This window comes from Sphingomonas sp. (assembly GCF_045810705.1).
Lineage (GTDB): Bacteria > Pseudomonadota > Alphaproteobacteria > Sphingomonadales > Sphingomonadaceae > Sphingomicrobium.
The window spans coordinates 1-56,013 of sequence record NZ_JBJMVI010000008.1 but is presented as its reverse complement, the minus strand read 5'-3'; the positions used below and the strand labels follow the sequence as shown (position 1 = coordinate 56,013).

Here is a 56,013-nt window from a genome sequence, read left to right as displayed (position 1 = left end):
GCCCAAGGATTGTACCGATGCGTGCATCGTCAAAAGCCATCCCGGCCTTTTTCGCTTCTGAGATCATCCAATTGAGTGGAATCTTTGAGAGTCCACTCACTAGCTCGGGATGGCCCCCTCCTATGTCGCAATGGTCGCCAACAAACCAAACTTCTTGGATGTCGCGAGCACTGTCCGCCTTCACGAGATTGGTACGGAAGAATGCCCGGCGCTCGTCGATCGATACTGCATGCCGTATCGAGTCGACCCCCGGCAGCACGCTCGTGTTTGGCAGGGATAGAGGATTGGCAATCCACCCTACCGAACTGACCGTGTCCCAGACGCCCAGGAACCGGACCTTGCACTTGCCGGTTGAAAGCGAGTTTTTGAACTCTCCCGCCAGTTTGAACGCCGCTGCCTTCTTAGCGGCCGACGCGCCGTGAAAGCTCCACAGAAGTCTAATGGCGTAGGGCACAAGCGCGTCGCTGCCGGGAGCCAGAAGCCCGTATTCGGCGATGAGGGCGACTAACGCGCGTGCCGTGTAGGCACCGCGACTGAACCCGAAAATATAAACTTCATCATCCGGTCGATAGTGATTGATCAGAAACGTGTATGCATCCCTGATGTCGGCCTTGAGACCATAGCCAAAGGCCAGACCGACAGTCTGAATGACCTTTTGGCCGATCCCGGTGAAGACCCCGGGAGGCGCCATCGTCCCCACGCCAGGATGATAATAAAGCAGCTGGCGCGCCGGGTCGTTGAGGGCCGCAAAGGCAAGCTTGAGAACGTTGGTCCGATCGCGTGCGAACTGGTTTGAAGTCCCGTCGCAGCAAATGACGAGCTTGCGGCTAGCTTTGGAATTTGGGGCTTTCTCCATCAGTCGTGGATTCGCTCGTAATTGACGAGCGGCGGTCCGCTGGCGGGAACCCGAACGAGAATGTTATCGCAGCCTCCAACATTATTGTCGGCGTCGGTACCGATCTTGGCGGCGTCGGTCCGACAATCTGGATCGTCAAAATCGGTCCGCCAAAGGGTGCCGCGGCTCTCCACCTCGTGCACGACCTCAGGGTCTGGAAGCGTGACGGGATGCCCGGCTCGCCCGTAATCCTTCGGTCCCGACGAGATCACAAAGATTTTTGCCCCGACCGCATTCAGAAACGTCGCGCGCGATGAACTCATGCTGCCGTGATGCCCGACAACCATGAAATCCGCCTGGATATCTGCGGCGCAGCAGGTCAGCAGCTGACCCTCGGCAAAGTTCGGGCGTGGAGGAATTGATGGCGGCTCTCGATCCGGCGAGGCTTCAGCATCGCCCATGAACAGGAACCGGTCGGCGCCGAGATCGAGCCTGACGACGACGCTGTTCTCGTTCGGATCGGGATAGCTTCCGGCATCGGCGGTCAGAAAAGTCATTGAAGCGCCGGCGCCGAGAGGCACCTTCAGACCCCGCGTAATCGGCGTGCCATCCGCAATGTGCACGCTGAGCGGCGCAGTGTGACCATAGCAGGCTTTCGCCGGCAGACTCACGGCGTGGACTCCCGCCTCGCTTGCAGCGTCGTGATAGACGACGCCGGGCTCGGTGCTGATCTTCTGCAGAAAGGAGCGGTAACCGCAGATGTCGTAGATGCGCCCCGAATCCCACACGTTGCGGACCTGATAGCCGTCGAACAGGTCGGGCAGCAGCTCGACATGATCGCGGTGCGGGTGACTGAGAATAATGTGATCAATGACCTGGAGATCCGGCCGTACCCGGTGAAGATAGGCGAGGAGCCGGTTGCGCGACCCGAGCGCATAATCGTCATTGCTGCCGCCATCGTAGATGAGTGCGAAGTCGGGCCCTTCGACAAAGGTCGCCAGTCCCGTGCCGACGTCCACAAAGTGGATTTTCCAGACCGGTGGTGCCGGGGTGACGGCTTCTGGAACGATATCGGCCCATGCCTTGCTGACGTAGCCGGTCCGTCCGTCGGGCAGCAGGACCTGAAACCAGCCGGAGATTTCCTGCTGAAGCGGCAGAAACTCGCCCGGCCGCATCCGTGCGAGGGCTTCGGAACTCGCGGTCGGCTGAGCACGGACAACCACCGCGGCGGTGACGCGCGGAGAAGGTACGACGCTGGGCGCGCTCAGCGCCGGTGCGGCGAAGAGGATCGCGAACACAACCACGATGACGAACGGGAATTGGCGTGCGAACCCGGCCATGGAACACCCCCCTGACGACACGAGGGCCGTCACAACTCACCGAGCAGTCCGGAAACTAGCAGAAACTGCAGTTGTCGGCCACCCCGGGCTAAGAGGCCGCGGCAACGGATGTTATGTAAAACGAGCGAGTTCGTCGCGGGCCACAGCCGTTGACTCCGCGGCTGATGCAGAGTCACTTAGAGCTGCTCGGTTTAGTTGGGGGGAGTGGCGTATGCGGCTGCCGAGCGGCTGCGATCGTTCTGTCGTGCGGGCGCGTAGCCGAGTTCGCGATGGCTCAGGTGCCTTCGAGAGCATTCGCCGAATACGAGCCAATCGAAAAAAAAGATTCTTCCGGTTTCGGGAAGGCGGGGGTTGAGCATCCCGTGACAGACAAACAGGGACCTTCGTGCGGTACGAAGCGGACCGTGCGCCCGCTTACCTGTTCGACCGTAACAGGGGAGCCATACACGCGCCGGACCGATGTCGAGGCAGAGATCGGCGCCATGCTGGCGCTGCCGCCCGAAGAGTGGGCAGTCCACGCCCCGAGGCATGGTGGTATCAAGGATGAGACCCGCGTTTACCTTTTGAAATTCTTGCGCGTCATCGATCGCAACCTGTTCGGCCGAGTGCTCTTCACTCTGATGGAGCGGGCCGCGAAGATCGTCGAAGACACCGCGCAGGGATTCAGCGAGACTGACCTCGGGATCATCTGCGACGAGGTTAAGGATGAGATCGACAGACGGATCACCTCAAGCGAGGTAACGCGGCAGACTGAGATTCTCGAGATCAGCTTCAAGAGCATCGTCGAGCGCGAAACATTAAGGGCAGTTCGCCGACGCAAGGGTCAAAACAAGTTCCACGCTCCACTCCGGACCATCATCAACGACGATGGCGATGCCATCGATGCTGCCTCGCTTGTCCCTGACGATCGCCCCGACCCTCTCGCGGAGCTGATTGAGGCCGGCGAGAAGCACCCTAAACGTCGTGAAATTCTGGCAGCCGTGAAGGACCGGCGTCACCGCGTCGCGTTCATCCTTCACGAATTATGGGGTTGGCCGTATCTTCCCGGACCGAAGGGACAGCCGTGTTTGTGTGACTTTTTCAATGTCTCAGACCGTCAAATCCGGACCTGGATCGGCACTGCCCGCAAGCAGATGCAAGAAGCCCTTGGAGACAGGTCATGACCGTTAAACCCCGCCACATCCACCTGGACGAGCTTTTCGATCATATCGCGATCGAAGAGGACGAGCCGAGCTATGCCGCGCTCTCGCGCTGGTGCGAGCTTTTTCCGGAGCATGCGAGCGAGCTTGCCGAGTATTTTGCAACGTGGGCCGAGCAGATCGAGCTTCCGATCACTCAGTCCGTCGACGCCGAGCGCTTTGCTGCGGAGGCCGTAAGTCATGCGCTCAATCTCCTGCATCAGGAAGATTCGAAGCAAGGGACGCTGACGCAGATTGCTCGATCCGCCGGCCTCAACGACGCCGACGTAGCCGTTCGAATTGGCCTCGATGAGCCCTTCGTGATGAAGCTGTTCCGGAGGAAAATCGATTTTGAGAGCATTCCGCAATTGTGCCTCGATCGATTGCGTGATGTCCTTGGCATCACGCTCGCAGTAGTGCGTCATCATCTACGCGGACCGCCATTGGCGACCGTTGCCAACGCACGGATGAAATCGGGCAAGAAGGCCGTTCGCCAAACGGAGACCTTCGAGGAGGCCCTCGCTTCGGCCGCCATCGATGAAACGCAGAAGGCCGAGTGGCGGGAGGCTCTCTGGGCCAAGGGCTCGCATGCCGAGCAATGAGCATGTGGAGCGAGATTAGGGGCCTAGCGCGCGCCTGGCACGAGGAACTGTTTGCCGAGACTGGCGAGCTTCCTGCCGCTGACGACCTGGTCGAGCGCGCGCGGGAGGCGACCGGCACTCGGCTGATGCCGCTTCCGGCCGACGATATCCTGCTGGAGGGAGCTGACGGCCTCTACGATCGCGACGATAACCGAATCCTTTATTCAATGGGCCTGGCGCTCGAAACGCGGCGCTTCACGATCGCTCACGAATTCGGCCATCATCGGCTCCATGACACGCATGGAGGCTGCAGCTCGGTCGATGTTGATTTTGCGACACCGGCCGAACCCGAACTGTCGGTGGTCGGCGAAATCGACGCCTACAGCCCGAAGGAACGGGCTGAAGCGCAGGCCAATCTGTTCGCGCGCGAGTTCTTACTGCCAAGGCCGAAGCTAAAGGCCTGGTGGGCGGCAGCGACGGAATCTCCGTCCGAGCTCGCAGCGAGGCTCGGGCTTCCGCTCGACCTGATCCTGCAGCAACTGGCCGATGCTGTGCTCCTGCCGGACGAGGACCATGCGAAACCTCAATCCACATCACCGCCGCCGCCCGACAAGACGCAGCTCCAGGCCGCTGAAGCAGGCTTCGGGCCGCACCAGGTGACAGCCGGCCCCGGCACGGGCAAGACCAGGACCCTCGTCGCGCGGATCAAATGGCTTGTCGATAATGACGAGAATCCGGCGTCGATCGTGGCCCTTACCTACTCGAATGAATCGTCGGTCGATCTCAGCCGCCGGTTGCGGAGCGAGATTGGGGACCTGGCGCCGACCATCTGGAGCGGCACGTTCCACGCCTTCGGCCTGGAGCTGCTTCGTAAATACGGCGAGGTCATTGGCATCAAGCCGAACCTTCAGCCGCTCGACCGGTCGGATTCCTTGTTCCTGCTTGAAGAGCTGCTCCCGTCCCTCAGCCTTGAATATTATCTCGACCTTCGCGAACCGCTGCAGCCGTTGAAGGCCGTGTTGAATGCAATCTCGCGCGCCAAGGATCAGCTCGCAACGCCGGACGATTATGCTCGCTTCGCTGCGGCAATGACGAAACATCCCAGCCGCGACGTAGAAGCGGCCAAGGCAGCCGAGGTCGCCCGTATCTATGCGGTCTACCAGGCCGCACTGAGGGAACGCGGCGACGCCGATTTCGGCGACCTCATCATGCGGGCGCATGAGCTGCTGGCTGAGCATGCCGGGGTCGCCGCGGCGGTTCGCGCAAAGACGAAGCATGTCCTCGTCGATGAATACCAGGACATGAACCGCGCCAGCGCCTTGTTCCTGAAGGAGCTGGTTACGCCAGGGCAGGGCCCGTGGGTGGTGGGCGATGCCCGCCAATCGATCTACCGGTTCCGCGGTGCATCGCCGCTGAACATGACCGAGTTCGGACAGGACTTCACGGGCGCGACCTTCACCGACCTTGGCGTCAACTACCGGTCAGGCGGGCGCATCGTCCGGACCTTCTCGAGCTTCGGCGCTGAAATGGGGAAGGGCGTCCTCCCGGCCATGGCCCATCTCGAAGCCCATCGAGGCGAAGAGCGGGGGTCGGTCCATTATTCCGTAGCTGCGACGTTCGAAGCGGAAGCCGAAGGCATTGCCGAAACCATCCGCGCCCACGTCAAGGTCGGTGACAAGTTCAGCAATCACGTGGTGCTGGCGCGCTCGCATACGATCCTTGCCAAGCTTGGCGCGCATCTCGAACGCTCGGGCATCCCCAGCCTCTATTTCGGCGACTTCTTCGAGCGCGCCGAAGTGCGAGACTATCTCTCCTTGCTCTCCGTCGCGAGCGAGTGGGAAGGCCTGGGCATCCTTCGGATCGCGCAGGAAGAGCCTTATTACGTCTCCCTCGCCGATATTGCAGCGCTCTGCACTTGGCGGCGCAACGAGAAGGTCTCGATGATCAAGGCGCTTCGGCGGCTCGATGACGTGCCGGACCTGTCCGATGCGGGCCGTGCGGGCCTTGGCAGGCTTGCGAACGACCTCGCCGGATCGGCCTTCATGACTTCGCCCCATGGTCTCATCCTCGAGAGCCTGTTCATCAGGGGACGGGCGCGGCTTGGCCTGCTCTTTGAGGACAGCGTCTCGGCCCAGCAGGCACGTCTCGCCATCTACCAATTGTTGCAGGTCGCGTTCGATTTTCGGGCGCCGCCCAAAAAGGACCCCAAGAGTGCGTTCCTCGCCCATGTCCGGCGCCTTGAGCTTCTCGACGAGGAAAAGGAGTTCAGACGCATGCCTGCCGCTGCCGCGGGGATCGATGCCGTCCGGCTGATGACGGTCCACGCGAGCAAGGGCCTCGAATTTCCGTCGGTCCATCTCTCGACCCTGACGACTCGCCACTTTCCCGCGCAGAACCGCCACAACCCGTGTCCGCCGCCGGACGGGCTCGTGCCCAATGATCCCTTGATGGGGCGCGAGGCTGAGGAGGAGGGCCTGTTCTTCGTCGCTCTGTCGCGAGCCAAGGACAGTCTCTATCTGTCGCGGCCGCTTCGCTACGGTGGCTGGTCGACGGCCAACCCGTCGCGCCTGCTCGAGCCAATTGCCGGGCACCTCGATCGACCCCTCAATGCCGCCGCGAATTGGGTCGAGGAAGGGCCGAGACCCCCCGAATATCTTCCGCTGGCGCCGCTCCATCCCTTGCCGGCGGAGATCTCGATCAGGGCCGTCGAATCCTACCAGCATTGTCCGCGGCAATATTATTATGAGTTCGCCCTTGGGATCGGCGGGTTCGGGCCCAAGTCGCCCTATCTGGGGCTTCAATCCACCCTTCGAAAAACACTGTCCTGGGCGCGAACCATCCCCGACGCCGAAGCTCGCCAGGCGGGCTGGCGAAAGGAGTTCGACGGACATTGGGAGAGCCTCGGCCTTACCGACGGTCCGCTGGCGACGGTTTATCGAGCGTCGGCCGAGCAGATGGTGGAGCGGGCGATAGAGCTGACGTCCGGCAAGGTTTATCCTGTCGACCGAAAGATGGAGGTCGGCGGTACCACGATCACGGCCAGAGCCGATCATATCGCTGAACGGGACGGCGGCCTCGTCATCCAGCGCTTGAAGACGGCGCGCCTTACGAAGGACAAGGAAAGTGCGAAGGCGCGCTATGGAGCCCTCCTGGCCATGGTCGGGCTGGATCATCCTGGATTGTCGATCAGCTTCGAGCACGTGTCCCTGGTCGACGGGCAAGCGAAGCCGGACCTCATAAAGGCTGACGTCCCCGCCAAGGCGCGGGCCGCGATCGAGGCGGAGCTCGCGAGCATCGGTGCGGGCCTCTTCCCGCCCAAGCCCAGCGATCGCAACTGCCCGAATTGCGCTTTCTATTTCGCCTGTCCCGCCCACGGGATCGCGCTCGGCGGCTAAGGCTGCCTTTTTTGCGCAAGCCATTTCCGGTTTTGGGATTCGCCGGGTTGGCCTTGTCAGACGGTCATTTTTCGGCCGCCCGGTTTCAAGGAAACAATCCCATGACGAAAGTTACCCTCTTCCTCCAGTTTGAAGGTGACCCGCGCGTCGAGCTTGCCGAGTTCGACGAGAAGGCCGGCACCAAGGATGTCCGTGCCAAGGCCGTCGAGCTCGGCTTTGCCAACTTGTCCGATACCTCGGTCTTTGCCGAGGGCCGCGAGGATCCGCTCGACGACAAGCATCCACTTCAAAGCCAGGGCGTCGGCAACAAGCAGCGCCTGTGCCTGCATCGCTGCAAGAAGATCCATGTCACTGTCGATTTTGCCGGCGACGGCAAGCAGCATCCGTTTTCGCCGGTGGCGACCATTGCTGAGGTGAAAGCCTGGTTCGTCGATAAAATTGCGATGAGCGCCGCCGACGCGACCGAGCACGTGCTCCAGATTTCGGGGACGAAGGAGCGCCCCAGCCCGGATACGATGATCGGCAGCCTGAAGTCGGTCGACTGCAGGATCGAGCTCAGCCTCGTGCCCCTGAAGCGGGTCGAGGGCTGATCATGGCCGAAGTTGAGGATTTGGAGCGCCCGGATCGGCGGGCGCTCCGCGAGGACCTCGAAGGCCCCGAGTTCGTGCTCGGCGAGCATCGCGGCCGCTGGAAGCTATTGTCGGTCAATTGGCCGCATGTATTGATCGAAGTGTCCGCCGCCGAGCGCGGCGATAGCCCGAGGGCCTATGCGTTGCGGTTCGAATGCTCGGGCTATCCGAGCCAGGCTGTGACCGCCTGCCTCTGGGATACGGCGGCCAACGCGCCCCTTGCCCACAATCTTTGGCCCCATGGGAGCGACCGCTTCATGGCCGTCTTCCGGATCGAATGGAAAAGCGGGCTGTGCCTGTACCTTCCGTGCGATCGTCAGAGCTTCGAAGGCCACCCGCAATGGCTGACCGATCATCCTGCGCAGGTCTGGGACCCGGCGAAAGGCATCGTCCTTTACCTTGAAGCCGTCCACGAACTGCTCAACTCGAGTTCTTATCACGGGAAGCGGTCGTGAGCGCGCCCCGGCTGCACATCGGACGCGCCCGCTGGTTCGATCTTCTGGACGAGCTTCACGAGCGGAGCGAAGGCCGGCACGAGAGCGGCGCGTTCCTCCTTGGTGCGATCGACGGCACCGATCGCGAGGTCAGCAGCATCATCTTCTACGATGACCTCGACGCAAACGCCTATTCATCGGGCATCTGCATCCTCGAAGCGGATTCATTCGAGACGCTTTGGGCGCATTGCCGAACCACCGGCCTCAAGGTCGTGGCCGATGCCCATCTTCACGGCAATAACGGCCGCGCTCGGCAAAGCTCTTCCGATCGCACCAATCCGATGATCGCAAAGCCCGGACACTTGGCGCTGATCGTGCCGCGGCTCGCGGAGCGACCGATCTGGCGCCACCATCTTGGCGTCTATCAATATCTTGGCTCCCATCGATGGGTGGACCTTAGCGGCTGGCAGGCTCGCTCGATTGTGAGGACGGGAACGTGGCGATGAATCGGCCTTCAGTGATTTCTGCGGATACGTTGCACCGCGTTGTCAAAATGGCGCTCGACACAGGTGAAGTGCACTCACTTGATGAAGCTTATGCGCTGTTCGGCAGGTACCGGCTTTCGGTCAGTGTGGATGAAGTTGAGGCCGCGTCCCCTGCCGGCCAGGCGGCTCTGCTGACGATCGTTAACTGCGCCCGGCGCGCGTTGCTCGGCGGTGTCAGCGTCGTCGGCAATCTCGGTGTCCCGTTGCTCTTGTCGCTGCCGGGCCTCGGAGCGACCGTGGGCAGCGCGGTGTTGACGCTCGGCGGATCCATCTCAGAGGCCTTGTCGGGCGAAGTGCCCGCGCTGATTCTGGGGGAGGCTCCGGAGGGCCTATCAGAGCTCGCACTGAAGGTGGCATACGGCGGCTGGCGCGCTGGCGTTTTTCCGGCCGACGAGGACAAAACATTTGATGACGAACCCCGCGATGTCCTTGCGGCGATGGTGGCCGGAGCCCTCGGCGTCAGCGAAATCTTCCAGAACTTTCGCGGCAATCCCATGGCTGCGCGCCGCCGCGTCGGCATGAACCTGTGGCGCCCAGAAGTACGGGACTGGGACGTTTCGGCTCCGGGGCCCAGGGGCTTTGTCGCGCCGTCTCACCTCTGGCTGATTGGCCTTGGTCATCTCGGGCAGGCCTATCTCTGGGCCCTAGGTTTACTTCCCTACGCGCGACCCGAGGAAGTCGAATTGACGCTCCAGGATTTCGACAGCCTCGCGGCCTCGAACGACAGTACGTCGCCGCTGACCAATGACGCGCTCATCGGCCAACGCAAAACCCGCGCAATGGCTGCTTGGGCGGAGCTCAGGGGCTTCAGGACGCGGATGATTGAACGCCGCTTCGCTGGCGACATTGTTCTTCAGCCCGACGATCCGCGGGTTGCGCTGTGCGGCGTCGATAATGCCGCGGCGAGGGCGGCGCTCGAAGGCGCGGGCTTCGATCTCGTCGTCGAGGCCGGTCTCGGCGCTGGCCCGACCGAATATCTGGCCATGCGCCTGCATTCCTTCCCAGGATCCCGTCCGGCGCGGGATATTTGGCGCGACGAAGGGGAGGCTGCGGCTACCTCAACCCGACACGCTCCGGCCTACGAACGGCTCGGCGAAGCTGGTTTCGATGAATGCGGCCTTGTCACGTTGGCGTCCCGAACTGTGGGCGCGCCTTTCGTCGGGACTGTCGCGGCGGGCCTTGCCATCGCGGAAGTCCTGCGCCGCCTCAATGGTGTCGCGGGGCTCGACGTCCTCGACCTGACGTTGCGAGATATGAATTCGCGCGAAGTGGTGATGGCAAGTACGGAGCTGCGGGGCTTCAATCCGGGCTTTACTGATCTGTCGTCCTAAGCCCGGTCGGGAAAAGGCCTGAGCGCCGAAAGTCGTCTTCGCTGGCTTTTGCTTCTTGGCGCTTGACTGTCCTTCCCAACGGAGCGTTGGTCACATGTGCCGCTGACTAGCGGTAACGCCGCGATACGCCGCCGAGGTCCGCGGCTTGGGTCAGTGCCAGCCATCATGCTGGCGCAAGGAGACCCACAATGGCCAAGCAGACAAAGAAACTCTCCAAGAGCGCGACCGTCAAGAAGATGCTCTCCCGTGGCAATGGCGCGACCCTCGTCGAGATCATGAAGTCTACCGGCTGGAAGGAGCACAGCTGCCGCGCCTTCCTGACGGGCGTGCGGAAGACTAGCAACCTGCTCAAAGAGGAGCGGCCGGATGGCAAAACAGCCTATCGGATCGAGGCGGCGCCAGCTGCGGCCAGGGCCGAATGAGTGCTCTCGAACAGCAACTGGCGGAGCTGCCCGGAATGTCTCCGGCGCAGCTCCGCGCCAAATGGCGCGAGTGCTGGCGCAAGCCGGCCCCCGATATCGGGCCGGACCTGCTCCGACGAGGCATTGCCTGGAAGCTTCAGTCGCGTGTGCATGGCGATGTGCCGAGCCACATCAAACGCGAGCTGGAGCGGGCCGCCGATCGGCTCCGGCGAGGCGAAGAGCTGATCAACTCGAAGCGACCATCGCTTAAGTCCGGAACGAGGCTCGTCCGGCAATGGCAGGGCAGGGTGCACCATGTGCTCGTGCTCGATGATGGCTACGAGTATGACGCGAGGCGCTTCAGCTCATTGACGCAGGTCGCGACGGCCATCACTGGCACCCATTGGTCAGGACCGACCTTCTTCGGCCTAAAGAAGCGCAAATCGGTCAGCCGAGTGGCCGAGCAATGAAGCGGCGCTGCGCCATCTACACCCGGAAGTCGACGGAAGAGGGATTGGAGCAGGCATTCAACAGTCTCGATGCCCAGCGTGAAGCTTGTGCTGCCTACATCCTCAGCCAGGCTCATGAAGGCTGGGAGCGGGTCAACGAGCATTATGACGATGGGGGCTGGTCTGGCGGGAACATGGCCAGGCCGGCGCTCCAGCAATTGCTTGCCGACGTAGCCGCCGGAAGGGTGGACGTCATCGTCGTCTACAAGATCGACCGCTTGACCCGAAGTCTCGCCGACTTCGCTCGTATAGTTGAAGTGCTAGACAAAGCCGGCGCCTCGTTTGTCAGCGTTACACAGTCGTTCAACACCACAACCAGCATGGGTCGGCTGACGCTGAATGTGCTGTTGTCGTTCGCGCAGTTCGAGCGCGAGGTCACCAGCGAGCGGATCCGCGACAAGGTTGCGGCGTCGAAGCGCAAAGGCATGTGGATGGGTGGTCCGATTCCTATTGGCTATCGGCTGGAGAGCCGGAAGCTCCTGATCGAGGAGCCGGAGGCAGAGACGGTTCGGCTGATCTTTCGCAGGTACCTCGAACTCGGTTCGGTCGGTGCTCTCGCCGATGAGCTTGCCACTGTCGGCATTCGAACGAAGGTTCGGTCATTTGCGAATGGGCGATCCGTCGGGGGTGTCTTCTTTACCCGAGGGTCTCTCGCCCAACTGCTCCAGAACCCGCTCTTCGTCGGCAAAGTGAGCCATCGCGACGAACTGTTCGATGGCGAGCATGATGCCATCATCGACGACGGCGTTTGGGACCAGGTCCAACTGCTGTTGGCGACCAATCGGCGCGAACGCCTGCATGGGAAACGAACCCGCACGCCGAGCCTACTCACAGGCCTGATCACGAACGAAGATGGTCGGCCGATGACGCCGGTCTTCACGACGAAGGGAACTCGTCAGCATCGCTACTATGTCACTCGACTGAAGCCAGCTGAGGATCGGAAGCCCGCTTGGCGGATACCGGCAGGTGATATCGACCGCGCTGTTTTGCGCTGCGTCGAGACAGCCTTGACCCGCCGCGCTGCCGAGCTGGGCTCCCCCTTCGAAGAGCCCATAGGTTTGGACCAGTGCAGCGTTCCGGAGCAGCGCAGGATGTTGCTTGAGAACAATGTCAGGGTTCAGCTCAAATCGTCAAAGATCGTCGTGAACATCGGTGACGACGTCGAAAACCAGATCCTCATTCCAGCCGATCTCGCTCGGCGAGGCAACGAGCTTAAGCTGGTTCTGCGTCCCAGCGACGCGGCGCCCGAGGACGCCGACCCGGTGCTCGTTAAGCTGATCACGCTTGCCGTGCTGGCGCAGCAAAGTGCACTCACGAGTGATCCCGATCCTATCGTTTCGCGCTACAGTAAGCGGCACCTCTGGCAGCTTCTGCGAGTGAGCTGGCTAGCCCCGGATATCATTGTTGCGATCATCGAAGGTCGCCAGCCGGCAACGATCACGGGCCGGCGCCTCCTCAGGGCGGCCGACATCCCGCTCCCATGGGATGAACAACGGCGATACTTTGGCTTCAACCAGGCTTCGCGTTAACTCGCATCTGCATCTGGTGGCAGCGAATTCGGGCTCCAGAGAATCGCGGGCTTAGATCGCCCATTCGGCGCGGCCAATTTGCTCTCTTGGCGCGAGAACATGATGCGCGCTTGAGCACAAGTGCCGGAACTTGCCCGATAATTCACGCGCCGGTCGTGGCGTCCGGGTCCAAGTCTCTGAATAGATTATGGGAGTGGTGCCGCTTAGGTGACTCGAACACCTGACCCCATCATTACGAATGATGTGCTCTACCAGCTGAGCTAAAGCGGCTTGCTCTTTTTCAGGAAGCGCGGCCCCTATCAGCGCCCGCCGAGCCCCGCAAGCGCCACCCGGCTGCTAACCAGTTATGCTTAACGCTTTCGTAACGCGGCTCGGCGAAACTGTCGGCTGAGTGGAGAAAGCGGGGCCGGCGCACGTCAATGGATAGTTTTCGCGAATATCCGACCGACTTCGACCTGCCGCAGGCGGGCGAAGTTGCGCAACCTTATGACGTCGCCGCGGCGATCGGCACCGATGAGCGGCGGATGCATGTCCGCGCCTATAACCATTGGGTCTCGCTTCTGCGCGGACGCGATTTTCCCACGATCGAGGACCTCGAGCCGGGCGAGGTCGAGGACTTCGCCAGCCACAGCGTCCTGCTCGATTTCACCTGCGGCCGCGACGACCCCGCGATCCCTTATGTCGGCACGGCGATTCGCGACGAATGCGGCCTCGACGACGATGTGCGCACCATCGCCGACGTGCCGAGCCGGTCGCTGCTCTCGCGGCTGACCGATCACTATATGCAGATCATCGCCAACCGCGCGCCGGTCGGCTTCGAGGCCGAGTTCGAGAACCCCGCCGGCGCGACGATCTGCTACCGCGGCATCCTCATGCCCTTCTCGTCGAACGGAGAGGAAATCGACTTTATTTACGGCGTGATCAACTGGAAGCGTGTCGATGCCCACGCGTCGGCGATCGACGTCCCCGTCGAGTTGCCGAGAGTCGAGTTCACTGAACCCGAGGTCGGCCGCGACGAGGAACAGCCGCTCGAACCGGCTCACCGCGCCGAAATCATCGACGAACCAACTGACCTCTCGGCGCCGGCGGAATCGCCGGAAGAAGGACCGGCCGCAGAGCCCCACGTCCCCTTCGCATGGGAGGACGGCCCGTCGGGCGATGAAGATGCACTGGCCGCGCCCGAACGCTTGCTCAACGCCGATGCCGGACTTGCCGACCGCCTGTGGGCGGCGCGCGAAACGGCCGAATCCGTCAAGGCGGGTGAGGGCCGATCGAGGGCGGCGCTCTACAAGGCGCTTTCGCTGGCCTACGACTTCGCGCTGGCCGCGCAGGCCAACCCCGAGGAATATGCCGAACTGCTCGAGGAATCGGGTGTAAAGGCGCAGGCGCGTGCGCCGATGACCCCGATCGTCAAGCTGGTGTTCGGGATCGATTACGACAAGGCGCGCCTGACGGAATTTGCTGCGACTCTTTCCTTCGCGCATCGCCAGGAACTACCGGCCGGCGAGCTTCAAAGCTTCATCGACAAGCAGCCAGGCGGCCTAAAGGCTCTGGTCGCAGCGGAGCGCCACGCGCGGCGTCCCGATGCGAAGCCCGACACCAAAAGCGAATCCGCTCGGGCGAAGCTCCGGGCAGCACCGACCATCTCGCTCGACGACGTTCCGGCCGAAGAGGAGTTCGCGGTCGTGATCACGCGCCGAGGTCCCGACGGCCGGCACGAGCCGGTCGCATTGGTTGCTGACGCGGCCCTGGTCGAACGGGCGATCCGCCGCATCGCCTGACCGCCGAGGGTTGTCCGCTCATTGACCGCAGGTCTATAGCCCCGCCGGCACCCTACGATCGTTTCGGAGCAAGTTCCCTACATGACGGCCCACCAGCGCCTGGACCCGCCCTTGGTCGAGTCAATCAGAAAGGCGCTGACCGGAAACGCGATTCCCGGCGAAACTCAGGGACTGACCCGCGAAGGCGAACGCGCGGCCGCCGAATTCCTCGCCGAGCTCGCTGCGACCCGCGAGGCGGGCGACCTCGCCCTGTCGATCGAATCGATTGGCGGCGAGGCGGGTAACCGCCGAATGCGCATCGGCATCGTCAACGACGACATGCCCTTCCTGGTCGATTCAGTCGCCAATGCGATCGCGTCCCGGCAGCTTACCATTCATCGCCTGCTCCACCCGGTCGTGTGCGTCACCCGCGACGCGGCAGGCGAGCTGCGATCGGTTGAATCGTTGTGCGGCGACAAGAAGCGGCGCGAGTCGATGATGTATCTCGAGCTCGACCGCGCCGACGCGCGCGGGCGTCAGGAGCTCGCTGCCGACCTGCGTCGGGTGCTGGGCGACGTTCGGCTTGCGGTGCGCGACTGGGAATCGCTGCAGAGCCTGATGCGCAAGGACGCTGCCGCGATTCCAGATGCCGAAGGGGCGGCGCTGCTCAATTGGTTCGCGGACGGCGCAATGACCCTGCTCGGCTACCACGTCGAAAAGCCCCACGAAGTCCCGTCGGACGCGCTCGGCATCTTCAGCATCCCCGGTGCCCCGACCGATGAAGGCGGTGCCTATGGCGCGATGCGCTATTTCGAAAAAGGCGGCGTCGCACCGCTGATGGCCAAGGCCGAACGCAAATCAACCGTCCATCGTCGCGTGCCGCTCGACCTCGTCGTCATCCCGGTCGTGGACGAGGGTAGGATCACCGGCATCGGGGTTCACGCTGGCTTGTGGACCAGCGAGGCGTTGCGAGTCCCGCCCGAAAAGGTGCCCGTGCTGCGTGAGCGCCTCAAGCAGTTGGCGGACGACTTCGGCTTCGATCCCAAGGGCCATTCCGGCAAGGCGCTTCGCCACGCCGTCGCGTCGTTGCCGCGCGACCTAGTCATTGCGGTCGATTATCAGTCGCTGCGCGCACTGGTGATGATGGCGATGTCGCTTGCCGACCGCCCGCGCCCGGCGCTGCTGCAGGTCCGCTCGATCCTCAAAGGCCAGCTGTTCACCTTCGTCTGGCTCCCCCGAGAGGAACTGACCACCGCCCGCCGCACCGCGATCGCGATGCTGCTCGAGCATGAGGTCGGCCGCGAGATCACCAGCTGGTCGGTCGAGCTCGGCGACGGCGACCTCGCGCTTATCCGCTACACGCAATATATCGATGAGGAGGCTCCATCGCCCGATGCGGCGGGTCTCGATGCCGCCGTCGTCGAGATGGTGCGGGGCTGGTCGCCCGCGGTCGAGGGCGAGCTGATCGCTGCTGCCGGAGTTCCTCGCGCGACCAGGCTGGCGCTGACCTATATCAACAGCTTTCCCGACGGATACCGCGCCCGCACCGCGCCCGAGGAAGGCGCGGCCGACATCCTGCGGTTGTGCGACCTCGCGGACGAAGACGACCGCGCCGTGCGCCTGTCGCGGCTGGACATCGATCCGCCCGGTTATTTCCGGCTCAAGACGTACCGCAGGGGCGCGCTCATCCCGCTGTCCGACGTGGTCCCGGTCCTCGAGAATTTCGGCTTCCGAGTGCTCGAGGAATTCCCGACTGCGCTTAGCGGCGGCAACGGTTACATCCACGACTTCCGGGTTGAGGTCAGCGCCGGCACCGACGAGCAGGCGATCCTTCGCCGCGCATCCGAGATCGAAGACGCGATCGCGAGGGTCCTTCGCTGCAGCGCCGAGGACGACGAGTTCAACCAGCTCGTGCTCTACGCAGATCTCGACATGCAGGCGGTTGTCTGGCTGCGCGCCTGGTTCCGTTACCTGCGCCAGACCGGCAGCAGCTTCGGACTGGTCACTGTCGTCGACGCCCTACGCCGGGCGCCCAACGCGACCCGCGCGTTGATCGGGCTGTTCGTGACGGCCCACGATCCGGCGACCAGAGAGCGCAACGAGCAGGTCGCCGGCTACCATGAGCAGCTAGAGCGCAGCCTCACGAAGGTGCGCTCGATCGACGACGACCGGATCCTGCGGCGCTTGCGCGCACTGGTCGAGGCGATCGTGCGCACCAATGCGTTCGCGCCTGCGGCCGAGGAAGCGCTCGCGTTCAAGATCGACAGCAGCATGGTGCCTGGCCTGCCCGCACCGGTGCCGTGGCGCGAGATCTGGGTCTATTCGCCGCGTGTCGAGGGAATCCACTTGCGCGGCGGCCCGGTCGCGCGCGGTGGCTTGCGCTGGTCGGATCGGCGCGACGATTTCCGTACCGAGATCCTCGGACTGATGAAGGCGCAGGTGGTCAAGAATGCGGTGATCGTCCCGACGGGCGCGAAGGGCGGATTCTACCCCAAGCAGCTGCCCCCGATGTCCAGTCGCGACGCGTGGCTCGCCGAAGGCACCGAAAGCTACCGCATCTTCATCCGTTCCCTCCTCTCGGTGACCGACAATCTCGTCAACGACAAGGTCGTTCACCCCGACTCTGTGGTCATCCACGACGGCGACGACCCTTATTTCGTCGTTGCGGCGGACAAGGGTACCGCGACCTTCTCCGACATCGCCAACGAGATCGCGCTGTCGCGCAATTTCTGGCTCGGTGACGCGTTCGCCAGCGGCGGCTCCCACGGTTACGACCACAAGGCGATGGGCATCACGGCGAAGGGCGCCTGGATCTCCGTCCAGCGCCACTTCCTCGAAATGGGTGTCGACGTTCAGAGCGACGAAGTGACCGTCGCGGGCTGCGGCGACATGTCCGGCGACGTCTTCGGCAACGGCATGCTCCTGTCGAAGTCGCTCAAGCTGATCGCCGCGTTCGACCACCGCCACATCTTCATCGATCCTGATCCCGATCCGGCAAAGAGCTGGGCCGAGCGCAAGCGGATGTTCGAGCTGCCGCGCTCGAGCTGGGACGATTACAACAAGCACCTGATCAGTAGGGGCGGCGGGGTCTGGCCGCGCACCGAGAAGTCGATTCCGCTCAGCGCCGAAGCCCGCGCGGCGCTCGGCATCGACGCCAAGGCGGTCGATCCGACCACCCTCATCAATGCGATCCTCAAGGCTCCCGTCGACCTGCTCTGGTTCGGGGGCATCGGAACATACATCAAATCGTCGGGCCAGTCCCAGGCGGACGTCGGCGACCCGTCCAACGACGCGCTCCGCGCCAGCGCCGCAGAGCTTCGCGCGAAGGTCATCGGCGAGGGCGCGAACCTGGCGATCACCCAGGCGGGGCGCATCGAGTTCGCCGAGCACGGCGGCCGCATCAACACCGACTTCATCGACAATAGCGCCGGGGTCGATTGCTCCGACAATGAAGTGAACATCAAGATCCCGCTCAACCGCGAGATGCGCGAGGGAAGCCTTTCGTTCGACAGGCGCAACAGCCTGCTCGCGAGGATGACCGACGACGTTGCCGAGATCGTGCTCGAGGACAATCGCCTGCAGACGCTTGCCCTGTCGATCGCCGAAGCGGGCGGCGGGCAGGCCCTGCCGGGCCATGTCCGCACCATCGAACTGTTGGAAGCATCGGGCCGGCTCGACCGCAAGGTCGAGGGGCTCGCCTCAAGCGAGGACCTGATCCGCCGCGCGCAGGACAATCGCGGCCTCACGCGGCCCGAACTTGCCGTCGTCCTTTCGATCTCCAAGCTCGTGCTTCAGGACGCTGCCGAGGAGCTGCAGCTGGCTGACGATCCGATGGTCGGATCGCAACTGTTCGACGCCTTCCCGCGCCCGATGCGCAAAGCCCATGCCAATTCGATCCGCGCCCACCGCCTGCGCAACGAGATTGTCGCAACCAAGGTCGCCAACCGCCTCGTCAATCGGCTCGGCCCCGGCGTCGCGTTCGACCTCACCGAAGAAGAAGGCGCGTCGCTTCAGCAGGTCGTCGCCGCGTTCCTCGTCGCCGAGCGGCTGCTCGACCTCGACAAGCTGTGGACGGAGATCGAGCAGGACGACCTCCCCGAAACGGTGCGCATCGAGCTTTTTTCGATCGCCGCGGCGAGCATCAGCTCGCACCTCGCCGATGTGCTTCGCGCGGGCGGTGGCGAGACCAGCGTCAAGAAGCTCTGCGCCTTGCTCGAGCCGGGCGTCCGCAAGATTTCGGCGGCGGCGACCAAGCTCATCCGCGCCGAGGTCAAAAGCGAGGCGGCCGCCCGGCGCGATCGGCTGGTGGCGCTTGGCGCGAGCGACGACATCGTCCGCCTGCTCGTCCGCCTGTACGAGCTCGACGGCGTGTTCGGCGTCGCCGCGCTGTCGGCGCGCAAGAAACTCGACGAGCTCGAGGCGACCCGCGCCTACACGCGCCTGGGCGAGGCGCTCGGCCTCGACTGGGCGCAGCAGCAGGTCGCCCGGTTCGTCGCTTCCGACCCGTGGGAACGGCTGCTTACCGCCGGCCTCGCGCGCGACTTCGAGCAGCTGCGCATTGAGTTCCTCGGGCGTTGCCGCGGCGCGGACGTGGATGACGGCGTCGAGCAGTGGATCGCCGACCATGGCGAGCGCATCGCCCAGTTCCGTAAGCTCGTCGGACGGGCACGCAGCGAAGGACATGTCAGCGCGTCGATGCTCGCCCAGATCGCGGGTCAGGCGCGAATCCTGCTCGGGCGCTGATGCGCTGTGCCATTCTGGTCCCGGACAGGGACTATCCTGAGCCGTGGCGGTGGAGCTACGACCCCGAGGCCGAAGCGCTGGCCGGTGCGGGCGCAGAGGTCGAGCCGATCATCTGGACCGAGGCGGGCGACCTCTCCGGCTTCGACCTCGTGTTGCCGCTCCTCGTGTGGGGCTATCACCTCGATTATGCAGGCTGGCTCGATTTCGTCGACCGTGCGGAAAGCGAGCAGTGGCGGATGGTCAATCCTCCGGAACTGCTGCGCTGGAACGGCGACAAGGCCTATCTCGCCGAGCTGGCCGACCTTGGCGTTTCGACCGTGCCAACACTCGCGGTTGAAAGCTGCTGCGACGCCGATCTCGAGGAGGCGCGGCGGCAGTTCGGCAGCGATTGGCTGGTGGTAAAGCCGCCGGTTTCCGCAAGCGCGATGGGCGCCCACAGGCTTGGCCCAAACGATGACCTTCCAGCCGACAGCCGCGGGCTGCCGATGATCGTCCAGCCGCTGATCGAGGAGATAGCGCGAACCGGTGAATTCTCACTGATGCTGTTCGACGGCGAATATAGCCACGCCGTCGTCAAACGCCCGAAGGCAGGCGATTTCCGCGTCCAGGAACATCACGGCGGGGTGACGCTGCCGTGCGCCTCGCCGCCGGACGGTGCCGTGCAGCTTGCCCAAGTGGCGCTCGAAGCGGCGCCCGCCGTAGCGGCCTATGCTCGCGTCGACATCGTCCCGGACGACGAGGGCACGCTCAGGATCATGGAGCTGGAGCTGATCGAGCCGTCGCTTTTCCTGGACCATGCGCCGGACGGTGGCGCCGCCTTCACCCGCTCGATCCTGTCGCGCGCGCGAACAGCCACTGCCTGATCCCGGAGGTGAGGTTGGGCGGCCGCTCGGCGTCGAGCCGGGAAACGTCGATCTCCGCCACCAGCGCGTTCACGGGACAGCCTCGCTCACGCGCAGCCGCTTCCAGCGCAGTCCAGAACATCGGCTCGAGGCTGATCGACGTCGGATGACCGGCAATCAGGACGGATCGTTTCCTCGGCGGCGCGTACTCCGTCATCAATACATGTGCTGCCCGCCGTTGATCGACAGCGTCGAACCCGTGACGAAGCCCGCATTCTCATCGACCAGGAAAGCCACTCCGCGGGCGATCTCTTCCGCCTTGCCGAGCCGCCCGACCGGAATGCGCGCGACGATCTTGCCGAGCACGTCCTCGGGCACCGCGGCGACCATGTCGGTATCGATATAGCCGGGCGCGATCGCGTTGACCGTGACGCCGGCGCGGGCGCCTTCCTGCGCCAGCGCCTTGGTGAAGCCGTGGATTCCGGACTTGGCGGCGGCGTAATTGACCTGCCCGTACTGGCCCGCCTGGCCGTTAATCGAGCCGATGTTGACGATCCGGCCGTATTTGCGCGCGCTCATTCCGTCGAACACCGCCTTGGCCATGTTGAAGCAGCCGCCGAGGTTGACGTCGATCACCTCGTCCCACTGCTTGCGGTCCATCTTGCGCATCGTACCGTCGCGCGTGATCCCGGCGTTGTTGACCAGCACATCGGCCGGTCCGAGGTCGGCTTCGACCTGGCGGACGCCTTCCTGGCACGCGTCGAAATCGCCGACGTCCCACTTGTATGACGCAATGCCGGTGCGCGCGCTGAATTCACGCGCGCGTTCCTCATTGCCGGCGTAATTGGCAGCGACCTTCAGTCCCATGTCGCGGAGCGCGATGCTGATCGCCTCGCCGATGCCGCGCGTGCCGCCAGTGACGATCGCCACTCGAGCCATGAACCTCTCCTCTCTCCGGAGTCGGCGCTTATGATTCTGCCAGCCAGCCTGCAAGTTCGCGCGTAATCAGCGCTTGCAGCATCGCGATGCTCTCGGGCGCGTCGTTGAGGCTGTCGAGCAGCGCGAAGCGCTCGCCGCCGGCCTTGCCGAACGTCTCGCGGCCGCGGATGCCAAGCTCTTCGAGAGTCTCGATGCAATCGGCGGAGAAGCCCGGCGCCGCGACCGCCACGCTTTTGACGCCGCCTCGCGGATAAGCGGCCAGCGTCGCGTCGGTTGCCGGCTCGAGCCATTTCGCGCGCCCGAACCTTGACTGAAACGCGACGTCCACCTCGCGGCCCAGCGCCTCGGCCAGCAACCGCGCCGTCTTACGGCAGTGGCAGTGATAGGGATCGCCGAGCTCGAGCGTCCGCACCGGCATTCCGTGGAAGCTCAGCAACAGCCGCTCGGGTGTGAAATCAAGCGCGCGCAACTGCCGCTCGATGTGCGCCTTCAGCGCCGCGATGTAGAGCGGGTCGTCATAATAAGGCGGCAGCGTCCGTAGTGCCGGCTGCCACCGCATCCGCGCCAGCGTTCCGAACACCGCATCGTTGGCCGTCGCTGTCGTTGCCGCGCAATATTGCGGGTACAGCGGCGCCGCGAGAATGCGCGTGCATCCCTCGGTCGCCATATTCTCGATGGCCTGGGCGATTCCCGGATGGCCGTAGCGCATCGCAACATGCACGCTGATGCCCGGCAGTCGCCGGCGCAACGCCTCGGCCTGACGGTGCGCGATGGCGCGCAGCGGCGAGCCTTCGTTAGTCCACACTTGATTATACGCCTCGGCCGATTTCTTCGGCCGCGTGCGCAGGACCAAGCCGTGGAGGATCGGCTTCCACAGCGCGGGATGAATCTCGATCACGCGGCGGTCGCTGAGGAACTCGGCGAGGTAGCGGCGCACGGCGCGCTCCTCGGGCGCATCGGGCGTGCCGAGGTTGATCAGCAGTACGCCGACCTTCGGCTTGGGCAATTGCGCATGGTCGGACGGCCGCGTCATCCCGCTGCCATCGGATCGAACGGCAGCGAGCGCATGCGCTTGCCCGATCCGGCGTGGATCGCATTGGCGACCGCCGGCGCGAGCGGGATGCAGCCGAGACCGCTCACTCCGCCCGGCGCTTCGCTGCTGGGGATGATTTCGACCACGACCTCAGGTGCGTCGACAAGGCGCGGCAATGCAATGCCGCCGATCGGCCGCGCGCGCGGCATGCCCGCGACCCATTCGAGTGCCGGAACAGTCGCCTGCCCCAGCGCCCAGATCAGGCCGGCTGCGATCTGCTGCTCGACGAGCCCTCGGCTGACTGCGCGGCCGCAATCGACCGCGGCAAACAGCCGATGCACCTTGACGCGCTGATCGTCGCCGATGCTCGCCATCGCAACCAGTCCGATGTGCGAGCCGAAGGCCGAGGCGCCGGCGATCCCCATCGTGCTCCCCGACCCGCCGCCGTCCCAATTGGCAAGGCGCGCCGCCGCCTGCAGACACCGGGCGAGCCGCCCGTTTCCGCCGAGCATCGCCATGCGGAAGCCGAGCGGCTCCATTCCCGCGGCATGGGCGAGCTCGTCGACGAAGCTTTCGGTGAAGAAGGCGAACTCTCGGCTCGGGGAGCCGCGCATGTATCCCGCCACGTATGGAAGCGCCAAGTGCACCGCGTCGATGCGGACGTCGGGGATCGAGTAAGGCGGGACCGCACCGTCGAACGCCGACTTGCCGAACTCGCTAGGGGCGCCTTTGCCGGACAGCCTCGCCAGTGCACCGCCAAGCCCATCGACGGTCGCGACCTTCATTGCCCAAGCGGCGGTGATCCCGCCCGCGCCCGGTAGCGCGGTCATCCGCGCGAGCGCTCCCGGCGCGACGCGGGCGTGGTTCTGGGTCGATGATTGCGAAAGCATCACTTGCACCGGCCGGCCAGTGGCGCGTGCAAGCTCGAGCGCGATCGGTCCGGCGATCGACTCCATCGCCTGGCCCGCCGGTTCTCCCGGGCTCATCGGATAAAGAGTCGCGGTATTCGCCGCGCCGAACCCGGGTGCGAGCGTTGCCGCCCAGATTTCCGCGCCGTTCGCACCAATCCGCGCGGTGGCGGTCAACGGCTCAAGGCTCAGATGCTGGGATGGCGCTGCATAATAGGTCGCCGCCAGGGGCCGCGACCCGCGAACCGCGGAGACATAATCGCCGCGGCTGAACCATCGTTCCGCGTCCCCGTTCGCCAGCGCCCGCTCGAATGTTGTGCGCGCTGTGCCGGGCGGCACTTTGACGCCGGAAAAGATAGGATCGGCCGCATGAAGCGCGCGCTGTGCCGCCCACCAGCTATCGGCGACGACTGCGATCCAGCCCTCGCGCGCAGCGACGTGGCGAATGCCCGGGACGCTGGACATGGCCTCGCGCGAATAGCGTTTCAGGCGCCCGCCCGGCGGCGCCATCCGCGCCGAAGCGAACAGCATTCCGGGAAGCCGCACGTCGCCGGCGAAGCGCCAGCTGCCGTCGGCCTTGGCGGGGCCGTCGAGCCGCTGGAGCGGCTGGCCGGTCAGCCGCGACTTCTCGGCCGTGCGCAGCGGCGGATGCGCCGTCGGGCGGCGCTCCGCGGCTTCTTTGGCGAGCTCGCCGAAAGTCGCTGTCCTGACGCCGCTGATGACGAACCCGTCCGCCGTGTCACATCTCGCGGCATCGATATTCCACCGATCAGCCGCCGCGCCAATCAGCATTTCCCTGGCCGTCGCCGCCGCCTCCCGCAGCGGCCGCTCAAAGCCCCGAATCGAGGTCGAATTCGCGGTGATCCGCATATTCCCGGGCCACCCCTCCTCCCCGGCCAGCGGGTTGGCATAGCCCTTCGCCAACGGCGCCGGGTCGACGGCAATCGTTTCCCACGCCGCCCCAAGCTCGTCGGCGACGATCTGCGGCAGTGCCGTCCAGATGCCCTGCCCGGTTTCCACCTGCGGCACTGCAACCGTGATCTTTCCGTCGCGTGCAATCTTGATGAACGAGCCGAACGCTTCCTCGCCGCTCCCGACGGATAGCTCGCTCGTCCAGCGGCGCGGCCACAGCGCGACCGCCACGATCAGCCCGACGCCCGCTCCCCCGCCGATCAAAAGGCTGCGGCGGTCGAGCTTCAATGCGCGAATTGGGCTTTGAGCGCCCGGCGGTCGATCTTGCCCGTGCCGAGGCGCGGCAGCGGCTCGTCCGAGAAGATGATCCGCTCGGGGATTTTGAACTTGGCGATACGCCCGTCAAGGAAGGTCCGCAGGTCAGCCTCGCCCAGCGCTTCGCCGTTCTTCACGTGGATGACCGCCATCGGCACTTCGCCCAGCCGCTCGTCGGGCGCGCCAAACACCGCGGCTTCGGCGACCGCCGGGCAGGCGTAGCATTCCGCTTCCACTTCGGCCGCCGAGATGTTCTCGCCGCCGCGGATGATGATTTCCTTCTTGCGGTCGACGATGAACAAATACCCGTCCTCATCGAGATAGCCGATGTCGCCGGTGCGGAAATGTCCGTCGCTGGTGAACGCCGCCTGGGTGGCGGCGGGATTGCGCCAATAGGCCTTGATGTTCGCCGCGCTGCGGATCGCGATTTCGCCGACCTCGCCGGGTGGAAGGTGGCGGTCTGCGGCACCGAGGATCGAAAGCTCGATGATCGGCTTCTGTGCCCTGCCGGTCGACGCTGGCTTGGCGACATAATTGCCCCAATAGTTCGCGCAGCCCGCGGCGTTCGTCTCGGTCAGCCCATAACCGAGCGCCGGCTGGGCGTTCGGGAATTCCGTCCTCAGCCGTTCGACGTGGCTCACCGGGCGCGGCGCGCCGCCCGCCGTGATGTCGGTCAGCGAGCTCAAATCATGGTTATGCCGCTCGGGATGGTTCAGCAGCTCGAGGCTCATCGTCGGCACGCCGACGAAATAGGTGATTTTCTCCTTCTCGATGAGCCGCAGCGCTTCGCTCGCATCCCATTTCGGCATCATCACGAGGCAGCGGCCGATGACCAGGCTGTTGAGCATCACGGGCACCTCGCCGGTGACATGGAACAGGGGAACGGTGAGCAATGTCCGCGCCTGCGCGGTCGGCGCTTTGCCGTCCTGCGTCAGCAGCTCGCGGAGCACGACCAGCCCGCTCGTATAGGCATAGGTCCCGGTGGTCACCGCGCGGTGCGTCGACAGCGCGCCTTTCGACTCGCCAGTCGAGCCGGAGGTGAACAGGATCGTCGCATCGTCCTCGGGACCGACCTCGGGCAAGGCCGTGCCATCGGCATCCGCCAGCAGCTCGGCGATGGCCTGCTCGACCGGCAGTTCGATCGGCAGGCTGACGAGGCTGCGGTCCGGACAGCGCTCGGCAATCCTTTTGGCGCGCGGCCCGTCGGCGATGATCAGCTTTGGGTCAGTGAGCGTGATCGCATGCTCGGCCTCATGCGCTTCCCACCAGCCGTTGAGCAGGGTGGCGACCCCGCCCGCCTTGAGGACCGCCATGTAGCTGACCACCCACGCCGGGCAGTTGCGCATCATGATCCCGACCCGGTCGCCCTTGCCGATGCCGCGCGCGGCAAGGCCGTAGGCAAGCCGTTCGGAGATGCGGTCGAGGTCGGCGAAGGTCAGCCGCTCGTCGCCCGCGACCACGGCTTCGGCGGCGCCGTTGAGGGCGCAGAAGGCGCGAAAGAGCGAAGGCAGTGTGGGCGGCAGCTTGGCGACAATCACGCGTCCCTGCTCGTCCCGCTCGACCTCGAGCGTGCCGCCCGGTCCAGTGACCGCGGCCAGCACTTCGTCAAAACGTCTGTCGAGATCGCTTTGCATGGAGGGTTGAGCTTCCTTTGCCTTTCGCCTTGCCCGCCTTATGAGGCGCTCAACATTGATGGGGAAGCCCTTGCAAGCCGTCGACTATTCCCGGTTCACCGCGTTTCCCGACCTCGGGCTGTCGCCGGTCGCGCTCCACATCGGCCCGTTCGACCTTCGCTGGTACAGCCTCGCCTACCTCGCCGGCATTTTCATCGGCTATTGGTATTTGCTCAAATTGCTCAAGCAGCCGGGCGCGCCGATGGCTCGCCGCCATGCCGACGACCTCGTCTTCTACGCTGCGCTGGGAGTCATTTTCGGCGGCCGGTTCGGCTATGTGCTGTTCTACAATCTCGGGGAATATCTGCGGCACCCGATCGAAATCCTGAAGCTGTGGGACGGCGGCATGTCGTTCCACGGCGGCGTGATCGGCACGTCGCTTGGCATCTTCTACTTCGCGCACAAGCAGAAGCTCAATTGGCTGCGCATTCACGACTATGTCGCCTGCTGCGTGCCGTTCGGCCTGTTCTTCGGCCGGCTCGCCAACTTCATCAACCAGGAGCTGTGGGGCGCGCCGACGACTGTCCCCTGGGCCATCCGCTTCCAGGAATATAACCAGTTCGGCCAGCGCGTGCTCGGGCCGCCGCGCCACCCAAGCCAGCTGTACGAAGCGATCCTCGAAGGCCTCGTGCTTGGCGCGATCCTCGGCTGGATGTTCTGGAAGACCAAGGCGCGCTATGACCCGGGCAAGCTCGTCGGGGCCTTCATCTTCTTCTACGGCTGCTTCCGCTTCGGCATCGAGTTCATCCGCGAGCCTGACAGCCAGCTCGTCGGATTCGCCCAGGCAACCCATCTCCACATGGGCCAGTGGCTGTCGCTGCCGATGATCCTCGGCGGGCTCTATCTGATGCTCACTGCCGCGAAGCGGCGCGTGCGTGTGGAATCGACGGCGGGAACCGCTTCGGTAGCGTGACGCCGCTCGAACGCGCGCTCCGCGACCGCATCAAAGCCGAGGGCCCGATCAGCGTCGAAGCCTTCATGAACGCCTGCAACGAATATTATTACGCGACGCGCGACCCGCTCGGCGCGCAAGGCGACTTCACGACCGCGCCCGAAATCAGCCAGATGTTCGGGGAAATGATCGGCGGCGCGCTCGGCGATCGCTGGAAGCGCGCCGGTGCTCCGGCTGACGCGATCTACGCCGAGCTCGGACCAGGTCGCGGCACGCTCGCCGCCGATGCGCTGAGAATCATGCGCGCGGCGGGCTTTCGCGGCGAAGTGCACCTGGTCGAAACCAGTCCAGTGCTTCGGAAGATGCAACGGAAAACCGTGCCCGACGGGCAGTGGCATGACAGCATCGACGATTTACCCGCCAGGCCGCTCCTGCTTGTCGCCAACGAGTTTCTGGACGCGCTGCCGATCCGCCAGCATGTCGGAGGCGTCGAACGTCGCGTGGTCGTTTCGGGTGGCGGCCTCACCTTCGACCGCGACGGCGAAGTCCTCGAGACCTCGCCTGCGCGCGACGAAGCTATCCGTTCCGTCGCGACCTGCTTGGCCGCCAAAGGCGGCGCGGCGATCGTCATCGATTACGGCCATGAGCGCAGCGCCCCCGGTGACACGCTCCAGGCGGTGCGTGGTCACCGCTTCGTGCCGGTCCTCGCAGACCCTGGCGAGCAAGATTTGACTGCCCACGTCGACTTCCAGGCCGTCGCCGAAGCCGCCACCGACGCGGGCGCCGCGGTCACGCCGGTCGTTGCTCAGGGTGAATGGCTGATCCGCCTTGGCATTGAAGCCCGTGCTCAGGCGCTTGCGCGCGCCAATCCGGAACGCGCTAACGACTTGCAAATCACCTTCGAACGCCTGACCTCGCGCGACCAGATGGGTCAATTGTTCAAGGTCATCGCCATCCATTCTCCCGATTGGCCGGCGCCGGCGGGCTTCGCATGACGGTCGCTTATCGCGACGCGACGCGGGCGGACGCCGCCGCCCTCGACCGCATCTTCAACACGAGCTTCTGCGACACCTTTGCGCATCTCTACTCGCCCGAGGACCTGGGCGCCTTCCTATCGAGCTTCGGGATCGCCGATTGGGAAGCACAGCTCCATGACCCGGCGTTTGCGTGCCGAATCGCGGAGGTCGACGGAGAGGCGGTCGGCTACGTCAAGATCGGCCCCATGAAACTTCCGGTCGAGGAGGACAGCCCTGCGCTTCTCCTCGACCAGCTCTATATCCTCAAGGAACATCACGGCACCGGCATCGCGCACGGCCTGATGGACTGGACGATCGACGAAGCGAGGAGGCGCGGCGCCGACCGGCTCTATCTCACCGTGTTCGTCGACAACCATCGCGCTCGGCGCGTCTACGACCGCTATGGATTCGAGGCGGTCGGACGCTACGACTTCATGGTCGGCAATCACGCCGACGAGGACATCATCATGAGGAAGAGCCTCTGAGCGTCGAAGTCATTCGCGCGATCAGTCTCGGCCAATTCCCGCACGGCTTCCTCGGCCGGCGCGGCGGGATGTCGGTCGGCGAAATGGCCGGCCTCAATGTCGGTTATGGCAGCAGCGATGACCGCGAGGCGATCGCCGGCAACCGCCGGCTCGCGATTGCGGCGCTTCATCCCGAGGCGGAGCTTGCCACCGTCCACCAAATTCACTCGGCTGAGGTTGTCGCCGCGGGCCATGCGTGGCCGCAGGACGAACGCCCACGCGCCGACGGGCTCGTCACCGACACGCCCAATTTGCTGCTCGGGATCCTCACCGCCGACTGCGCACCGGTGCTGTTCGCCGACCATCATGCGGTGGTCGTCGGCGCCGCCCACGCGGGCTGGCGCGGAGCGCTCGCGGGAGTAACCGACGCGACGATCGAGGCGATGGAGCGTCTCGGCGCGCGGCGCGAGAATATCCACGCCGCGATCGGACCGTGCATCGCGCAACCGTCCTACGAAGTCGACGAGGCGTTCCGCGCGCGCTTCCTGACGGCCAACCCCGACAACGCGCGCTTCTTCGCCGACGGTCGTTGGGACAAGGCGCAATTCGACCTTGAATCCTATGTCGTGCACCGGCTGCTCGCCGCCGGCATCGGCGAGGTCGAGGCACTCAACCTCGACACCTATGCCGACCCCGACCGCTTCTTCAGCTTCCGCCGCGCGACGCACCGCGGGGAAGCGGACTACGGCCGGCAGCTGAGCGCGATCGCCATTCCCGGCTGACGCCGACAAGCTGACCTTATCGGCAGCCCGCAAGCTGTTGATTGGCGCAGCCACGGTGTTGGGGCTAATGCGCGGGTCAAACTAGGAGACCTCATTTGCCCACCGAAGACGAAACCAGCGGCACCTCGCAGCACCGGCCGCCGCGCCCGTCCCCGACGCAGATCGGTAACCGCAAATTGAGCGCGCAGACCTTGATGCTCGGCTACGGCTTCGACCCGGAGCTCAGCGAGGGCTCGTTGAAGCCGCCGATCTTCCTCACCTCGACCTTCGTGTTCGAGAGTGCGGCCGCGGGCAAGCGCTTCTTCGAAGGCGTCACCGGCAAGCGCCCTGGCGGCGCCGAAGGGCTCATCTACTCGCGCTTCAACGGCCCCAACCAGGAGATCCTCGAGGATCGGCTTGCGGTTTGGGAAGACGCCGAGGACGCGCTCGCTTTCTCGAGCGGCATGGCGGCGATCGCGACGCTTCTGCTGACGTTCGTCCGCCCCGGCGACTGCGTCGTCCATTCAGGCCCACTCTACGCGGCGACCGAAACCCTGATCGCGAAGATCCTCGGCCAGTTCGGCATCTCCTGGGTCGATTTTCCGGCCGGCGCGACCCGTGAGGAGATCGATGCCGCCCTCGCCAAGGGCAGGGAGAAGGGCCGGGTCAGCCTGATCTATCTGGAAAGCCCGGCCAACCCGACCAACATGCTGGTCGACGTCGAGGCGGTTGCCGCCGCGCGTGACGGCGCGTTCGGCGCCGGCGATCAGCCCCCCATCGCCATCGACAACACCTTCCTCGGCCCGCTGTGGGCCAAGCCGCTGGTGCAGGGCGCCGACCTCTCGGTCTACAGTCTCACCAAATATATCGGCGGGCACAGCGACCTCGTCGCCGGAGGCATCGTCGGCGAGAAGGGCTTGATCAACCAGATGCGCATGATGCGCAACACGATCGGGACCATCTGCGACCCCAACACCGCGTGGATGCTGCTGCGCAGTTTGGAGACGCTGGAGCTGCGCATGGACCGCGCCGGCGAGAACGCCGCCAAGGTCTGCGACTTCCTCAAGAGCCACCCGAAGGTCGAGAAGATCGGCTATCTCGGGTTCCTCGAAGAGGGATCGCGCCAGGCCGACATCTACAAGCGCCACTGCACCGGCGCCGGATCGACCTTCTCGCTTTATTTGAAGGGCGGCGAGAAAGAAGCCTTCGCCTTCCTCGACGCGCTGCAGATCGCCAATCTCGCGGTCAGCCTCGGCGGCACCGAGACCCTCGCCAGCGCCCCCGCCGCGATGACCCATTTGTCGGTGCCCGATGAACGCAAGAAACAGCTCGACATCACGCCCAACCTCGTGCGCATCTCGATCGGCTGCGAGAATGCCGACGATTTGATCGCTGACTTCGCGAATGCGTTGAACGCCGTTTAGCCGCCGACCTTCACACGTCGAATGACGTAAGGATGGGGCACGGGCCCGGCGAGCCGCTGCCGCACTCCCGCGCCAGCCGCTTGAGCGCGTCCCGAGCCTGTTGAAGCTCGACGATTTTCGCGTCCAACGCTTTGACGCGGTCGTTGGCCAGCGCGCGGGCGCGGGTGCGATCGTCGCTCGCGTCGAGGTCGAGCAGCTCGCGTATCTGTTCGAGGGTGAACCCCGCGGCCTGGGCCTGCCGGATGAAACGCAAGCGGCGCACGTCCTCGGTACCGTAGCGCCGAACCGCGCCGTGGCGTGTTGGCGTGCCGAGCAGCCCTCGGCGCTGATAAAAGCGGACCGTCTCGACGCCCACTCCGCCGGCGGCGGCGAGCTTTCCGATGGTCAGCGATTGCACAACTTGACTCTGTACCATGGTACGGAGGCTATATGGCGATTCGCTCGCTTGTGAGCAACGAAAAAGGAGACTGAAAATGAGCTATCCGAAAAACAAGGAAATCGAGCGCACCGGCAATTGCGGCTGCGCGACCGGCGCGGGCTGCCGTTGCAATCCGTGCACCTGCAAGAATTGCAGCTGCTGATAATGGCGGTCATGGCGCCCCCGGCGGTAGTCGGGGGTGCAACCGCGCCGCAGCTCGCATGAAGTCCTTTCCAATCCTGCTTGGCACTGGGTTCGTGTTGGCCGCCGAAGCGGCCGGGGCGCAGCCGATGCCCATGAGCATGCCCGGCATGACTATGCCGATGCCTGCAAAACCTACGGCAAAGAAGTCGGCCGGGGAGAAGGCTCGCACGAAGCCGGCTGCCAAGGCGCCGCGTAAGTCATCGTCCCCCACGCGCCACGGCGGCGCAACCGCGATGCCGATGCCGATGCCGGGGCAAACGGCGCCCGCTGGAAGCACGCCCATGCCGATGGAACACCTACCGGCGGGCCAGCCGCAAATGGGCGGGATGGCGCATGGTGACCACGGCATGGCGATGACGGGCGCGCTCGGGCGGTACCCGATGCAACGCGAGTCCTCGGGGACGGCGTGGCAGCCGGATACGTCGGAGCCCACCGGCCTTATGACGACGAGCGGCGACTGGACGCTGATGGCCCACGGCGTGCTCAACCTGGTCTACGACCATCAGTCGGGCCCGCGCGGCGACGACAAGGCGTTTGCGTCCGGCATGCTGATGGGCATGGCCAATCGTCCTTTCGGCAACGGAACGCTGCAGTTCAAGGCCATGGTCAGTCCCGAGCCGCTAATGGGTCCCAGCGGTTATCCGCTTCTCCTCGCCAGCGGCGAAACCGCCAACGGGCGCGACCGCCTGATCGACCGGCAGCACCCGCACGACTTTTTCATGGAGCTGTCGGGCTCGGTGTCCCAGAATATCGGCGCGAAGAGCAGCCTGTTCCTTTACGCCGCCCTGCCGGGGGAACCGGCGTTCGGGCCGCCCGCCTTCATGCACCGCGAGGCGATCCTGGACTCGCCGGAAGCGCCGATCAGCCATCATTGGCTCGACTCGACCCACATCAGCTTTGGCGTGGTCACGGCGGGGTTGGTCCTGGACCGCGTGAAGCTGGAAATCAGCCGCTTCAACGGGCGCGAGCCCGACCAGTATCGCTGGAACATCGAGACAGGTCCGCCCGACTCCACGTCTATTCGCGTCTCCTGGAACCCCACCTCCACGCTGGCGCTGCAAGCCAGCTGGGGCCACTTGGTGGACCCGGAGCAACTGGAACCGGGCGTCGACCAGAAGCGACTGTCCGCCAGCGCACTCTACGCACGGGAGATTGCACCCGGCTGGAAGTTCGCAGGGACGCTCGCATGGGGTCGCAAGAGCGCGCAGGGCCACAACGACGATGCCTACGTCGCCGAGACATCGCTCAAGCACGCCGGCTGGACGGTGTTCGGGCGGGGCGAGATCACCGAGAATCGCGAGCTTGTCGCCGCGGTTGAGAACGGACCCGCCTACCGCGTCGGCAAGGTGTCGCTCGGCGCCGTCCGCGACTTCCGGATCGCCGACCATCTCTCCATTGGGGCGGGCGGACTGTTCGCGCTCAACTTCGTGCCCGGTTCGCTGGCGCCGCTCTACGGCGGGAGCAATCCGACAGGAACGATGGCATTCATTCGCCTCAGGCTTCAGTAGAGCGTCCCCAATCCTCCGCGGCTTGACGGGCTCCGACTGGTCTGCCTCAATCCCAGCATGTCGGTCGACGGTATCCAGCAGCACCTGGCCGAAGCGCAGCGCGCGAGCCGGGCGGGGCTTCGCGACAAGGCGCGAAGCCATTTCGAGGCGGTGCTGGCGATCGACGAGGAGGAGCCGACAGCCCGCAATTGGCTCGGGGCCGACGCCCTGGCGCGGACGGACGCGGGCTCGGCCGCCGCGCATTTCGAAATCGCGTGTAAGCGCCAGCCCCGCGAACGGTCGCACTGGATCAATCTGGCGACGGCTCATCGCGCCCTCGGCGACGCAGAGCTCGAGCGTGCCGCGCTCGAGCAAGCGCTTGCCATCGATCAAGCCGACCTTCTGGCCCTAACCCGCATGGCAGAGCTTCACGAACGCCTGGGGGAAGAGACACCGGCGGCCGAACGGTGGAATGCCGTGCTCGCGCTCTCGTCGGCCATCAATAACCCGTCGCCCGAATTCACCCAGATTCTGCATCATGCGAAACAATATGTTGGAGAGCGGCAACAGAAGCTCGTCGATGCCATCGAGCAGGCGCTGGTCGACGAATTGACCGCGGCCAGCTCCCGGGACCGGCGACGAATGCAGCGGGCCGCCGATGCCTGGCTTGGACGGCGGCCAATCTACGCCAACGATTGCGAAGGCTTGCAGTACCCGTTCCTGCCGGCCGACGAATTTTTCGAGCCCGAGCACTTTCCATGGCTTGGCGACCTGGAAGCCGCGACCGGGACAATCGTTGCCGAGCTTGAAGCAATCCTCGCCGACCCGGCGGCGGAACTGACGCCCTATATTTCCCTGCCGCCCGGAGTGCCGGCAAGCAAATGGACGGGCCTCAACAAATCGCTCGACTGGGGCGCTTTCCACCTGTGGAAGGAGGGCGAGCGCTTCGATGAGGCCTGCGCGCGCGCGCCGGGCACCGCCGCCTTGGTCGAATCGCTTCCGATCTGCCAAATCAAGGGCCGCGCGCCCAACGTCTTTTTCTCGATCCTGAAGGCCGGCAGCCATATCCCGGCGCACACCGGGGTGACCAACGTGCGCAGCGTGATCCACTTGCCGTTGATCGTCCCGGAAGGATGCGAGTTCCGTGTCGGCGGCGAGACGCGCAGCTGGGTCGAGGGCCGCGCATTCGCCTTCGACGATACGATCGAGCATGAGGCATGGAACCGCAGCGAACGTGACCGCGCCGTCCTGATCATCGACGTGTGGAACCCGTATCTCAGCGACCATGAGCGGGCCATGATTTGTCGCCTCTACGGTGCGGCTGACGCGCAGCGCGGGTAGGCCGCGGCGCTCAAAAGCAGCCTCAGCCCCAATCCTCGACCGCCCAACCCCGCGTCTCGGCCAGCCGCTTGAGCTTTCCGTGCGGGTTTACCGCGACGGGCTCGTCGGCCCATTCGAACGCGGGCCGGTCGGACACATGGTCCGAATAAAAGCGGACGTGGCCGTGCACACCCGTGAGCCCCGACTTCTCGACCCACTCGGCGATCATCCGCATCTTCGCTTCGCCATAGGCATTCTCGCCGGCGATCTTGGCATGCACGCGTTCGTCGAGCCCGATGATCGATCCGGTGCCGATGACGTCGTCGAAGCCCAGCCGCTCGGCGATCGCGTCGGCGTAGAGCCGGTACGACGCCGTCGCCAGCACCAGCCGTCTTCCCTGCGCTTTGTCGCGCGCGATCGCCGCCCGCGCTCCCGGCCGGATATTGGTCGCGACCTGCTTATCGGCGAAGCTGTCGACCAAAGGCTTGAGTTCGCTCGAATGCACCCGGTGCCCGAGCAGCAAATGATGATTGATCTCCTTGAGCCTGGCGCGGTCGATCAGCCGCACCGAATAGGCAAGCACCGACGCGGCCACGATCGGCAGCAACAGCAGCCGCCACGGCGCTCGGCGGAGCGCGCAATGGAGCAGGAACGGCACATAGGTCGGCCGCCGCGTGACCGTCCGGTCCATGTCGTAGACGGCGAGCTCGCTCATCGTTCGAGCCAGGAGGCGATCTTGTGCCGCTGCGCCTGGCGCTCGGTCAGTTGCGCGAGCCGCACGGCGTGGAAGATCAGGCTGATCAGGGTCCACCAGGCGACCAGCACCAGTCCGCTATCGGGACGGCGGAACAGCAAGCCGCAGGCGAGGATCACGAGGTTCACGTTGCGCGCGGCGCTGACCAGCCGGAAGCGGCTGTCGAGCGGCCGCCACGCGTGGATCTCCATGCCGTTGAACCGGTGCAGCGCGAGCGCCTCGATGACCCGAAGGGCGACGGTGCCGCCGACGACGACCCAGAGCACCATCGTCGCATAGACGGGCTCGAGCGGGCGCCCGTAAGCGGCGAGGCCGCGCTCCCACGCCCACCACCAGAAAAGGGGGTGAACGATCTCCACGGCGATGCGCAGGCGATTCGCGGAGGCGGGAGCATGGCTCAGCCGGGCGAGCATCGTCGCGGCAACGCTAACGGCCATGACCGCGACGGCACCAAGCAGCCCGAGCCAATAATCGCCGTGCCAGAAGAGCCAGAAGACGAGCGCCGCCAGCACGGCTTCGAGCAACGTCAGGACGGGCAACGGGACCCCGGCTGCTGCAGCCCACCACGTCAGGTGAAAAGTGGGCCGCCGCCACAGGTAGAGCGTCAGAGCATCGCTGATGCGAGGAAATGCCTCGTCATAGGCCGCGCGCCCGATCGGGCTGGAGCTTGCGCCACTCGTCATCGCCCTCGGCATAGTGACGTGCCGGCGGCCGCGAAAGGCCGCAGCCGCGCACGACTTGCCCGGAGCGGCCATTTCGCGCACTAATCCGTCGCGCATGGCCGAGGTCACAGACCAGCAAGTGGAGGAGCCGCGCGGCTCCGTCTATCGGGTAGCCGGGGCGCTCACGATCACGCGCGCCGCGACTACCCAACGCGAGATCGATGCAATGCCCGACCCGCTCACCATCGACCTCAGCGAGATCGAGCGGATGGACACGGTCGGAGCGTGGCTCGTCTATCGCACGGTTCGCGATCGCGGCGCCAAGGTCATCGGCGCCAGCCGCGATGAGGTCAGCTTGCTCAAGCAGGTCGGCGAGTTCGACGTGCCGACACAGGTCGTCCCCGACGAACCGCACGATTTCACGGCGGTGCTGCGCGAGCTCGGCGAATGGATCGCCGAAACCGGCGCGACGCTCGTCGGGCTGCTCGGCTTCCTCGGCGCGACGCTGATCGGGTTCGGCAATGTGATCCGCCGGCCCAAGCGCTTCCGTGTCAATGCGGTCGTCCAGCGGTTCGACGTCGTCGGCGTGCGCGCGCTCGGGATCATCGGCCTGATGAGCTTCCTCATCGGCATCGTCATTGCCCAGCAGGGGGCGGTCCAGCTCGCCCAGTTCGGCGCCGAGGTCTATACCATCAACCTCATCGGCCGCATCACGGTGCGCGAGCTCGGCGTGCTGATGACGGCGATCATGGTCGCTGGCCGGTCCGGCTCGGCCTTCGCCGCGCAAATCGGCACCATGAAGATCACTGAAGAGATCGACGCGATGCGCACGATCGGCGTGTCACCGATCGAGGCCCTGGTCCTGCCGCGGATGATGGCGGCAGTGCTGATGATGCCGCTCCTCGCGTTCTGGGCGATGCTGACCGCGCTGCTCGGCGGCGGGATCTTCGTCTGGCTCGACCTCACCATCCCGCCGCTGACCTATATCCAGCGGCTTCAGGAGGTCATCCCGATGACCGACCTGTGGATCGCCCTGATCAAGGCTCCGGTGTTCGGCTTCATCATCGCGCTTTCGGGCTGCTTCCAGGGCATGCTGGTCCAGGGCAACAGCGAGGAGGTCGGCTCGCGCACGACCACCGCCGTGGTCCAGTCGATCTTTCTCGTGATCGTGCTCGACGCAGTGTTCGCGGTGTTCTTCAGCTCGATCGGCTGGGTATGATTCCGCCAGGCGAGGTCCCTCCCGGCTGCCAGCCGGTCATCACCGTTCACGGCCTTCGCAACAGCTTTGGCGAGCAGGTGGTGCACGAGGACCTCGACCTGGCCGTCTGCCGCGGCGAGATCCTCGGCGTGGTCGGCGGCTCGGGCACCGGCAAGTCGGTGCTGCTGCGCTCGATCATCGGGCTGCAGACGCCGGACGAGGGCGAGATCGAGGTGCTCGGCGAGAACATGGTCGGGCGAACCGAGGACGAGGCCAAGAACATCCGCCGCCGCTGGGGCATATTGTTCCAGAACGGCGCTTTGTTCTCAACGTTGACCGTCGCCGAGAATGTCGAGGTGCCGATCCGCGAATATTTCCCGTACTTGAAGCCGCCGCTGCTCGACGAAATCGCATCCTACAAAATCGCCATGGGCGGCCTCCCGGCAGACGCGGGCCCCAAATATCCCTCAGAGCTATCGGGCGGCATGATCAAGCGCGCCGGGCTCGCCCGCGCGCTCGCCCTCGACCCCGAGCTCCTGTTCCTCGACGAGCCGACCTCGGGCCTCGACCCGATCGCGGCGGCGGCGTTCGACCAGCTGGTCCGCTCGCTCCAGCAGCGGCTTGGGCTGACGGTTTTCCTCATTACCCACGACCTCGACACGCTTCACGCGGTCTGCGACCGCATCGCCGTGCTCGCCGACAAGAAGGTCATCGGTGTCGGAACGATCCCGGAACTATTGGCTTTAGACCATCCTTGGATACAAGAGTATTTTAACGGACCACGGGGGCGTGCTGCCGCCGAGAGCTATGAGGAAGGGGCGCACGCCTAGTGGAGACCCGCTCGAACTATGTGATGGTTGGCCTTGTAACGGTCCTGCTGCTGGCCGGAACTTTGGCCTTCATCGTCTGGCTCGCCGGTCTCTCGAACAAGGCGACCAAATGCTACGACATCTATTTCGCGCAGGGCGTCGGCGGCCTCAACAAGGGGTCCAACGTCAGCTTCTCCGGCGTGCCCGTCGGGCAGGTCCAGAAAATTTCCTTGCTTCCGAATCGCCCGGAGTTCGTCTGGGTACGAGTCGAGGTTGATGACCAGACCCCAGTGCTCCAAGGGACCAGCGCGCAGATTCACGGCGTCGGATTCACCGGCGTCAGCGAGATCCAGCTGACCGGCGCCGAGCGCGGCCACCCCCCAATCGAGCAGGTCGGGCCGCAGGGGTGCCCGGTCATCCCGGCAACTTCCGGCGGAATCAGTGCCTTGCTCAACAGCGCGCCAGAGCTGATCGACCGCATCCAGCGCCTCACCGAGCGCCTGACCGAGCTCCTCTCCGACAAGAACCAGAACTCGATCTCCGACATCCTCGAGAATATCGACGTGACGACCGCGCAGCTGAAAGCCCACGCGCCCGAGCTCGGCGACACCATCGCCGAGATCAAGATCGCCTCGCACAACGCCGGCCTCGCGGCGAACAATGTCGCGGCGCTGACCGACAACACCAACCGGCTGGTCAACGAGCAGGGCCGGCCGGCGGTCGAGAACCTCAACAAGACGATCGTCTCGGCCCGTCAGGCCGCGGACAATCTCAACGCGATGATTACCGACGCTCGGCCGGGTGTGCAGAATTTCACCAAGTCGACGCTGCCCGAGGCCAACAAGCTGGTCCACGACCTGCGGACATTGTCCAACTCGCTCGAGCAGGTCTCCAACCGCGTCAATCAGCAGGGCATCGGCGGCGCCCTCGGGCCCGAGAAGCTCCCCGACTACAAACCAGGGAAACGCAAATGAAGCTGCTCATCAGGACCGGGAGCGCCATCGCCCTGGCCGCGTCGTTGAGCGCCTGTTCGCTCGGCGGCATGCTCGGCGGCGGGTCGAAGCCGCCGGTGACTCTGGTCACGCTGACGCCCGAAGCCGCTGAGCCCGCAAGCATCGCGCGGACAGCGGCGGCGGGGCAGGCGGTGACGATCATGACGCCGGCGGTTGAGCGCGAGCTCGGCGCAGTGCGCGTCCCCGTCCAGCTGACTCCGACCGATGTGCAATATGTCACCAATCTTCAGCTGGTCGATTCACCGGCGAAGCTGTTCCAGGGCCTGCTAGAGGAGACCGTGCGGCGCACCACCAGCCGCGTCGTTCTCGATCCCAGCCAGACCTCGCTAGATCCGGGTCTCACGGTCAGCGGCGAGCTGCAGCGCTTCGGCTATGACGCCTCAACCGGCCAGGTCGTCGTGACCTTTGACGGCTCGCTGGCTGCGGCGGGCGGCAACCGCGTCGAAACCCGCCGCTTCACCGCGACTGCGCCGTCGGACGGCACCGCCGCCAGCGTCGGCCCCGCCCTCAATCGCGCCGCCAACCAGGTCGCGCTCGATGTGGCGAAGTGGATCGGCGGTTAAGGTCCGTGCTCGACCCATTGCCGATATGACTGAACCCCGAGACGAGCGAATGACGTAATGCATTTCGGGTTACTTCGCGTCGCCATGCGCTCCATTGCACGGCATGCGGGTTGGCCCGCCTGCCTCGCCATTCTTGCCTGCACGGGCGGCTGCTCCAACCAAGTACACGAGATCCCCACTCGGGACGTTCAGCAAGGCGGAACCTATCTTGTGGCGGCCTTGCACAATGAGCAGCCGGGGCAAATGCACGATGAGCGGCCGCGGCAGATGGAAAACGTGCGCCGGGTAGTCTCGTCTAATGTAATCGCGGTGGAACCGCCCGCACCGCCCGGCGTGAACCGCGAGATGATTAGGACCGGCTTCGAGTTCGTTCGCAATGATGACAATGTCTGCATTGGCGCCGACACAATCGACCTGGACTTTCCGGTGCCTGGCACGCCTACCCGCTATGTCGCGTTTGCGCTTCCTGCCGGCGCCTATACGGCCCGGAACGCGCTGCGAGCTGCGGACACCGGGGCGCCAACCTTCACTATTCGAGCAGGCCAAGCTTCGTATCTCGGGGACCTGACGCTCGAGGCCAATGGCGACATTTCGGTCCGACCTAACCTCGCAGAAGCTCAGCGACACGTGCCGGTAGAATTGCGACCGATGACTGTTGGATATTCAGCGCCAGCTCCGTGGAGAATCTGTACGCCGTAATATGCACTTTCCACACACAGCAGAACATTCGGCGCATAGAGATCGCTAACGCCCGCAAACGAAAATTTCCGTGCTACGCTAAGCTCTTGCTCGCCTGCTCGAACACGTCCTTCGACAGGCCCGGCGCCGCGACGATCCGCTCCAGCGCTTCCCGCATCATTGCCGAACGCTTGGGCTCGAATCGGCGCCAGCGGCCGAACGCCGGGACCAGCCGCGCGGCGACCTGTGGGTTGAGCTTGTCGGCGGCGATGGTCATGTCGGCGAGGAAGGCATAGCCGCGGCCGGCGGCGCTGTGGAACGCCCAATGATTGCCGCCGAACATGCCGGCCAGCGAGCGCAGCCGGTTGGGATTGTTCAGCGTGAAATCCGGATGCTGGGCGAGCTTGAGCACCTGGTCGACCGTGTCAGGCCGCTGCGCAGCGGCCTGAAGCGCGAACCATTTGTCGAGCACCAAAGGATCGTCGTGGAAGCGCTGATAAAACGCATCGAGCGCCGCCTGCCGCTCGGGCGTTTCGGTCGATACGAGCACGCCGAGCGCGCCTTGGCGGTCGGTCATATTGTCGGCCGCATCGAACTGCGCCTTGGCGAGCTGCGCGGCTTTCGGTTCATCGGCTCCGGCGATGAGGCCGAGCGCGACAGTCCGCAGCCGGCGGATACCCTTCGCCCGCGGGCTGAGGTCGTGGCCTTCAACCCCGTCGCTGCGATGCGCGGCCAGCAGCTCGCCCGCGAGCGCCGACCCGATCGCCTTGCGCAGCGCTTCGCGAGAGGCGTGGATCGCGTCGGGATCGACCAAGTCCGTCCGCTCGGCGATCAGCGTGTCGCTCGGCACCAGGATCGCTTCGGCCTTGAACGCGGGGTCGAGCGCGTTGGACTTGAGCGTCGCCCCGATCGCCCGGATCACCGGCTCGGCGTCGACCGCTTCGCCCCGCGCGCCGGCGGTCAGCGCGGTCATCATCAGCTCCTGCATCGCCTCGTAGCGCGCGAACGGATCGGTGTCGGCCTGGGCAAGCCGCTCCAGCTCACCCGGCCGCCGCTTGGCGGTGACGATCACCGGTGCCGAGAAGTCGCGGTTGATCGACAGCAGCGGCGGCTCGACGACATTGTCGAACGTGATGCTCTGGCAGGGCTTGTCGAGGACGATCAGCCGCTCGTGCGCGATCTCCGCCCCGCTTTCCTCGCCGATGAGCGCAGTGTTCAGCGGGATCGGCATCGGCTGCTTCACTGGCTGCCCGGGCGTCGGATCCTCGTGCTGCTCGAGGTGCAGGGTCGCGGTCTTCGCCGCCGGGTCATGCTCGAGCCGGGCGCGGACCTTCGGCGTGCCCGCCTGGCTGTACCAGATCTTGAACGCGCCGAGGTCGACGCCGCTGCCGTCCTCCAGCGCCTTGACGAAATCGTCGCAGGTCGCCGCCTCGCCGTCGTGGCGCTCGAAGTAAAGATCGGTGCCCTTGCGGAACTTCTCCGGCCCCAGCACCGTGTGGAACATGCGGATGACCTCGGCGCCCTTGTTGTAGATCGTCGTCGTGTAGAAATTGCCGATCTCGATATAACTGTCCGGGCGAACGGCGTGCGCGAGCGGCCCCTGGTCCTCGGGGAATTGCGCCGCGCGCAGCACGCGCACGTCCTCGATGCGCTTGACCGGCGCGCTCCCGACATCGGCCGAGAAGCTCTGGTCGCGAAACACCGTGAAGCCTTCTTTCAAGGACAGCTGGAACCAGTCGCGGCAGGTCACCCGGTCGCCCGACCAATTGTGGAAATATTCGTGCGCGACGACGCGGGCGATATTGTCGAAGTCGGCGTCGGTCGCGGTGTCCTGGTCGGCCAGCACATAGGCCGAGTTGAAGATGTTGAGGCTCTTGTTCTCCATCGCCCCCATGTTGAAGTCGCTGACGGCGACGATGTTGAACTGGTCGAGGTCGTATTCGCGGCCGTAGACCTTCTCATCCCACGCCATCGCGAGCTTCAAGCTGTCCATCGCGTGCTGCGTCTTGGGCAGGTCGGCCTCGCGCACCCAGATGAACAGGTCGACCTTGCGCCCGCTCATTGTCGTGAAGCTGTCGCGATTGGCCTGGAGGTCCCCGGCGACCAGCGCGAACAAATAGCAGGGCTTGGGGAAAGGGTCCTCCCATTCCGCCCAGTGGCGGCCGCCGGACCCCTCCCCCGCCGCGACGCCGTTGCCGTTCGACAGCAGCACCGGGAAAAGGGCGGCGTCGCCTTCCATCCGCACATGATATTTGGACAGGACATCGGGCCGGTCGGGGAAGAAGGTGATGCGGCGGAAGCCTTCGGCCTCGCACTGCGTGCACAGCATCCCGTTCGAGGCGTAGAGGCCCATCAGCTTGGTGTTCGCGGCAGGATGGATCACCACCTCGATCTCGATCGTCGCACGCTCGCCGGCGAGGTCGACCACCAATGCCGGGCCGTCCATCCGATACTCGGCGGGCAGACCGTCGACTCGGGCCGAGGCCAGCTCAAGCTCATCGCCGTCGAGCCTCAGCGGGCGGTCATGGTTGCCGTTGCGTTCGACGCTCAGCGTCGCACGGACGCGCGTCCTCTCAAGCCCAAGGTCGAAGTCGAGGCGGATATCCGGGACCAGCCAGTCCGGCGGGCGATAATCCTCGCGGCGGATCGCGACATGGGTCGGCGAGAGTGGCGCCTCGGGCGTCGTGGGCGCGCCTGGGATGGTGGTGGTGCGGACATCAAGCATGGCGCCCGACTAGGGCCGATCGCCTAGCCCAGCAACCCGGCGGCATGACAGGCGCGGCGAACCGGCGTAGGGCTCCCGACGCAGCGCGCATCCCCGTGGCGTTTTGGAGCGTTCAAGCAAGCGAGCAGCAGGAGAAGGTCATGAGCGGCTTCGAGGATATTCGCGAGCATATGGAAGTGATCGGCGCCGACGGCGTCCACCTCGGCACCGTCGACAAGGTCGAGGACAACCGCATCAAGCTGATCCGCGCGGACAGCGGCGTCGCTCACGAGGGTCACCATCATTACATCCCGCGCGGCCTGGTCGCCGAGGTCGAAGGCGATAAGGTCCGCCTGACGGCGCGCGGCGACGTCGTCGCCGATTTGTTCGAGCAGGAAGAAAGCGGCAATCCGATCGGCTGATAAGCCGCTAGGTCGCCATGCCGGACTTGATCCGGCATCGGCGTTCCTCAAGAAAGGCAGGCCCCGGCCCAAGGCCCGGGTGACGGGAGGGGTTCATGCGCAAGTCTTTTGCCTTGCTCGGCGGTGCGGCGCTGCTCGCGGCGTGCGGTCGCTCGGGCGACACATCTGCCAACCAGGCGGCGGCGCAGCACGCCCAACCCAAGAAGAAGCCTGCGCACTGCTTCTTCAAGCCCAGCGAGATGAAGGGTTGGGCGACCTCGCGCGACAAGGACGGCAACGTCGTCGTCAAGGGCAAGGCCTATCGCTCAGATGCACGCTACAAGGCGCTGCTCGGCCCGCCGGAGGTGAGCGGAACCGTGGCCCGGATCGCGCCGACCATCACCGTCAACGACGGCTACGCCGCGCCCGAAGACTGGTGGGACGTCAGCGCGACCATCCCCAACAGCGGCGCAATCGATACGGTGACCGTCACTTGCGGCGCCACAACCGTGGCCGAGCTGAAGCCGCCGCCAAGGGTGTGATTCAATCGGGCGCTCCGGACGTCTCGCGCCGGCGTCGGCTCGGCGAACCACCACACTCGCTCGCGGCGCGGCGGTTGCAAAGCGCTGCCGTGAGGCGCACCTAAACCCTCGTGAGTCACAAGGGGAAACTCGCTAAACCGGCGCCCGCACATGAGTGGACGCGGGTCGACGACTATGTCAGCGCGCTGGCGCGCAAGCGCACCTTCCGCCGCGCCCGCCGTCCGCGCGAGCGCAGCCAACCCGAAGCGCCGCGCTTCATGCTGTCGACGCTTCCTTTTGTCGCGCTACTCGTCCTGCTCGCCGTGCTCAGCGTCGCCATCATGGTGCTCGCTTTCCCCGGCAACCAGCCGCCGCTGCGGCCGCGCCCGGTCACCGCCCACGAGCAGGGAGTCGCCCAGCGCGGCTGGTTCCAGGAAGCACAAAAGGAAATGCACCGCTAGCTTGCCGCACTGCAGCATCGGCTGCATGAGGCCGCGATGGACTCCGATTTCTACCGTATCCGCCGGCTTCCGCCCTACGTCTTCGCCGAGGTGAATGCGATGAAGGCCGCGGCCCGGGCGCGCGGCGAGGACGTGGTCGATCTCGGCATGGGCAACCCTGACGGCGCGCCTCCGGCGCACGTCATCGAAAAGCTGTGCGAGGTGGCGCACAATGCCCATGCCCACCGCTACTCCGCCAGCCGCGGCATTCCCGGCCTGAGGAAAGCGCAGGCCGCTTATTACCAGCGCCGCTTTGGTGTGACGCTCGATCCGGACAAGGAAGTCATCGTGACTCTGGGCTCGAAGGAAGGGCTCGCCAACCTCGCCCAGGCGATCACCGCGCCGGGGGACGTCGTGCTCGCGCCCAACCCCTCCTATCCGATCCACACCTTCGGCTTCATCATCGCCGGCGCCGCCATCCGCTCGATCCCGGCCGCGCCCGGCGACGACTTCTTCGAGCGGCTCGACCGGGCGGTGCGCTACAGCGTTCCCCGCCCCAAGGTGCTGGTCGTCGGCTATCCGTCGAACCCCACCGCTTATGTCGCCGACCTCCCCTTTTACGAGCGGCTGGTCGCTTACGCGCGCGAGCACGAGCTGATCGTCATCTCCGATCTCGCTTACGCCGAAATCTACTTTGGCGACGTGCCGACGCCCTCGATCCTCCAGGTCGAAGGCGCGAAGGATGTCGCGGTCGAGTTCACCTCGATGTCCAAGACCTATTCGATGGCCGGCTGGCGGATCGGCTTCGCGGTCGGCAATGCGCGGCTGATCGAGGCGCTCGCGCGAGTGAAATCCTACCTCGACTATGGCGCGTTCACGCCAGTCCAGGCCGCGGCCGTCGCGGCGCTCAACGGGCCGCAGGATATCGTCGCTGCCAATCGCGCGCTCTACAAGCGCCGCCGCGACGTGTTGGTCGAAAGCTTTGCGCGCGCCGGCTGGCCGATTCCGCTGCCGCAGGCCTCGATGTTCGCCTGGGCTCCGATTCCCGAGCGCTTCCACAACCTCGGCTCGATGGAATTCGCCAAGCGCTTGCTGACCGAATCCCATGTCGCGGTCGCGCCCGGAGTCGGCTTCGGCGAAGAAGGCGAAGGCTTCGTCCGCATCGCGCTGGTCGAGAACGAGCAGCGGCTTCGCCAGGCGGCAAGGGGCGTGAAGAAGATGCTGGCGAGCTAGAACCGCACGGAAACGCCGGTGTAGAGTTCCACATCCGGGGTCTGGCTGTTCAATCCGAAATTCGCACCTGCGTCCAACTGCAGCTGCTTGGTCGGCAGATAGGCCGCCGACACGTCCCACGAGACCTGCTTGCCTGTGCCTGCTGGGTCCCAGTCCCACATCGCCCAGATCTCGGTCGAAAGATTGATCTTGTCGGTCGCTGCGATCCCGAGGTTGACCACCTGCTGCGTCGCGAGATGCCGCCCGTGCCCGCCCTCATCGGCAAGCCAGTCGAGCTCTGGATCCAGCGCCAGCGTCAAAGGCGTTTTGCCGATGGCGATCTGCACCGGGACGAGCAGCCCCGCCTCGAGCTTGCGGTTGCCGATCTGGTGGTTCGCCGTCGGCAGCTTGACGAACGGGTCGAGCGCAACCTGCACCGGCGCTTTGTCGCCGGTCAGTGCGTATTTCACCCGCACTAGCATATCGCCGAAACTCGCATGATGCTCGTGCACGCCGCCGCCGTGAACGCTCAGCGTCTCGAGCGGCGTGACCCATAGTTCGACGTCGGCGTTGTCGGCGACGCCATATTTAAGCGCCGTATTGCCCCACATGACCGCGTCCGTGGTGACACCGTCCGACGTGTCGCGGCTCCAGTCGATGAGGCCCGTCTCGATCTGGATCTTGCCGGCGGGAACGGTGCACGGACCCGTCGACTTGCTCGGACGGTCGGCGCAGATCGGCGGTTCGTCGGCCGCCGGGGCCGCGGCGCTCGTGGCAAGCAGCAATGCGCCAATGGTCGAAGTCCACCCCCGCATCACCGCCATTTGCGCCCTGGCAGTCGCTTCGTCGAGTGAACAGCGGAGGAGGATTTAGCACCACGCCGATCACACGAATCCTTTAGGCACCCTCCTCAGGGGAGGCGCGTCAGCAGCGTATCGAACACCGCGGGATGCATCGGCTTGCTGAAGGATAGGCCGGCGGTCGTGTGCTTGGTCCAGCAAACCTTGGCGACGAGCGGCTCTAGCTCGGGCAAGCGTGCGATCAGCGATTCCCCGACGTCGACGGGTTCGACCATCTCGACGCGGCACCCCGCGGCCGACGCATCGTCCAGCCTGACTTCACAATTGAATCCTCCGATCGGCCGGATCACGACCCGCGAGACCAAACCAAGCCGGCGATGGGCCCGCCGGTCGAGCGCGAGCTCGCCGCCTGGGTCGACCTCCGTTTCGCGCCAATCCAGATAGCGGCTCGGGGCCAAAGGGCCGTGTGAGTAGTTGACGGGAGGATTGGTCGCCGCAGCCGCCTCGCGCGCACGGCCGGCAATCCCGGCCAGCCGCCGTTCTTCGTGGCTCAGGTGCATTGGCTCACCGCCTCGCGCTGGCCTCCGCTGGGAGACACCGGATTTAGCTCGACCTCGCGGCGCGTGCCGCGGTCGTTGATGACCAGGAAATAAGTCGCGGCCCCGCTCTTGTTGCCAAGATTCGAGAAGCGGCCGCCGTGGTCGCGGGGCACAAATGCCCAGGCCTTGCCGCGACGATCCTGGGTGCGCGCAAAGCAGCTCGCGAAGGCCTCCGTCGACTTGGGCGTGACGGTGATCGCCGCGCGATAGTCCCGCGGGCTCGGAGCCGCGGCGGTCACCGCGACGCTCAGCAATGTGACAAGTCCAATCTCTCGCATCGCTACCCCCCGGCTGATCAATTGGTTTACCGGTCGTTGACTCCGTTCCCCATGGCAATCGGCTTGCACCGCCTGCCCCAGAATGACGCACCCACCGGCGCCGCCTTGAAGCCTACTGCGCTTTGGGGACTGGTATCCCTGCGGTGAGACCATTGTTCACGCCGCTGGAGTTGAAGCTTGAGCCAGGGCAGCAGCCACGGGGTATCCACCAGGTCCGTCTCGAGGGCTGTCCGTCGGTCGCGTGCAGTTCGCGGAGCCTTTCAGCGGCGGCGCAGGCGGGCGGCGATATTGACGGCCTGCGCTGTCGCCGCGCTCGGCATCCCATTGGCATGGTCGATCGCGGCGGATCCCGCCACCGACATGGTCGCCGCGGCCGTCAGCCAGGCGCAAGACCTCGCTGAGCTGTTGAGCCAGCGCTCGCCCGGTGCTCGGACGGCCAGTGAGCTCACCAAGACGAAACACGCGCGCACGGCTGCCAGGTTGCGGACGCAGCCGAAAGTCACTGCAACCCCGCGCCACGCCGCCCCGCCGGCCGAGAGCGCGCCAATCGAGCTTGCTGCTCTGCTGAAGTCGCCCGTGGCGCCGGTCGGCCTCATGGAGCCTGGCGGTTCATCGCCGATCACTCCTCCACCGTCGCTTGGATCGATCCTTGGTTCGGCGCCTGGCACCGGCGATTTCACCCCGCCGGGGGGAGGCGGCGGCACAGCGACCTTTCCCACCGAGCAGCCGCGCGAGCTGGTGCCGGTGGCGACCGCCGTTCCCGAGCCGGGAACATGGGCGATGATGTTGATGGGCTTCGGACTGATCGGATGGCGGCTCAGGCGGCGCCGGCGCACGGCCCCGATGCTTCAGGCCTGATTCGTCAACGCTGCTAGGCGCGGGCCGCTTTGGCTGGGCCGCCGCCGACAATCAAAACGTCATCCCCGACCGAGACCGCTGCGAACAGCTTGGACGCAAATGCCGTCGGAACGCCGACGCAGCCGTGCGTCGCATAGCCCCAGCGGACATTGCTGCCGTGGATTGAGACGCCGTCGGCGGTCAGCCGCAGCGTGTAGGGCATCGGCGCGTCGTAGGTCTGCGACCGATGGTCCTTGAGCTTCGCGAGCACCGGAAACTTGCCCGTCGGGGTTGCAAGACCGTCGGCGCCGTAGAGGATCACCGCCGTTCCGATCTCGTGGCCGCCGCGAAACACTGACAGAATCTGCGACTTGAGGTCGATCCGGACCCAGATGGGGCCGGCCGGCACGCCTCTGTCGTCCCAGCGGAACTCGCCATAGGTCATCCGTTGCGGGACTTTCAGCACTGTGCTGACCGAGCGCAGGATCTGTTCCTCCGCGAGCGCTTGGCGCACGCTCGCCGCGGCGAGCGTCATACGGCCCGGCGACAGCGCGGTTTGCTGGACCGGCCGCGCGACCGCGACCGGCGCCTGCGCATGATTGCCGACCGACAATGTGGCCGCCGTCGTTCCACCGAGAATGAACGACCCCAGTCCAAGAAGCAGACGCGGCATGGCCTGGCGCTCGCCTATGCCATGAACCGGGCGCCCGTGCGCCCATCGGCAGACCAGCGAATTTCGGCTTCGATCGCGCCGCGCTTCAAGATTCTCAGTTCGACGATCTCGCCCGCATCGAACGGATCGCCGCAGCTGAACTGGCACCCGGCGTAGGAGATATCCGAGACACGGATGTCGCAATCGCGCGTTTCGCTGAGCGCGAAGCCGCGCAGGCTGACCGGATGTCTCTCGGCGCGCTCCGCACGCTCGACGTTGATACTCATGCCCCCTGCTCCTGATCCGCGTCTCGTATTGATGCTTAGCGGCCCGCTTACCATCGCAGGGGACTGTCCGCCGCCTGACTGTTGGACCTGTCTCAAAAACAGACGCCGCCTGAGCGCGGCAAAGCTTTGCAAATTTTAAACCGTTTCGGAGTTAGCGTAACGCCATGCGTCCCGTTGAGAGGCGCTGGTCATGCGTCGCGTTGTCTAGCTGCACTGAAGCGCGGGAGTCGCGAATGTCTGTTCACTCGAAGCTGGAACCTGCCCGACGGACGGACCGCAAGCGCGTGCTAATGATGGGCACTGTGATCAGCTGCGGCGGCTCTCATCGCGTCCGCATCCGCGACTTCTCGAACAAGGGCGCGCAAATCGTCGCCGAGAGCGCGCTTGAGGCCAAGTGTGATGTGCTGCTGAAGCGCGGCGACCTCTGTGCCGCTGCCTACGTCGCGTGGGTCAAGGGCGATGAAGTCGGCCTGACCTTCTACCGTCAGATCCCGCCGGAAGATCTCGCCGGAATCTAGACCGGTGCCGGTCCCGCGCCCACTGGCACGGTGCCGCCTGTCTCGATAGAGCGGACGCGATGACGCGCCGGCTGCATCTGCCCATCCTGACCCTGCTCGCCGCGGCGCTCTTCCTACGTGCGATTGTGCCCGTCGGCTGGATGCCGGCACCGCAGCGCGGCGTCTTCGCGATCGAGCCCTGTCCATCCGCCGAGACCGCGCCGATCATGCTCATGGCCCATGGCTCATCGGGCCATCACCATGATCATGGCAGTATTGGCAGCGACTGCTTTGCATCGATGCTGGCGGGCGCCGGGCTGCCCGATGATGCGATTCAAATCGCTGCGCCAGCCCCAGCGCGGGTCGTGCTATCCGCAGCGTTCACGCCTGCCAGGCTGATCCGCGGGCCGCCTGGAGTCCCACCACCTTCGACAGGACCGCCCACCATCGCCTGATCTCGTTCCTTCTCCGAACTCGAACAGGTGATTTTTCATGCCAGCATTGGATGCGCTTCCGCAGGCGCCCGCGATTGTCGTCGTGGGCACGCGCGAAGCTGCCCAACATACGCCCAACACGAAGGAGAGCGCGGACGCGGCGCAGCTCCGGACGACCACCAATGTCCGCAACACCGAGGACGCGCTGCGCTATTTCCCCAGCCTGTTCGTGCGCAAGCGCCACATCGGCGACACCCAGGCGCCGCTTGCCACCCGAACCTCGGGCGTCGGCGCAAGCGCGCGCAGCCTGGTCTATGCCGACGGCGTGCTGCTCTCGGCGCTGATCGGGAACAACAACAATTTCGCCTCGCCCCGCTGGGGAATGGTTTCGCCCGAGGAAATCGACCGCGTCGACGTGCTCTACGGACCATTCTCCGCCGCTTACCCCGGCAATTCGATCGGCGCGGTGGTCAACATCATCACGCGAATGCCCGAAACGCTCGAAGCGTCGGCGACGGGCGCGTGGAACCTGCAGAAATTCGACCAATATGCGACGCCCGGCAGCTACCCCGCCTATCAGCTCGCCGGGACCATCGGCGACCGCATGGGTCCGCTGGCCTGGTTCATCTCGGCAAACCATGTCGACAGTAAAAGCCAGCCGCTCGCTTATGTGACCGTGGCGCGGCCCGGGCTTTCCGCCGGTGGCACCAGCGTCACCGGCGCTTTCCCGGACCTCAACCGAACAGGGGCGCCGATCTTCGTCCTCGGCGCCGGCGGTTTCGAGCATCAGAAACAGGACAATCTCAAGGCCAAGCTGCGCCTCGACCTGCCCGATTCACTCCGGCTGACCTGGCAGTCGGGTCTGTTCCTCAACCGCACCGACAGTAATGCCGAGACTTATCTCACCGACGCCGCTGGCAACCCGGTCTATTCGGGCACCCTCAATATCGCCGGTCAGCGGGTCACGGTCCCGGCCAGTGCCTTCTCCAGCCAGGTCTACAAACTCGACGAGCGCCACTGGATGCACTCGGCAACGCTCGAGCAGAGCGGCCGGACTTTCTCCTGGTGGCTGATCGGCTCGCTCTACGATTATGCCAACGACGATCAGCGCATCCCGTCGGCCGCCCTCCCGGCGGGCTCGAGCGGCGGCGCCGGCTCCATCGTGCGCATGAAGGGCACGGGATGGCGTACGCTCGATTTCCACGGCTTCGCGCGCTTGAGCCCGGCCCACCAGCTCCATGGCGGCGCACATTACGACGGCTTCACTTTGAGGAGCCGCCGCTTCGCCGCGAGCGACTGGTCGAACGCCCCTGCGGGCGCGCTGACGCAGGAATCGCTCGGCCGCACGCGAACCTTCGCGCTGTGGGGCGAGGAGGAGTGGACCGCGTCGCGGACGCTGATGCTGACGCTCGGCGCGCGCTACGAATGGTGGAAGGCCTTCGGCGGCCGCATCTTCCCGCTTTCCGCGCCGGCCAGCTCCGACCAACCGAGCCGCACCGAGTCCGGCCTCTCGCCGAAGGCCTCACTCCGCTGGGAGGCCGTAAACGCATGGACAGCAACGCTGTCCGGCGGCCGCGCGCTGCGTTTTCCCACCGTAAGCGAGCTCTATCAGTCGGTTTCGGTCGGCGCGCAGCAGCGCTCGCCCGATCCCAACCTCAAGCCCGAAAAGGCGTGGTCGGCGGAGCTTGCGGTCGAACATCCGCTCGGCAACGACGGCCGCGTCCGCTTGTCGCTGTTCCACGAGCGCATCCGCGACGCGCTCCTCTCCCAGACGGCTCTTTTCCCCGGCACCCAGACTTCCGTCAGCTTCGTCCAGAATATCCCCCGGACTCGCACCAGCGGTGCCGAGTTGGTGGTGGAGAAACGCAACCTCGTGCCGCGCTTGGATGTCTCGGGCAGCCTGACGCTTGCCGACCCCAAGGTCGTTTCGGACCCCGCCGTCCCAAGCGCCGAAGGCAAGCTCATTCCCCAGGTGCCGCGGCGCAAGGCTACCCTGGTCGCGACCTGGCGCCCGACCGAGCAACTCTCGCTGACGGCCGCGGCGCGTTATTCGAGCCGGCTGTTCGGCACGATCAACAATGCCGACATCGTCGGCCACACCTACCAGGGCTTCGAGGGCTATTTTGTCGCCGACGCGCGCATGCTCTACCACCTGACCCCCAAGGTCGACGTTGCGGCGGGGGTCGAGAACCTCACTGACAAGCGCTATTTCCTGTTCCACCCCTTCCCCGACCGGACCTTCACGGCCGAACTGCACTGGCATTTGTGAAAGGACCGACGATGCGCCTGATGATCTGCCTCGCCGTGGCCGCGCTTGCGACCAACGCCTCGGCGCACGTCACCGTCTGGCCGCAGCAAAGCGCGCCCGGCGCTCGTGAAAAATATGAGCTGCGCGTGCCCAACGAGCGGCGCTCGGCCACGATCACCGTCGACTTCCGCTTCCCGCCGGGCCTCGGCGTCACCGCGGTCGAGCAAAAGCCCGGGTGGCAGGCGGAAGCGTTCCGCGACGCGTCGGGCCGCCTCACCGGCGTCCGCTGGATCGGCAATCTCCCGCCCGAGCAGTTCACCGAGTTCGGCCTCCTCGCGGTCAACCCGCCGGCAAGCGGCGACCTCGCCTTCACCGCCATCCAGGCCTTCGCCGACGGCACCAAGCTGGAATGGTCGGGCGCGGCGGGCTCGAAGACTCCGGCGCCGCGCGTAAAGCTGGCGCCGGGCGCACGCTGACGGTTCCCTTTCGGCGCGAACGAGCATGGGCTAAAGGTTTCAGCGTCCAAAAGATCGGGGGGTGCGAAATGCGCAAAATGGTGCTCGCGTTCGCGTTGATCGGCAGTTCGGGCCTGTTGTCTCAAGCCGGCGCGGCACAAGCCGCCGACGACCATGCGATGCCTGGCCCGCCGCAAACGCTCGCCGCCTGGGCGAAGGGCGCCAGGCTCTACCCGGGGCTTGGCAATTTCCATCGGGCGATCACGACCCGCTCCGCGCTCGCCCAACGCTATTTCGACCAGGGAATGCGCTTCGTCTGGGCGTTCAACCATGATGAAGCGACCCGATCCTTCGCCAAGGCGGCAGTCATCGATCCGAAATGTGCGAGCTGCTTCTGGGGCGTCGCTCTGACTCTCGGTCCAAATTACAACATGCCCATGATGAGCTCGGCTCGCGGCCGCGTCGGCTGGGCCGCGGTCCTCAAAGCGAAGGCCAACGCACGCCATGCAACAGCGATCGAGCGCGCGCTCGTCGCCGCCGTGGCCAAGCGCTATTCGGGTGCCCGCGAGATCGATCCCTCGAACAGCACGCCGGTCATTGGCGCGTATGCCGAGGCCATGCGCGGCATCGCGGCGAAATACCCCAACGATCTCGACGTTCAGACGATGTACGCCGAGGCGCTGATGAACAAGGCGCCGTGGAAATTGTGGAATGCCGACGGAACGCCCGCGGAAGGAACGCCGCTCATCGTCAGCACCCTACGCGGCGTTCTCGACCGCGACCCGCGCCATCCCGGCGCCAATCATTATTATATTCACGCGATCGAAGCGTCGACGCATCCGGAACAAGCGCTGGCGTCGGCCGAGGCGTTGAAGGGGACGATGCCGGCTGCCGGGCATCTCGATCACATGCCGGCGCACATCCTCCAGCGTGTCGGGCGCTACGAAGAGGCAGCGGAGGCAAACCGCAAGGGCGCGGCCGCCGACCTCGTCTATCTGAAGGCAACCGCGCCGCCCGATTATTACCCGATGTACCTGATCCACAACTTCCAGTTCCTCGGCGCCTCCGCCGGAATGGAGGGCCGGCGCGCCGAGACGATCCGGGCCCTGCGCCAGGCGCGCGAGGAGATGCCCGATGCAATGCTGCTGGCGACGCCCGGCTTGGATTGGAGCGCGGGCTTCCTCTACGATGCCATGGTCAAGTTCGGGATGTGGGACGCGATGCTCGCCGAGCCCGCGCCGAACGAGCGACTGACCGGTGCGACGATTCATTATCTCCAGGCGCGCGCGACGGCGCTTGCCGCCAGGGGAAAATATGACGAGGCCGCGGCCGCGCTCGGCAGCGCCGAGCGCCTCGCCGCCGCCGTGCCGGCCGATGCAGCGCAGGGGAACAATCCAGCAAAGCCTCTTTATGACATCGGTCAGCTACAGGCGCGGGCCCGGCTGGCCAGCGCTCAGGGACACCGCGACGAGGCCATTTCGCTGCTGACCCAGGCCGTCACGCTCGACGATAAGCTGTCGTACAACGAGCCGAGCGACATCATCTTCCCGGTGCGCCCTCTTCTCGGTAGCGAACTGCTCTCGGCAAAGCGCCCGGCCGACGCGGAAGCCGTTTTCCGTGAGGACCTCAAGCGCCACCCAAACAACGGCTGGGCATTGCGGGGACTGAGCAGCGCATTGGCCGATCAGCATCGCAATGCGGAGGCAGCTGAGGCCGCCAGTCGATTCCGCAAGGCGTGGAGCAAGGCCGACGTCGAGTTGGCCGCCGCCACCTTCTAGCCGGTCGTCAGCGGATCGCAGCCATTGACGGCGCTGTCGCCGGCTCTCCGCGTCCGTCGTCTTCGTCGGCAAAGCGCGTCCGGCGCTTGAGGCTGGGATGGAGGAACAGTACCGGCAGCTTTAGGAACAGCAGCTCGGAGTGAACGTAAGCGTCGACCATGCGCTCCCACCAGCGTTCGTGCCGGCCGCCATGCGCATCCAGCCATCCGTCATAGGGCGCCCAGTGGCTCGGCTCGTCCTGCTCGATGATCCGGAAGATCTTGCTCAGCGTCTTGTCGCTCAGCACGTGCGAATTGCGCAGCAGGATCTCGACCTGCTTGTAGCCCCGTTTCTCGGTCAGCGAGACGACCCGGCACAGCCGCCCGAACAGATCGTCGCTGTTGACCACCCGCATTTTGTCCAGCTCGTCGATCCCCTTGCCGAACATGATGCCGACGAAGCGGTCGATGTGTCCGCAGCTGCCATCGATCGCAAAAGGCATGGTTCCGCGCCGCTCGAACCAGCGGCGGAACATCACATAATGCTTGCACTCGTCGGCCTGATGTTTTTCGATCTTGGCGATCAGATCGTGATCGTCCGGCCAGCGCGCGCGCACGGCGGCGAGCAAATCGTCGACCGCGGTGTAGCCGCGATGCTCGTTGTAAATGTAGATTGACCCCAAGAGGTCGAGGTAGCGCTGACGAAACCACGCACGCATGCGCATTAGGCTAGGCGCAATGCCCTCTAGGTCAAGAGGTTGCGGATTACGGCGCCGCTGTTGCGCGGCTGCAAATCCACAGGAAATTTGTGTTGACCATTCATTTACCGGCTTGCGTCTCATCGCGGTTGAGGCACAATAGATAGTAGCGAACGAGGGGGGACACTCAACAACTGGTGTTCGGGCGCCGGAATGCTTATATTCCGGTGAGGGAAAACTCGTCCCCGCTTTCCACAGGGAGGCGGGGCGAAAATGCCCCGAAGAGCGCGAAAAACGGCTAGGGTCGCTTGATGGCTCCGAGTCGAACAAGTCAGGAACAAACGGTCCTCGACAGGGCCGCAGAGAGACGGGGAAGCGCAATGGATTTTTCGACCGGCTCACAAGTATCGAGCGACGACGTTTCGACGGTCACTTCCAGCTCGAAGGGCGTCCACGCGCCGAGGTTCGACGTCAAGACCGACGCCAAGCGCGACGATCTCCTGACCGAGTTCGGCAAGGACACGCTCAACGACCGTTATCTGCTTCCGGGCGAATCCTACCAGGACCTGTTCGCGCGCGTCGCCGCCGCTTATTCCGACGATTCCGAGCACGCCCAGCGCGTCTACGAATATATCTCGAAGCTGTGGTTCATGCCGGCAACGCCGGTGCTGTCGAACGGCGGCACCGGCCGGGGCCTGCCGATCAGCTGCTATTTGAACAGCGTCGACGACAGCCTCCAGGCGATCACCGAAATCTGGAACGAGAATGTCTGGCTGGCGTCCAAGGGCGGCGGTATCGGCACCTATTGGGGCCGCGTGCGCGGCATTGGCGAGCCGGTCGGGCTCAACGGCAAGACCAGCGGCATCATCCCGTTCGTGCGGGTGATGGACAGCCTGACGCTGGCGATCAGCCAGGGCTCGCTGCGCCGCGGTTCGGCCGCCTGCTACCTCGACATCGCGCACCCGGAGATCGAGGAGTTCCTCGAGATCAGGAAACCCAGCGGCGACTTCAACCGCAAGGCCCTGAACCTGCACCACGGCGTGCTCGTCACCGACGAGTTCATGGAAGCTGTCCGGGAGGGCGCCGAGTTCATCCTGCGCAGCCCGAAAGACGGCTCCGAGCGCGGCAAGGTCGATGCGCGCAGCCTGTTCCAGAAGCTGGTCGAAACCCGGCTTGCGACCGGCGAGCCCTACATCATCTTCATCGACGCGGTGAACAGGGCGATGCCCAAGCATCACCGCGACCTCGGCCTCAAGGTTTCGACCTCCAACCTGTGCAGCGAGATCACGCTGCCGACCGGCAAGGATCATCTCGGCGCCGACCGCACCGCGGTGTGCTGCCTGTCCTCGCTCAACCTCGAAACCTGGGACGAGTGGAACAAGGACAAGCAGTTCATCGAGGATGTGATGCGCTTCCTCGACAACGTGCTCAGCGATTATATCGCTCGCGCCCCGGACGAGATGGCGCGCGCCAAATATAGCGCCGAGCGCGAGCGCAGCGTCGGCCTCGGCGTGATGGGCTTCCACTCCTTCCTCCAGGCCCGCAACATCCCGTTCGAGGGAGCCATGGCGAAGTCGTGGAACTTCAAGATCTTCAAGCACATCCGCGCGCAGGTCGACCAGGCATCGATGATGCTCGCCAAGGAGCGCGGCCCCTGCCCCGACGCCGCCGACATGGGTGTGATGGAGCGCTTCAGCTG

The 56,013-nt window shown here is 65.2% G+C and carries 52 protein-coding genes and 1 tRNA gene (1 of these 53 only partly in view); 35 read left to right on the top strand and 18 right to left on the bottom strand.

The window, feature by feature from the left end:
• On the bottom strand, positions 1-856 hold the 5' portion of the coding sequence (locus tag ACJ8FR_RS03610) for a DUF2235 domain-containing protein (protein ID WP_407827249.1). The gene continues 260 nt to the left of window position 1, outside the view; 856 of the gene's 1,116 nt are visible here — the first part of the coding sequence; the start codon lies at positions 854-856; the stop codon falls past the left edge of the window.
• The gene (locus tag ACJ8FR_RS03605) at positions 856-2,175 is read right to left on the bottom strand and encodes an MBL fold metallo-hydrolase (protein ID WP_407827248.1); all 1,320 of its coding nucleotides are present in this window, start codon (positions 2,173-2,175) and stop codon (positions 856-858) included. The genes ACJ8FR_RS03610 and ACJ8FR_RS03605 overlap by 1 nt, the downstream gene beginning before the upstream one ends.
• A 269-nt stretch (positions 2,176-2,444) precedes the next feature.
• On the opposite strand from ACJ8FR_RS03605, the gene ACJ8FR_RS03600 reads away from it, so the two are divergent.
• The 10 genes from ACJ8FR_RS03600 to ACJ8FR_RS03555 all read left to right on the top strand — a co-directional run bounded on the left by ACJ8FR_RS03600 (position 2,445) and on the right by ACJ8FR_RS03555 (position 12,707).
• Entirely contained in the window at positions 2,445-3,338 is an 894-nt protein-coding gene (locus ACJ8FR_RS03600; protein WP_407827247.1) for a hypothetical protein, read from the top strand.
• The gene (locus ACJ8FR_RS03595) at positions 3,335-3,955 is read left to right on the top strand and encodes a hypothetical protein (RefSeq protein WP_407827246.1); all 621 of its coding nucleotides are present in this window, start codon (positions 3,335-3,337) and stop codon (positions 3,953-3,955) included. The genes ACJ8FR_RS03600 and ACJ8FR_RS03595 overlap by 4 nt, the downstream gene beginning before the upstream one ends.
• A gap of 2 nt (positions 3,956-3,957) precedes the next feature.
• On the top strand, positions 3,958-7,329 hold the full coding sequence (locus ACJ8FR_RS03590; RefSeq protein ID WP_407827245.1) for a UvrD-helicase domain-containing protein: 3,372 nt from the start codon (positions 3,958-3,960) through the stop codon (positions 7,327-7,329).
• 11 nt (positions 7,330-7,340) lie between these two features.
• Complete coding sequence (locus ACJ8FR_RS03585; protein WP_407827244.1) at positions 7,341-7,919, top strand: hypothetical protein; 579 nt, start codon at positions 7,341-7,343, stop codon at positions 7,917-7,919.
• 2 nt (positions 7,920-7,921) lie between these two features.
• Positions 7,922-8,413, top strand: a complete 492-nt coding sequence (locus tag ACJ8FR_RS03580) for a hypothetical protein (protein WP_407827243.1) — start codon at positions 7,922-7,924, stop codon at positions 8,411-8,413.
• A complete protein-coding gene (locus ACJ8FR_RS03575) occupies positions 8,410-8,898 on the top strand; it encodes a hypothetical protein (protein ID WP_407827242.1) in 489 nt (162 codons plus the stop codon). Before ACJ8FR_RS03580 ends, ACJ8FR_RS03575 begins: the two co-directional genes overlap by 4 nt.
• Positions 8,895-10,268, top strand: a complete 1,374-nt coding sequence (locus tag ACJ8FR_RS03570; RefSeq protein WP_407827241.1) for a hypothetical protein — start codon at positions 8,895-8,897, stop codon at positions 10,266-10,268. Before ACJ8FR_RS03575 ends, ACJ8FR_RS03570 begins: the two co-directional genes overlap by 4 nt.
• A 188-nt stretch (positions 10,269-10,456) precedes the next feature.
• Positions 10,457-10,690: a DUF3489 domain-containing protein gene (locus tag ACJ8FR_RS03565; protein ID WP_407827240.1), complete on the top strand. Its 234-nt coding sequence runs from the start codon at positions 10,457-10,459 to the stop codon at positions 10,688-10,690.
• Entirely contained in the window at positions 10,687-11,139 is a 453-nt protein-coding gene (locus ACJ8FR_RS03560) for a DUF2924 domain-containing protein (protein ID WP_407827239.1), read from the top strand. The genes ACJ8FR_RS03565 and ACJ8FR_RS03560 overlap by 4 nt, the downstream gene beginning before the upstream one ends.
• Positions 11,136-12,707 (top strand): recombinase family protein, encoded by a 1,572-nt coding sequence (locus tag ACJ8FR_RS03555; RefSeq protein WP_407827238.1) that lies wholly within the window; start codon positions 11,136-11,138, stop codon positions 12,705-12,707. Before ACJ8FR_RS03560 ends, ACJ8FR_RS03555 begins: the two co-directional genes overlap by 4 nt.
• Positions 12,708-12,901: 194 nt before the next feature.
• Here ACJ8FR_RS03555 and ACJ8FR_RS03550 read toward each other — a convergent pair.
• Positions 12,902-12,977, bottom strand: a tRNA-Thr gene (locus tag ACJ8FR_RS03550).
• A gap of 149 nt (positions 12,978-13,126) precedes the next feature.
• Here ACJ8FR_RS03550 and ACJ8FR_RS03545 point away from each other — a divergent pair.
• The 3 genes from ACJ8FR_RS03545 (at position 13,127) to ACJ8FR_RS03535 (ending at position 20,073) form a co-directional block, all read left to right on the top strand.
• Positions 13,127-14,488 (top strand): hypothetical protein, encoded by a 1,362-nt coding sequence (locus ACJ8FR_RS03545; protein WP_407827237.1) that lies wholly within the window; start codon positions 13,127-13,129, stop codon positions 14,486-14,488.
• 81 nt (positions 14,489-14,569) lie between these two features.
• Positions 14,570-19,210: an NAD-glutamate dehydrogenase gene (locus ACJ8FR_RS03540; RefSeq protein WP_407827236.1), complete on the top strand. Its 4,641-nt coding sequence runs from the start codon at positions 14,570-14,572 to the stop codon at positions 19,208-19,210.
• Positions 19,210-20,073 (top strand): RimK family alpha-L-glutamate ligase, encoded by an 864-nt coding sequence (locus tag ACJ8FR_RS03535; RefSeq protein WP_407827235.1) that lies wholly within the window; start codon positions 19,210-19,212, stop codon positions 20,071-20,073. Before ACJ8FR_RS03540 ends, ACJ8FR_RS03535 begins: the two co-directional genes overlap by 1 nt.
• Here ACJ8FR_RS03535 and ACJ8FR_RS03530 read toward each other — a convergent pair.
• The 5 genes from ACJ8FR_RS03530 to ACJ8FR_RS03510 are packed head-to-tail and all read right to left on the bottom strand — an operon-like array spanning position 20,030 to position 25,793.
• Positions 20,030-20,269, bottom strand: coding sequence for a ribbon-helix-helix domain-containing protein (locus tag ACJ8FR_RS03530; protein ID WP_407827234.1), 240 nt, complete (start codon positions 20,267-20,269; stop codon positions 20,030-20,032). The two genes, ACJ8FR_RS03535 and ACJ8FR_RS03530, sit on opposite strands and share 44 nt — an antisense overlap.
• Positions 20,269-20,991, bottom strand: a complete 723-nt coding sequence (gene phbB, locus ACJ8FR_RS03525) for an acetoacetyl-CoA reductase (protein ID WP_407827233.1) — start codon at positions 20,989-20,991, stop codon at positions 20,269-20,271. Before phbB ends, ACJ8FR_RS03530 begins: the two co-directional genes overlap by 1 nt.
• A gap of 28 nt (positions 20,992-21,019) precedes the next feature.
• Positions 21,020-22,024 (bottom strand): ferrochelatase, encoded by a 1,005-nt coding sequence (hemH, locus tag ACJ8FR_RS03520; RefSeq protein ID WP_407827232.1) that lies wholly within the window; start codon positions 22,022-22,024, stop codon positions 21,020-21,022.
• Entirely contained in the window at positions 22,021-24,132 is a 2,112-nt protein-coding gene (locus ACJ8FR_RS03515) for a molybdopterin cofactor-binding domain-containing protein (RefSeq protein ID WP_407827231.1), read from the bottom strand. Before ACJ8FR_RS03515 ends, hemH begins: the two co-directional genes overlap by 4 nt.
• Positions 24,129-25,793: a class I adenylate-forming enzyme family protein gene (locus ACJ8FR_RS03510; RefSeq protein WP_407827230.1), complete on the bottom strand. Its 1,665-nt coding sequence runs from the start codon at positions 25,791-25,793 to the stop codon at positions 24,129-24,131. The genes ACJ8FR_RS03515 and ACJ8FR_RS03510 overlap by 4 nt, the downstream gene beginning before the upstream one ends.
• A 58-nt stretch (positions 25,794-25,851) precedes the next feature.
• Here ACJ8FR_RS03510 and lgt point away from each other — a divergent pair, with 58 nt between their 5' ends.
• From lgt to ACJ8FR_RS03485, 5 genes are all read left to right on the top strand, one after another.
• Positions 25,852-26,745, top strand: coding sequence for a prolipoprotein diacylglyceryl transferase (lgt, locus tag ACJ8FR_RS03505; protein ID WP_407827229.1), 894 nt, complete (start codon positions 25,852-25,854; stop codon positions 26,743-26,745).
• Positions 26,742-27,719, top strand: coding sequence for a class I SAM-dependent methyltransferase (locus ACJ8FR_RS03500; RefSeq protein WP_407827228.1), 978 nt, complete (start codon positions 26,742-26,744; stop codon positions 27,717-27,719). The genes lgt and ACJ8FR_RS03500 overlap by 4 nt, the downstream gene beginning before the upstream one ends.
• Positions 27,716-28,225 carry an N-acetyltransferase family protein gene (locus tag ACJ8FR_RS03495; RefSeq protein ID WP_407827227.1) on the top strand — a complete coding sequence of 170 codons (510 nt, stop codon included), beginning with the start codon at positions 27,716-27,718 and terminating at the stop codon, positions 28,223-28,225. The genes ACJ8FR_RS03500 and ACJ8FR_RS03495 overlap by 4 nt, the downstream gene beginning before the upstream one ends.
• Positions 28,226-28,293: 68 nt before the next feature.
• Entirely contained in the window at positions 28,294-28,986 is a 693-nt protein-coding gene (gene pgeF, locus ACJ8FR_RS03490; RefSeq protein WP_407827226.1) for a peptidoglycan editing factor PgeF, read from the top strand.
• Between the two features lie 95 nt (positions 28,987-29,081).
• The gene (locus tag ACJ8FR_RS03485) at positions 29,082-30,389 is read left to right on the top strand and encodes a cystathionine gamma-synthase family protein (protein WP_407827225.1); all 1,308 of its coding nucleotides are present in this window, start codon (positions 29,082-29,084) and stop codon (positions 30,387-30,389) included.
• A gap of 10 nt (positions 30,390-30,399) precedes the next feature.
• On the opposite strand, the gene ACJ8FR_RS03480 is transcribed toward ACJ8FR_RS03485, so the two are convergent.
• Positions 30,400-30,804: a MerR family transcriptional regulator gene (locus tag ACJ8FR_RS03480; RefSeq protein WP_407827224.1), complete on the bottom strand. Its 405-nt coding sequence runs from the start codon at positions 30,802-30,804 to the stop codon at positions 30,400-30,402.
• Positions 30,805-31,067: 263 nt separating this feature from the next.
• On the opposite strand from ACJ8FR_RS03480, the gene ACJ8FR_RS03475 reads away from it, so the two are divergent.
• On the top strand, positions 31,068-32,519 hold the full coding sequence (locus tag ACJ8FR_RS03475) for a hypothetical protein (RefSeq protein WP_407827223.1): 1,452 nt from the start codon (positions 31,068-31,070) through the stop codon (positions 32,517-32,519).
• Positions 32,520-32,576: 57 nt separating this feature from the next.
• Entirely contained in the window at positions 32,577-33,839 is a 1,263-nt protein-coding gene (locus ACJ8FR_RS03470; protein WP_407827222.1) for an aspartyl/asparaginyl beta-hydroxylase domain-containing protein, read from the top strand.
• Positions 33,840-33,861: 22 nt separating this feature from the next.
• On the opposite strand, the gene ACJ8FR_RS03465 is transcribed toward ACJ8FR_RS03470, so the two are convergent.
• Both ACJ8FR_RS03465 and ACJ8FR_RS03460 read right to left on the bottom strand, forming a co-directional pair.
• Positions 33,862-34,533, bottom strand: coding sequence for an HAD family hydrolase (locus ACJ8FR_RS03465; RefSeq protein ID WP_407827221.1), 672 nt, complete (start codon positions 34,531-34,533; stop codon positions 33,862-33,864).
• Positions 34,530-35,351: a hypothetical protein gene (locus ACJ8FR_RS03460; RefSeq protein WP_407827220.1), complete on the bottom strand. Its 822-nt coding sequence runs from the start codon at positions 35,349-35,351 to the stop codon at positions 34,530-34,532. The genes ACJ8FR_RS03465 and ACJ8FR_RS03460 overlap by 4 nt, the downstream gene beginning before the upstream one ends.
• On the opposite strand from ACJ8FR_RS03460, the gene ACJ8FR_RS03455 reads away from it, so the two are divergent.
• The 4 genes from ACJ8FR_RS03455 to ACJ8FR_RS03440 are packed head-to-tail and all read left to right on the top strand — an operon-like array spanning position 35,350 to position 38,817.
• Entirely contained in the window at positions 35,350-36,453 is a 1,104-nt protein-coding gene (locus tag ACJ8FR_RS03455; RefSeq protein ID WP_407827219.1) for an MlaE family lipid ABC transporter permease subunit, read from the top strand. The two genes, ACJ8FR_RS03460 and ACJ8FR_RS03455, sit on opposite strands and share 2 nt — an antisense overlap.
• Entirely contained in the window at positions 36,450-37,262 is an 813-nt protein-coding gene (locus ACJ8FR_RS03450; protein ID WP_407827218.1) for an ABC transporter ATP-binding protein, read from the top strand. Before ACJ8FR_RS03455 ends, ACJ8FR_RS03450 begins: the two co-directional genes overlap by 4 nt.
• On the top strand, positions 37,262-38,215 hold the full coding sequence (locus ACJ8FR_RS03445; protein WP_407827217.1) for an MlaD family protein: 954 nt from the start codon (positions 37,262-37,264) through the stop codon (positions 38,213-38,215). The genes ACJ8FR_RS03450 and ACJ8FR_RS03445 overlap by 1 nt, the downstream gene beginning before the upstream one ends.
• The gene (locus tag ACJ8FR_RS03440; RefSeq protein WP_407827216.1) at positions 38,212-38,817 is read left to right on the top strand and encodes an ABC-type transport auxiliary lipoprotein family protein; all 606 of its coding nucleotides are present in this window, start codon (positions 38,212-38,214) and stop codon (positions 38,815-38,817) included. Before ACJ8FR_RS03445 ends, ACJ8FR_RS03440 begins: the two co-directional genes overlap by 4 nt.
• A 772-nt stretch (positions 38,818-39,589) precedes the next feature.
• On the opposite strand, the gene pepN is transcribed toward ACJ8FR_RS03440, so the two are convergent.
• Positions 39,590-42,220 carry an aminopeptidase N gene (pepN, locus tag ACJ8FR_RS03435; protein ID WP_407827215.1) on the bottom strand — a complete coding sequence of 877 codons (2,631 nt, stop codon included), beginning with the start codon at positions 42,218-42,220 and terminating at the stop codon, positions 39,590-39,592.
• Between the two features lie 140 nt (positions 42,221-42,360).
• Between pepN and ACJ8FR_RS03430 the strand changes: the two genes are divergently transcribed.
• From ACJ8FR_RS03430 to ACJ8FR_RS03415, 4 genes are all read left to right on the top strand, one after another.
• A complete protein-coding gene (locus ACJ8FR_RS03430; protein WP_407827214.1) occupies positions 42,361-42,621 on the top strand; it encodes a DUF2171 domain-containing protein in 261 nt (86 codons plus the stop codon).
• A 95-nt stretch (positions 42,622-42,716) separates the two neighbouring features.
• On the top strand, positions 42,717-43,142 hold the full coding sequence (locus ACJ8FR_RS03425; protein WP_407827213.1) for a hypothetical protein: 426 nt from the start codon (positions 42,717-42,719) through the stop codon (positions 43,140-43,142).
• A 110-nt stretch (positions 43,143-43,252) separates the two neighbouring features.
• Entirely contained in the window at positions 43,253-43,582 is a 330-nt protein-coding gene (locus ACJ8FR_RS03420; protein WP_407827212.1) for a hypothetical protein, read from the top strand.
• A 36-nt stretch (positions 43,583-43,618) separates the two neighbouring features.
• Entirely contained in the window at positions 43,619-44,794 is a 1,176-nt protein-coding gene (locus tag ACJ8FR_RS03415) for an LL-diaminopimelate aminotransferase (protein WP_407827211.1), read from the top strand.
• Here ACJ8FR_RS03415 and ACJ8FR_RS03410 read toward each other — a convergent pair.
• From ACJ8FR_RS03410 to ACJ8FR_RS03400, 3 genes are all read right to left on the bottom strand, one after another.
• Positions 44,791-45,588 (bottom strand): transporter, encoded by a 798-nt coding sequence (locus tag ACJ8FR_RS03410; RefSeq protein ID WP_407827210.1) that lies wholly within the window; start codon positions 45,586-45,588, stop codon positions 44,791-44,793. The two genes, ACJ8FR_RS03415 and ACJ8FR_RS03410, sit on opposite strands and share 4 nt — an antisense overlap.
• Positions 45,589-45,683: 95 nt before the next feature.
• Positions 45,684-46,133, bottom strand: a complete 450-nt coding sequence (locus tag ACJ8FR_RS03405) for a PilZ domain-containing protein (protein ID WP_407827209.1) — start codon at positions 46,131-46,133, stop codon at positions 45,684-45,686.
• Entirely contained in the window at positions 46,124-46,450 is a 327-nt protein-coding gene (locus ACJ8FR_RS03400; RefSeq protein ID WP_407827208.1) for a hypothetical protein, read from the bottom strand. The genes ACJ8FR_RS03405 and ACJ8FR_RS03400 overlap by 10 nt, the downstream gene beginning before the upstream one ends.
• A 288-nt stretch (positions 46,451-46,738) precedes the next feature.
• Here ACJ8FR_RS03400 and ACJ8FR_RS03395 point away from each other — a divergent pair, with 288 nt between their 5' ends.
• Entirely contained in the window at positions 46,739-47,308 is a 570-nt protein-coding gene (locus ACJ8FR_RS03395; RefSeq protein ID WP_407827207.1) for a PEPxxWA-CTERM sorting domain-containing protein, read from the top strand.
• A gap of 13 nt (positions 47,309-47,321) precedes the next feature.
• Here ACJ8FR_RS03395 and ACJ8FR_RS03390 read toward each other — a convergent pair whose 3' ends face one another.
• Both ACJ8FR_RS03390 and ACJ8FR_RS03385 read right to left on the bottom strand, forming a co-directional pair.
• Positions 47,322-47,960 (bottom strand): L,D-transpeptidase family protein, encoded by a 639-nt coding sequence (locus ACJ8FR_RS03390; protein ID WP_407827206.1) that lies wholly within the window; start codon positions 47,958-47,960, stop codon positions 47,322-47,324.
• A 14-nt stretch (positions 47,961-47,974) separates the two neighbouring features.
• Positions 47,975-48,226 (bottom strand): PilZ domain-containing protein, encoded by a 252-nt coding sequence (locus tag ACJ8FR_RS03385; protein ID WP_407827205.1) that lies wholly within the window; start codon positions 48,224-48,226, stop codon positions 47,975-47,977.
• 164 nt (positions 48,227-48,390) lie between these two features.
• Here ACJ8FR_RS03385 and ACJ8FR_RS03380 point away from each other — a divergent pair, with 164 nt between their 5' ends.
• The 5 genes from ACJ8FR_RS03380 (at position 48,391) to ACJ8FR_RS03360 (ending at position 53,638) form a co-directional block, all read left to right on the top strand.
• The gene (locus ACJ8FR_RS03380) at positions 48,391-48,744 is read left to right on the top strand and encodes a PilZ domain-containing protein (RefSeq protein ID WP_407827204.1); all 354 of its coding nucleotides are present in this window, start codon (positions 48,391-48,393) and stop codon (positions 48,742-48,744) included.
• Positions 48,745-48,803: 59 nt separating this feature from the next.
• Positions 48,804-49,178, top strand: coding sequence for a hypothetical protein (locus ACJ8FR_RS03375; RefSeq protein ID WP_407827203.1), 375 nt, complete (start codon positions 48,804-48,806; stop codon positions 49,176-49,178).
• Between the two features lie 37 nt (positions 49,179-49,215).
• Positions 49,216-51,426, top strand: a complete 2,211-nt coding sequence (locus ACJ8FR_RS03370) for a TonB-dependent receptor (protein WP_407827202.1) — start codon at positions 49,216-49,218, stop codon at positions 51,424-51,426.
• Between the two features lie 11 nt (positions 51,427-51,437).
• Entirely contained in the window at positions 51,438-51,881 is a 444-nt protein-coding gene (locus tag ACJ8FR_RS03365; RefSeq protein ID WP_407827201.1) for a DUF1775 domain-containing protein, read from the top strand.
• 68 nt (positions 51,882-51,949) lie between these two features.
• Positions 51,950-53,638: a hypothetical protein gene (locus ACJ8FR_RS03360; protein ID WP_407827200.1), complete on the top strand. Its 1,689-nt coding sequence runs from the start codon at positions 51,950-51,952 to the stop codon at positions 53,636-53,638.
• A 7-nt stretch (positions 53,639-53,645) separates the two neighbouring features.
• On the opposite strand, the gene ACJ8FR_RS03355 is transcribed toward ACJ8FR_RS03360, so the two are convergent.
• Entirely contained in the window at positions 53,646-54,335 is a 690-nt protein-coding gene (locus tag ACJ8FR_RS03355; RefSeq protein ID WP_407827199.1) for a ferritin-like domain-containing protein, read from the bottom strand.
• A 359-nt stretch (positions 54,336-54,694) separates the two neighbouring features.
• Here ACJ8FR_RS03355 and ACJ8FR_RS03350 point away from each other — a divergent pair.
• A partial coding sequence (locus ACJ8FR_RS03350; protein ID WP_407827198.1) for a ribonucleoside-diphosphate reductase subunit alpha occupies positions 54,695-56,013 on the top strand: 1,319 nt, incomplete at its 3' end.

Bases quoted from the DNA above. Each gene is read 5' to 3' on its own strand.
- lgt (WP_407827229.1), top strand. From the start codon at position 25,852: ATGGGGAAGCCCTTGCAAGCCGTCGACTATTCCCGGTTCACCGCGTTT.
- ACJ8FR_RS03510 (WP_407827230.1), bottom strand. From the start codon at position 25,793: ATGCAAAGCGATCTCGACAGACGTTTTGACGAAGTGCTGGCCGCGGTC.
- ACJ8FR_RS03385 (WP_407827205.1), bottom strand. From the start codon at position 48,226: ATGAGTATCAACGTCGAGCGTGCGGAGCGCGCCGAGAGACATCCGGTC.
- ACJ8FR_RS03565 (WP_407827240.1), top strand. From the start codon at position 10,457: ATGGCCAAGCAGACAAAGAAACTCTCCAAGAGCGCGACCGTCAAGAAG.
- ACJ8FR_RS03560 (WP_407827239.1), top strand. From the start codon at position 10,687: ATGAGTGCTCTCGAACAGCAACTGGCGGAGCTGCCCGGAATGTCTCCG.
- ACJ8FR_RS03425 (WP_407827213.1), top strand. From the start codon at position 42,717: ATGCGCAAGTCTTTTGCCTTGCTCGGCGGTGCGGCGCTGCTCGCGGCG.
- ACJ8FR_RS03535 (WP_407827235.1), top strand. From the start codon at position 19,210: ATGCGCTGTGCCATTCTGGTCCCGGACAGGGACTATCCTGAGCCGTGG.
- ACJ8FR_RS03530 (WP_407827234.1), bottom strand. From the start codon at position 20,269: ATGACGGAGTACGCGCCGCCGAGGAAACGATCCGTCCTGATTGCCGGT.
- ACJ8FR_RS03605 (WP_407827248.1), bottom strand. From the start codon at position 2,175: ATGGCCGGGTTCGCACGCCAATTCCCGTTCGTCATCGTGGTTGTGTTC.
- ACJ8FR_RS03370 (WP_407827202.1), top strand. From the start codon at position 49,216: ATGCCAGCATTGGATGCGCTTCCGCAGGCGCCCGCGATTGTCGTCGTG.
- pgeF (WP_407827226.1), top strand. From the start codon at position 28,294: ATGTCGGTCGGCGAAATGGCCGGCCTCAATGTCGGTTATGGCAGCAGC.
- ACJ8FR_RS03365 (WP_407827201.1), top strand. From the start codon at position 51,438: ATGCGCCTGATGATCTGCCTCGCCGTGGCCGCGCTTGCGACCAACGCC.
- ACJ8FR_RS03590 (WP_407827245.1), top strand. From the start codon at position 3,958: ATGTGGAGCGAGATTAGGGGCCTAGCGCGCGCCTGGCACGAGGAACTG.
- ACJ8FR_RS03460 (WP_407827220.1), bottom strand. From the start codon at position 35,351: ATGCGCGACGGATTAGTGCGCGAAATGGCCGCTCCGGGCAAGTCGTGC.
- ACJ8FR_RS03375 (WP_407827203.1), top strand. From the start codon at position 48,804: ATGACGCGCCGGCTGCATCTGCCCATCCTGACCCTGCTCGCCGCGGCG.
- ACJ8FR_RS03545 (WP_407827237.1), top strand. From the start codon at position 13,127: ATGGATAGTTTTCGCGAATATCCGACCGACTTCGACCTGCCGCAGGCG.
- hemH (WP_407827232.1), bottom strand. From the start codon at position 22,024: ATGACGCGGCCGTCCGACCATGCGCAATTGCCCAAGCCGAAGGTCGGC.
- phbB (WP_407827233.1), bottom strand. From the start codon at position 20,991: ATGGCTCGAGTGGCGATCGTCACTGGCGGCACGCGCGGCATCGGCGAG.
- ACJ8FR_RS03465 (WP_407827221.1), bottom strand. From the start codon at position 34,533: ATGAGCGAGCTCGCCGTCTACGACATGGACCGGACGGTCACGCGGCGG.
- ACJ8FR_RS03540 (WP_407827236.1), top strand. From the start codon at position 14,570: ATGACGGCCCACCAGCGCCTGGACCCGCCCTTGGTCGAGTCAATCAGA.
- ACJ8FR_RS03455 (WP_407827219.1), top strand. From the start codon at position 35,350: ATGGCCGAGGTCACAGACCAGCAAGTGGAGGAGCCGCGCGGCTCCGTC.
- ACJ8FR_RS03495 (WP_407827227.1), top strand. From the start codon at position 27,716: ATGACGGTCGCTTATCGCGACGCGACGCGGGCGGACGCCGCCGCCCTC.
- ACJ8FR_RS03405 (WP_407827209.1), bottom strand. From the start codon at position 46,133: ATGCACCTGAGCCACGAAGAACGGCGGCTGGCCGGGATTGCCGGCCGT.
- ACJ8FR_RS03480 (WP_407827224.1), bottom strand. From the start codon at position 30,804: ATGGTACAGAGTCAAGTTGTGCAATCGCTGACCATCGGAAAGCTCGCC.
- ACJ8FR_RS03415 (WP_407827211.1), top strand. From the start codon at position 43,619: ATGGACTCCGATTTCTACCGTATCCGCCGGCTTCCGCCCTACGTCTTC.
- ACJ8FR_RS03600 (WP_407827247.1), top strand. From the start codon at position 2,445: ATGGCTCAGGTGCCTTCGAGAGCATTCGCCGAATACGAGCCAATCGAA.
- ACJ8FR_RS03570 (WP_407827241.1), top strand. From the start codon at position 8,895: ATGAATCGGCCTTCAGTGATTTCTGCGGATACGTTGCACCGCGTTGTC.
- ACJ8FR_RS03470 (WP_407827222.1), top strand. From the start codon at position 32,577: ATGTCGGTCGACGGTATCCAGCAGCACCTGGCCGAAGCGCAGCGCGCG.
- ACJ8FR_RS03450 (WP_407827218.1), top strand. From the start codon at position 36,450: ATGATTCCGCCAGGCGAGGTCCCTCCCGGCTGCCAGCCGGTCATCACC.
- ACJ8FR_RS03555 (WP_407827238.1), top strand. From the start codon at position 11,136: ATGAAGCGGCGCTGCGCCATCTACACCCGGAAGTCGACGGAAGAGGGA.
- pepN (WP_407827215.1), bottom strand. From the start codon at position 42,220: ATGCTTGATGTCCGCACCACCACCATCCCAGGCGCGCCCACGACGCCC.
- ACJ8FR_RS03390 (WP_407827206.1), bottom strand. From the start codon at position 47,960: ATGCCGCGTCTGCTTCTTGGACTGGGGTCGTTCATTCTCGGTGGAACG.
- ACJ8FR_RS03355 (WP_407827199.1), bottom strand. From the start codon at position 54,335: ATGCGTGCGTGGTTTCGTCAGCGCTACCTCGACCTCTTGGGGTCAATC.
- ACJ8FR_RS03430 (WP_407827214.1), top strand. From the start codon at position 42,361: ATGAGCGGCTTCGAGGATATTCGCGAGCATATGGAAGTGATCGGCGCC.
- ACJ8FR_RS03410 (WP_407827210.1), bottom strand. From the start codon at position 45,588: ATGCGGGGGTGGACTTCGACCATTGGCGCATTGCTGCTTGCCACGAGC.
- ACJ8FR_RS03595 (WP_407827246.1), top strand. From the start codon at position 3,335: ATGACCGTTAAACCCCGCCACATCCACCTGGACGAGCTTTTCGATCAT.
- ACJ8FR_RS03400 (WP_407827208.1), bottom strand. From the start codon at position 46,450: ATGCGAGAGATTGGACTTGTCACATTGCTGAGCGTCGCGGTGACCGCC.
- ACJ8FR_RS03580 (WP_407827243.1), top strand. From the start codon at position 7,922: ATGGCCGAAGTTGAGGATTTGGAGCGCCCGGATCGGCGGGCGCTCCGC.
- ACJ8FR_RS03380 (WP_407827204.1), top strand. From the start codon at position 48,391: ATGCGTCCCGTTGAGAGGCGCTGGTCATGCGTCGCGTTGTCTAGCTGC.
- ACJ8FR_RS03440 (WP_407827216.1), top strand. From the start codon at position 38,212: ATGAAGCTGCTCATCAGGACCGGGAGCGCCATCGCCCTGGCCGCGTCG.
- ACJ8FR_RS03360 (WP_407827200.1), top strand. From the start codon at position 51,950: ATGCGCAAAATGGTGCTCGCGTTCGCGTTGATCGGCAGTTCGGGCCTG.